Consider the following 49,911-nt stretch of genomic DNA (forward strand, 5'->3'; position numbering starts at 1 on the left):
CGTGTACGTACGGTTCGGAGGCAGGCTGTCGGAAACCTACCACCGTAAGGTGGCATGGCGCCGACAGCCGAGCCTACAAATCACCAACCAGAAAGTAAGCCGGGATTTGGCTGTATTGTCCGAAACGACCAAAGGCAAGTTCTCCTTGCCTGATGACGAGATGCCCTCACGTGTATTCAAATGTGGCAATTACAGCGGCTGGAAAAAGGAATGTAAACGAAATTCTGACAAATGAAAAATAATACAAACATGGAACGAGGAATCATTACAATTAGTGAAATAGGAATGGTCACGATACCGACCGATCCTGTTTGGATGACGATGCAGGAAATGGCAGAGCTGTTTATGGTATTCTGCTGTGACATCCACAAGGCTATCCGTGATATTTATAAGAATCATGAACTGTTGGAAGAAACAACAATGTGCTACATCAGACAGGAAGACGGGACACGTTACGAGGTGTACAGCCTTGAAATGGTCATAGCTCTTGCGTTCAGGCTACGTAGCAGGGAATGTATGGCTTTCAGAATGTTCATTATGGAAAGGCTGTATGCCTCCAATCGGGAAAAGCCCATTCATTTGTTCTTTTCACTGTCCGAAGCCAATCCACGATACAAATGTTAATGTTGTCTGTATCTATAATGATAATAATGCAAGAAGCCGATGGCCGGGTAATTTACCTGTCGCCATCGGCTTCTGTTCCTTTCATACTTTACAAAATTACGTTTCCGTTCGGTAGGCGTTCCGATACCCGCCCATCACCAGCTTTTCGATGTCAGATTCCTTGTAGAGAATCTTACCACCCAACTGGTAATAGGACACCATCCCGTTGTTACGATAATCCTGCAAGGTGCGTCGGCTCACTTTGAGCCATGCCGACACCTCCTTGTCCGTCAGGAAGCGTTCATTACCGAATGAAGCCTTGCTTTTTTCGTTCATGCTTTCAATGCCGTTCAGCATAGAGTCCAGTTCCTTCATGAAGCCGACAGCCCATTCATCATTTGTTTTAATCGTTCCGTTCATTTGTTACAGTGGATTTAGTGGTACAATAGATTTGATTATATTCAGATAGTCTTTCCCCGACAGGTTGCATCCTTTCGTCTGTCCTCCACGAGCTGGACAATACGCAATACGTCTTCCGGCTTGTAGAAAATCTTATGCCCTATCTGGGAGTAAGCCAGCGTCCCGTTGTCGCGAAGCGTCTGCAAGGTTCTCGGACTGATACGAAGCTGCTGGCAGACATCCTGATTGTCCATCCAGCGGCTGAGCCGTCCTTCCTCTCTTTTACCGAGGATTTCATTCACTCGGTCGGAGAAGTGGTTAAATTTTCCGACCATTTCTTCAAACACGTCTTTCGAGATAATCACAAATTCATTCATTGCATATACTGTTTTTATTGTTGGTAATCCTGTTTGTCTGCAAAGTAAAGCCAATACCAGTATCGGACAATGGCTTTACTACTGACTGGCAGCTTGTGGCGGCAAGTGGTAGGGATTGGCTTAATTCCATATTCCGCAACAGCCCTTCCGGTTGCCGACTGTACAAAGAAAAGCCAACTTCGGCAGATTACAACCAACCCGCAGCATCGTGGCAGCATTTGGCGCTGGTACGGTAGCCTGTGGCATATTTCGGATACCGTGTACTGCAAGATGATTTTCCAATCAAGTTCCTGAGAACATTCTTATTCTCGTCTTATCCGGTCGGATTAGGCCCTTAAATATGAAACAGCTATTTTTTACCTCTGTGGCAAATCGGTGAATTATCCACCACTAATCATTCATGAAAAATGCAAAATGCCACATTGTTGCCACTGCCAATCCAAGTATTTGATTTCCTGTATTATATCCATTTCCTTTGCTGCCGATAATCGGTCAAATGTGCGCACTACGACCACTATTGTTAAACATTTAATTCAAACAAGTATGAGAAAGAATGCAAGCAGCCGGACAATGGATGAAGAGTTGAAAATCTTTTTGGGAACCAAGCCGGAAGTGGAAGAACAGAAGCCTGCACCTGTGCCTGCCGGTATGCCGGCACAGGAGCACGAGGATGTACAGGCAGGTACGGATGAGAACATGGATGAACAAATAGGTGAAACCGTGCAGGAAAATACGGATGGAAGCCCGCAGGTGGTACACCGTGTCAGCGGCAAGCAACGCAGGGCATCGCTGGAGGAATACAAGGCAATGTTCCTCCCGGTACCGTCCATCGAAGACCGGAAACCCGTGTTCCTCAGCCGCGACACACGCGATGCCCTCGACCGCATCGTCAGCCTGTTCGGCAGTCGCAGGATGAGCGTGTCGGGACTGATGGAGAACATTGCCCGCCACCACCTTGCCACCTACGGGGAGAACATCGAGGCATGGCGTAAACTCTGAGAATTAAAGAACAGGTTTACGGGGTGTTATTGAGAGTTACTCTGAACCAATCCAACGGAGTTTTGAGGGGAGCAAGTTTGTGTTTCGGGCATACCGAAACCGCCTGCTTCCACTCTTTAAATTCGTGGGAAACGCATCCCGTTGGTCTATCAAGTAATTACATTTTAATCATTATAAATCAATGGAACAGAAACGAAAATTCGACAGAAGGAACAAGGGCGGTCGCCCCAAGAAGGAGGCGGCAGACAAGCTGAAATACCGTCTCACGGTGAAGATGGCGACATCGGACTACTACACCCTGAAAGGCAAGGCTCGGAGCGCAGGCATATCCGCCGGGGAATTCCTGCGCGAGTGTATGAGAAGCTGCCATGTAAAGGAACGGCTCACGCCGGAACATACGGATTATGTCCGCAAGCTGTGCGGTATGGCGAACAACCTGAACCAGCTTGCGCACAAGGCGAATGCCGCAGGCTTCGTCACGGTGAGGATGGAATGCCGTGTGCTCGTGGCACGTATCGAGGAACTGCTGAACCTTATCCTCCTATGATAGCCAAAATTGTCAAGGGAAGCAGCTTCAGGGGTGTGGTTAACTACATTCTTGACAAGGAAAAGGATGCCAAAATCCTTGTTTGCGACGGCTTGTTTTCCGAAGATAAGGACACAATAGTCATGAGTTTTGAGGCGCAGGCTGGGATGAATCCGAGGGTTATGAAGCCTGTCGGACATATCGCACTGGCATTCTCCAAGGAGGACGAGCACCGTCTTACCGACCGGGCAATGGCAGGAATTGCATTGGAATACTTGGAGAGAATGGGTATAAAGGACACACAGGTTCTTGTCGTGCGCCACTTTGATAAGGAGCATCCGCACGTGCATATCGCATTCAACCGCATCGCTAATGACGGCAGGACAATCAGCGACCAGAACGAGCGGATACGTAGCACACGTATCTGCAAGGAACTGACACGGAAGTACGGTCTGTACGTATCCGAAGGCAAGGAAAAGGTGAAACTGCATCGGCTGAAAGAACCGGACAAGACTAAATACGAACTTTATTTTCTCCTTAAATCGGAAGTTTCAAGATACGGTAACTGGCGGCAGTTAGCCGTTAATCTGGAAAAACAAGGAGTGGAAATGCAGTTCAAGTACAAAGGCAAGTCGAACGAGGTACAGGGTGTCATATTCTCCAAGAACGGCTATTCGTTCAGCGGCTCCAAGATTGACAGGCGGTTCAGCTATTCCAAGATAGACGAGGCTATGAACGCCAACAGGCAGGAGGAACAGCAAAGGATAATGACGGGCAATCAGGTTTCCGAACAGCCGACACTGCAATCTGAAGTGATGGGCAACGATGATTTGTACAGTGGTTCCATAGGCTTGCTCATGCCGAATGCTACAAACGGTCAGGCAGATGAGAACTATTTTGAGAAACAGTTAAAACGTAAGAAAAAGAAACAACGTAAAATCAGTTTATAAACATGGATAATAACGAAGTGTATGCGCTCTTTGAGGATATCAAAAGTGCCTTAAAGAGTATAAACAGCAAGTTGGAGAATACTCCGAAAGTAAGCAACAACCAGTCAGACGGACAGCCTCCGGCAATGGATTTGGCTCCCATAAAGGAATTGCTGAATACTTCTGCCAGAGAAAACCGGGAACAGACTAAAGCCATACTGAACAAATTCGGAGAGGCGGAAGTCTACACGTCAAACCGGATTCTGAATCTGTTGCGTGATTTGAAAGAATCGTTTACTCGAAGTGCTAACGGACAGGTGAACGAACCGCAGGAACATATCCACCGCCACAGCTTCGACATCAAGTCAAGCAAGGTGTTTTCCTTTTTGGTCGTCATGGGTGTCGTTTGCGGTCTATCCATCTGGGGCAACATCGAACTTTGGCAGTCCAGATGTCAGTATGCGGACGATGCGCTGAAGTTCCGGATTATTCGTTCATGGGGAGGTTGCGATGCAAAGACTATCCTTTGGCTGAACGATGTGTTTGACATCCGGCGTGACGAGGAAACCATAGAGTGGTTGCGCCAAGAGGCTGACGATTATGACAGGGATTTGAAGGCTGTTTCCGACAGCCTAATGCAGGAGAAGTTGAAAGTGGAACAAATTACCAATAACAAAAAGTAACGTGGATGGCATCAGTAAAAGCAAAATTCCGTCCTTCTTCCATAGACGGCAAGGAGGGCAGCATTTATTATCAAGTGATACACAACCGCGTGGTCCGACACATCAGGACGGACTACCGGATATTTGAAAGCGAATGGAACGGGAAGTTGTCAATGATTGACATACCCACCATGCTTCCGGCAGAAAGGAAGCATCACCTTCGGTTGATTGTCCAGCAAGTGAACCGGGATGTGGGGAGGTTGGAATCCGTTATCAAAGAGTTGTCTTGTAAAGATAGTTGCTCCACAGATGCCATCATAAGCCGTTTCCGTGAAATATCTGAATTGCAGTCCTTCTACAGCTTCATGGAATCGGTCATCGCTCAGTTAAGGCGGTTAAACAGGGAACGGACATCAGAAACCTATTCGGCGGCATTATCCAGTTTCATGCGTTTCAGACGCAACAAGGATGTGCAGTTGGATGATATGGATGCGGACCTGATGATGGAATACGAGGCTTGGTTGAAGATGAAAAGCGTGTCTTTGAATACTATATCATTTTATATGCGCATCCTCCGTGCCGCCTACAACCGTGCCGTGGAAAAAGGGCTGACCGTGCAAAAGCATCCATTCAAGCATGTCTATACCGGAATGGACAAGACCCCAAAACGTGCCATCCATTTCAAGGACATCAAGCACATTAAGGAACTTAACCTGAGCGGGAAACCGCATTGGGAACTGGCGAGGGACATGTTCCTCTTTTCGTTTTACACCCGTGGCATGTCGTTCATTGACATGGCGTACCTCAAGAAGTCCGACCTGAAGAACGGGATATTGAGTTACCGCAGGCATAAGACGGGGCAGCAATTGCACATCAAATGGGAAAGCTGCATGGAAGCGATTGTCGCCCAATATGCGGCAGGCTGTTCCGAGGATTATCTGCTTCCCATCCTCAAGCTTCCATCTAACAATTTGCGCAGCCAATACAAGAGCACGATGTTCCGTATCAACAAGTATCTGAAGGAAATCGCCCGGCTGTGCGGAATAACGACACCGCTTACCATGTATGTGAGCCGGCATTCATGGGCAAGTATTGCCAAAAGCAAGAACATACCGATTTCAGTCATCAGCGAAGGTATGGGACATGATTCGGAAGAAACCACACGCATCTATCTCGCCTCCTTGGACGGTTCGGTGATAGACAAGGCGAACTCTATCATCCTAAAAGACTTATAGGCAGGGATTGTTTGAAAACAATGGCGGTGCTTCTGACAGGAGATACACTATCGGGTGCAAATTTACACATTTTTGCGAAAAATGAGCAGTTTGCACCCGGCTAAAATACACTTGACAAGCATAAAAGCAGCCTAAAAATAGCCTTTGTTTTACAAGCCAACAGGAAACAATCTGATTATCAGCCTTTATTCTCTCCTGTCAGGAGATACGCTTTGCCCCTAGCGTATCAAACATGCCAGACATAGCGGACATATTGGAGAACGACATCCTCCGGGCTTCTCCGGAACTGTTGGCGACCCTGCTCAAAGACCATACGACGAGCAGGGGCGATGCCGTGTGCAATATCTTCTGGGCAACTTCCGATTATGAACACCTCGGTGAAGGGTATGGCTACCATGACCCGATATTGCCGGAGCTTATTACGGGCGAAAACGGACAGGTCATCATGCCACGCATCCTGAAGCACAGGGACACCCAGTCGGCGCGTGTACGGGAAATGGCGGAGGTGTTCACCCCTTCATGGGTGTGCAACGCGCAGAACAACCTCATTGATGAAGCGTGGTTCGGCAGGAAAGACGTGTTCAACACGGAATACACGTCAGAGGATGGCACGTACGGATGGACAACGAATTCTGACAAGATAACTTTTCCCGAAGGAAAAACATGGAAGGACTATGTGCGTGACACCCGTCTTGAAATCACCTGTGGCGAAGCTCCCTATATAGTCAGCCGCTATGATACCACCACTGGGGCTGTCATTCCCATCGTCGAGCGTATAGGCCTGCTTGACCGGAAACTGCGGGTCGTCAGCGAGAATACAGACACTTCCGGCCAGTGGCTGGAAGCTGCACAGGAAGCCTACAAGAGTACATACGCTTACGAATGGCAGGGTGACAGCCTGCTCATCGCCCGTGAGTCCATGCTCTATTCTTTCATCGAGTATTACCGTGCCAAATTTGGCAAGAACCCTTTGCAAAAATCCATCAATTACATCGCCTATATCATCTCGTGGAACGTGTGGCAGATGGACGGGCTGAAAGGCGTTGTCCCCGGAAGTTGTAAGGACAAGGTACACACGGAAGTGTCCCTTTTCGGTGAAAGCAAGGAAATTGTCACTCCTTGCGAGGGATGCAGAACGGATAACATATTCAAGCACAACGGGACGTATTGCCTTATCAAGGACTGGCGGGCCAAAGATCCTCAGACCGGACGCAAAGGCAAGCGAATCAAATATATCGACCTCCTAAAATGAATGCCTATGAAATACTTCTCTTCCCTGAAACTGAAGCTGATATATGTGTTCCGCATCAACGATGCCGAACACGAGGGCTGTCTGAAAATAGGCGAGGCCACCTGTGACGACGGGAACGTCATCGGGCTGGCACCGAACAGCAAGCCCTTGAACGAGGCGGCAAGGAAACGCATCAACCAATACACGCAGACGGCAGGCATCCGCTATGAGTTGCTTTACACCGAGTTGGCTCTCTACAACCGGGGAGGCTTGCGTTCATTCAACGACAAGGAAGTCCATGTCGTATTGGAGCGTTCCGGCGTAAAGAAGAAAGTGTTTGACAAGGTGAACGGAGCCAACGAATGGTTCATCACCAACTTGGATGTTGTGAAACGTGCCATCGCAGCCGTCAAGGAGGGCAAGGAATCCCTTTTGCCGGGAGAGGTGGCATACGGGCGAAGCCCAATCATCTTCCGTCCCGAGCAGCGGGAAGCCATCGACAAGACCAAGCGGCAGTTCAAGAAAAGCAATCAGATGCTGTGGAACGCCAAGATGCGTTTCGGTAAGACCCTGTCCGCCTTGCAGGTGGTCAAGGACATGGATTTCCGGCGGACACTCATTCTGACCCACCGTCCCGTGGTAGACAGCGGATGGTTCGAGGACTTCGGCAAGATATTTTATGACCGGAGTGATTTTGCCTACGGCTCGAAGAACAACGGGGACAGTCACGAGAGCCTTGAACGGCGGACAAAGGCTAACGGTCTGCATTACGTTTATTTCGCTTCCATGCAGGACTTACGCGGCTCGGAACTGGTGGGCGGCAACTTCGATAAGAACAATGAAGTGTTCGCCACGCCTTGGGACTTGATTATCGTGGACGAGGCGCACGAGGGCACACAGACGGAACTGGGCAAGGCGGTGATGGTGGAACTGGTCAAGGACGATACAAAAGTCCTGCGCTTGTCAGGAACACCGTTCAACCTACTGGACGATTTCAAGGAGGACGAGATATACACCTGGGACTACGTGATGGAGCAACGCGCCAAACAGGAATGGGACAGGGTACATCAGGGTGACCCGAATCCCTACGCAGCACTGCCCGTCATGAACATCTATACCTACGACCTCGGACGCTTGCTCAAAGAGTTCGCCGATGAGGACGTAGCGTTCAATTTCCGCGAGTTCTTCCGCGTGAACGAGGATGGCGGCTTTGTCCACAAACGGGATGTTCCCGCTTTCCTCAACCTGCTGACCAAGGAGGACAAGGATAGCTGCTATCCTTTTGCCAACGAGGAATACCGGGGTATCTTCCGGCATACGCTGTGGATGCTTCCGGGGGTAAAGGAGGCCAAGGCACTCAGTGCGTTGTTACAGCGGCATCCAGTATTCCAGTATTTTAATATCGTCAACGTGGCTGGTGACGGCGATGAGGACGAGGAAAGCCGCGATGCCTTGGAAGCGGTGAACAACGCCATCGGCAAAGACCCGGATGCGACACGCACCATCACCCTGTCCTGCGGGCGTTTGACAACGGGTGTAAGTGTTCCTGCATGGACGGCTGTGTTCATGCTGTCCGGCTCATACAATACGGCGGCATCCAGTTATATGCAGACCATTTTCCGGGTGCAGACCCCTGCCACCATCAACGGGCGTGTGAAGGAGCAGTGTTACGTGTTCGACTTTGCCCCCGACCGCACCTTGCGTGTGCTTGCCGAGACCGCCAAGATTTCCGCTAAGGCGGGAAAGACCTCACAGAACGACCGCAAGATTATGGGCGACTTCCTCAACTTCTGTCCGGTCATTTCCATTGAAGGCTCCCGGATGGACAAGTTTGATGTGCCTCGTATGCTGGAGCAGCTCAAGAAAGTCTATGTGGAGCGCGTGGTACGCAACGGCTTCGAGGACAACAGCCTTTACAATGACGAACTGTTGAAACTGGGCGATTTGGAGTTGCAGGAGTTTGACGACCTGAAAAAGATAATCGGCCAGACCAAGGCGATGCCCAAGACCAATCAGGTGGACATCAACAACCAAGGGCTGACGGGCGAGGAATACGAGGAGAAGGAGAAACTGGAGAAGAAATCCAAGAAGGAACTTACCGAGGAAGAGAAGCGCAGACTGGAAGAACTGAAAAAGAAGACGAAAATCGTGAGGCGGCCATTTCTATTCTCCGGGGCATTTCCATCCGTATGCCTTTGCTCATCTATGGTGCGGAGTTGGAGAACGAGGACGAGGAAATCACCATTGACAACTTCGCCGAGAAGATAGACCCGCGTTCGTGGCAAGAGTTTATGCCCAAGGGGGTGAGCAAGCAGAAGTTCAACACCTTCAAGAAATACTACGACCCAGACATCTTCCGTGCGGCAGGCAAGCGCATCCGTGCGATGGCCAAGGCTGCGGACAAGCTAAGTGTGGAAAAACGCATCGGACGCATCACGGACATTTTCAGCACCTTCCGCAATCCGGATAAGGAAACCGTGCTTACGCCGTGGCGCGTGGTGAACATGCACCTCGGCGACTGTCTGGGTGGCTACAACTTCTTTGACAAGGAATACGAGTACACGCTTTACGAGCCACGTTTCATTGACCACGGCAAGGTGACGGCTGAGGTATTCACTTCCGATGCACGGATATTGGAAATCAACTCCAAGTCCGGCCTGTATCCGCTTTACATGGCTTACGGCATCTATCGGGCGCGGCTGAAAGACAGCACCATTTCCGCCGACACGTTGGAGGAACAACAGGCGGTATGGGACAAGGTGGTGGCGGAGAACATCTTCGTGGTGTGCAAGACACCGATGGCAAAGAGTATCACCAAGCGGACGCTGGTAGGCTTCCGAAAAACCAAAGTAAACACACGTTATTTCGAGGATTTAATCAACCAAATCAAGAACAAACCCCAGAACTTCATCGAGAAGATGGCAAAGGGACGCTCGTTCTGGAAAGCTAATGATGACGACAATATGAAATTCAATGCGATAGTAGGAAATCCACCGTATCAGGTTATGGACGGAGGCACTGATAGAGGAGCCGTTCCTGTGTATCAATACTTTATGAATATTGCAAAACGAGTACATCCTGATTATATAAGTTTGATAATGCCTGCACGTTGGTATGCGGGTGGAAGAGGTTTGGATGAATTTCGTTCTGATATGATTTCTGATACTCATCTTTCTCAACTACATGACTACGAGCTAAGCAAAGACCTTTTTCCTACGGTTGATATTGCAGGCGGGCTTTGTACGTTCTTATGGGATGCGAATTATAATGGAACTTGTAAGGTAACAAATTATAATGCCTTAAAAGATATTACGGCAAACCGATACTTAAATCAATTTGATACACTTATTCGTTCAAATGCGGCTGTTTCTATCCTTGAAAAAATAACATCAAAATCCATATCATATCTGAATAGTCTTGTTCTTTCAATCAATCCATTTGGATTTAGAACATATTTTCGAGGAAGTGATAAAGGTGATGTGAAGATACTTACAAGCAAAGGATGGGCGAAAGTTTATCGCACAGACATATCTAAGGGTATTGAGTATATAGACCAATTTAAGATAATTGTTGGTCGTTTTGTTCCCAGCAATGGTGAAATGAGTGTTAAACCGGGTGAAGGATATCGGGTATTAACCGAGCCTCAAATACTATCCCCTGCTGAAATTAATACTGAAACTTACATTGATACAGCTGTCTTCTGTACATTGGAAGAAGCTACGAATTATAAAAAGTATCTTCTAACGAAATTTGCTCGTTTTTTTCTTCGGCAAGGGATAACTTCTGTAAATGTGACAAAGGAATGTTTTGCATTTGTTCCGATTCAAGATTTTACCATAAATGGTGATATTAATTGGAGTGGAACAATACCCGAAATAGACCAACAACTTTATATCAAATATCATCTAACCGATGAAGAAATTGCATTCATCGAAAAGATGATAAAACCAATGCAGTAAAAGTATAAATTAAAGCGAAGGTGGGGATAACTCGCCCACCTTCGCTATAAGCAATAATCATTTTTCTTTCCTTACGCCTTTGAATGGCGTACCATCTTTCTTAACATCCATAAAACGACCTGTTTCGGAATCTCGTTTTACCCATTGTTCTGTCTTGGGATTGAAAGTCTGTGAACGTCCTTTCACTGCCCCATTACGATGTCCGTCACCAGACGGTGGATTCGTTGCCATATGCTTAATCTCCTATGTTTTTATTCTTGAATTATATAGCCAAGAACACGCTATTCCTAAATACTCTTATTAAAAATCGGTTGAAGCCTTATAATTTTAGGTTGTGGTGCAAACCATTCTGCAAAATCATTCTTATTTATATGCATTATGCTCATCAAATCTTGGTCAGAATATCCAAGCTCATCTTTGTATAATCGTAATGTTTCTTTCAGAATTGTAGGTTGCTCAATTGGCAATTGTATTGGTTCTGATTTAGTGTATCCTTTCTTTGAAAAATAAATTTGCATATTGCGATATTGTTGATTACTAATAACTTCCAAATCTTTAGCTCTTCTCACTATTGCATGCATGGATACTCTCCATCTTCTTTTGAGTGTGGCTAAGGTTGAAATTGTTAAATCTTCCAACATCGGACGTATTTCAAGTTCGGGCATTAAAAACTCTGTTGCAAATTCATCCGCTTCTCTTTCAGCCTCTTCACTTGATTTTGGTGGATTTGCAATGTGCATAATAATATGTCCTAATTCATGAGCCATAGAAAACCGAATTCTATCATCAGGCATTTGGCTATTAATGAACATAACCTTCCTATTTTCATTTGTTATAGCTGAAACACCGTCAATTTTTTCGGTTCCGAAATCAAACCGAACTATCACAATTCCATTATTTTCCAATAAAGTACTTAAATTAGGAACAGGTCCATGAAATACTTTCAAAGAAAAGCGAATTTTATGCGCTATTTCTTTGGGAGATAAATCTTCGCTTGGTCTATAGTTGTCTAGGGTATAATCTGGAAGTTCAACTGATTGCATAAGAGAATCTATGATAGCCTTGAAAATTTGTACTTTCGCTATGAAAGAATCTATTATTTTGTTTGTTATAGTCAATTTCCGTCTATAATATAGATAACCTACAGGTGGAACCTCATACATTTCGGAAAAAAACTCAATAGGCATGTCGTAGTATTGGCTCAATTTCTGCATCATATCATCAGACAACTCCAATAACCCATGTTCAGCTTTAGATAAAGTTGATTGTGATATTCCAACATCTTTAACAACGTCTTTTTGGGTCTTTTGTCTGAGTAATCGAGCTATCTCTAACTTCTCATAATTAAATGGGTTCATATTTTACTTCGCTTTTTTCTTTGAAACCTTTAGTATTGGCTTCTTCACTTCTATTTTTATATCTTCCGATTGAGCTTCTTCTTGGATTTCAAAAGGTTGATACAATGGAACAGACATAATGTAAGTTGACGATTTACCCTTTTTATATTGGAAATATGCAGATTGTATTGATTCCCGCATGTCATCTAAGGTGTATTCCAAAGTGATAATATGCTTATCCGCTTCTTGATATTCAATACATCGTGACGGCTTGGTGTCATTAGTTTTTGCCCCAGTAATCTTAAGAATAAAGATATAGTCCCCAAATGTAAAGAACAACCTTTCAGAACCAATTTTATTGGTAGAAAAATTTACATTCCAAGTTGGCATATAGGTATCAATCTGAGTCCTTATACTATTAAAAATAGCCTCATGTAAAAAGTTGGATTCATTCCGCATTGACATATCACCTGCTGCAAAAGTTTCTCGCATTCTACGAAAGCCATTGTTTAATCCATTTTTTACGCATTCTAAAAATGGGGTACCATGGATTGCATTTTTGAACTCATCGGGTTTAAACTCTCCCTTCCTTGAAGGGAATAAAGATGTCTGAAATATCTCCATAATTTAATTTTTTAATCTGGTAACAAATATACGGAAAATATTCCTAATACAAGCAACAATATGTATAAAAATATTCCATTTGCTCGTATTTTAACATTTCGCAATAATTTGTTTATATACATCTATCGTTTAAAAAGTGTTTTTATGGAACATTCTCAAATTTATTTCGTACCTTTGTCCCAGTTGATTGACTTATTGAAGATGAGCAGAATGGTGAAGTTCGGTGGTTTCCAAACCATTACCTATTCTCTTTTTGATTGAGGATAACTTTCTGATTTACAAGAATATTTCACTTAGCGCAACATTTGTGAACGCTGCAAAGATGAAGACATCGCGCACGATTCGGATACGTTCTAATGGAAAGTCTTTGTGGTAGATGGTGAGTAGCTCGTCCATCGTCAGGAACTCACGTACAACCTCTTTCTCATGGAACTTGATGCCGACAAACGGATCTTTGGCAATCCATTCATTAGCTAATGCCAGATTGGTGATTTTCTTCAGGCATTTCATGTAGCGGATAACGGTGTTCTGTTGGCAAGACTTTTCCGTTTTGAGATAAAACTCAAAAGCACGAACCAACTCACCGTTGACTTCTGTCAGCGGTAAATCCTCCTTCCCGTATTTCTGCTTGATAAGTTCTGAGAGGTAGCGTTTGCAGCTTTCATAACGGCGGACGGTAATCAGTGCATAGTCCTTTCCGACAAGCGCACGGCATTGGTCATTGTGTTCCTGCATCGTACCGATGAGGGTGCGGACTTCTTCCGCCTCTTTGTCCTGCCCGAAGAATTTTTCCTGCAACAGACGTGCGGTAATGGGTTGTCGCTGCTCCTCCAGTTCATTGAAGATTTGGTGGAGCCTGATTTTGGCATCCTCAATGTAGGCATTTAGGTCGCACGACTTGCGGCTTTTTCCACGGGCACATTCCTTTGCCTGATTCCACGAAGCAGGATCGATGCTCTTACGGATGTTGGTTTCCACTCGCGCACCGTTTACCGTGATGCGCATACATACGGAGGCTTCTCCGTTTTTCAGCAGTTTGGCTTTTTTGATGAAGAAAAGCACATTGAACGAGTTCCTTTTCATTTTTCCTACAGTTTTTTAGTGGGACAAAAGTAGGAAACCATCCGCGTTTTCTTGATACGCAAAACATTGCAAATCAGTGAGAAAGAATCTTATTCGGTGGAGATTTCAGTTCCACCTTTTCCGCTCCACCTTTTGGAACACCGGAAGCGGTCATATTCCGCACTTTTTTGCGTCCTGCGGGAAAACAAAAACTCCCGACTTCGCTTGGAAATCAGTAGTTTACTGCTATTTGCTTTTCTTCAAAGTGGTGCCACCAGGAATCGAACCGGGGACACAAGGATTTTCAGTCCTTTGCTCTACCAACTGAGCTATGGCACCAATAATTTCTTGTTTGCGGGTGCAAAGGTATGATTTTTTTTCGGTTTAGGCAAATTTTTATCGAAAAAATTGCTCGTATTTCGAAAAAATGCTGTACCTTTGCACTCGCTTTTAGGACATCGGGATGTAGCGCAGTTGGTAGCGCACTACGTTCGGGACGTAGGGGTCGGGCGTTCGAGTCGCCTCATCCCGACAAACGGCGGAATACGGAAGTAATCGTGTTTCGCCTTTTTCTTTTTATTCGTTGTTGTTTTCCATCGTGCGTTTTTGTGGCAGTTGGTTTTTCGTGTGGCGATTCCCATAGATTTGCAATGCGGAATAGTAATACCTTTTTGTTTTATAATGTTCTTGTAATCAATCATAGGTTTGTTTTCGTGCCATATCATGGGTGCATTGTTACAAATATGGTATAACCACAAATCTTACGTTATACCGACCAATGTAGTATTATACATTTAAATAATGCGCTTCCGTCTGCTTGTCGGTCGCTTTGTATTGTCGTAGCCAGATAAGCCAATGCCATAGGCGCGGGCCAATCTGCATTGCGGAAGGAATGAATCATTTTTCGGTTGCAGATGGCGGATGCGTGCAAAGCATTATGTTTCAATGAAAGTGCCGGCAGCCACATAGATTTCATTACGGCAAAATGAGTGGCTGATACCAATGCGTGTGGGGGCTTTTGCCTTCTCCTGCGGCGCGCAAACCGTAGGGTGTTCGTGTTGACGGCGGCTTGGGTTGTGTAAACAGTTGCATGTGTTGTGCATCCATTTGGATAAAACCATGACGCATTCCCGGTGGGTTTGCAAATTATGGGGCATAAATGAAAGAACAGGCACCGCATGGTGCCTGTTCTTTAAAACGTTGACATCACTGCCAATGCAGTGAGTGTCAGAATCGGTCAGCGTCAGTTCACTTATGTGCGCATGCCCGACAAGATGGGTTGGCGAATATGCTCAGTGTCCTGAATTCCATAGCCAGGGCGTCAAACGACAGTAGCCTGCCTGTGAGCAGAGAACCGGCGCCGGTAAAATATTTTATGGCTTCGGTGGCCTGTATGGTGCCGAGAATGCCCACCACCGACCCGAGTACGCCCGCATCCTCGTTGCGTGGAACGGTGCCTTCGGGCGGTTCGTCTACATAGAGGCACCTCAGGCATGGCGTCGATGGCAGGTGCGTTAGGGTTTGTCCTCCGAAGCGCAGCACCCCACCGTAAGAGAACGGTTTGCCTAAAGCCACGCATACATCGTTGATAAGGAACTTTGTCTTGAAATTGTCGGTTGCGTCGATGATGAAATCATAGCCGGAGATAATCTCCAGAGCACTTTTGTCGTCTATCATTGTGCAATATGTGTCGACGGAAACTCCGGGGTTGATGGCTTTCATCTTCTCCCGTGCGCTCTCCACCTTCGGCCTTCCTTCGTCTGCCGTGGTGTGAATTACCTGTCGTTGCAGGTTGCTCACGCTCACCGTGTCGGCATCAGCTATGCCAATCCGGCCAACCCCTGCAGCAGCGAGATACAGGGCCACGGGTGATCCCAGCCCGCCAGCCCCGATTACCAGGGCTTTGGCGGCCAGCAGTTTTTCCTGGCCTTCCGAGCCTATGCCCGGCAGCACAATGTGGCGTGCATATCGTTTCAGTTGTTCTTCGTTCATATCCTTGTTTACTTTTACAGCAGTTCGGGCAGCTCGTAGAGCCGCTGGCTGTGGCTGCCCTTTATTAATATGTATTGCCCTTCGGGACGATTGCGCCTGATTTCAGCTTTCACATCGTTTACAGTTGCAAATTTGCGGTATGGGCATTCGGTGCGTCCGAACTCATCGCCCACCAGCCATACGGTGCCAATGCCGCATCTATCGAGCGCGTCGGCCACTTTCTGGTGCTCTTCGGCCGATGCATCCCCCAGTTCACTCATAGAGCCGAGTATTGCCATCTTGGGGCTTACGTTCATCTCGCGGAAGTTTCGCAGGGCGGCCGCCATGCTTGTTGGGTTGGCGTTGTAGGTGTCAACAATCAGTTTGTTGTGGGGTGTCACCTCAAGTTGCGAGCGGTTGTTGCTTGGCTTGTATGCAGCGAGCGCATGGCTTATGCAGTCTTCGTCCACGCCGAAGGATACGCCAATGCAGGCTGCAGCGAGCATGTTGAGCACGTTGTAGCTGCCAATGAGCTGTGTCTGCACCGTGTGCCACTTGCCTCCACCGGCCCGCCATTCAAAGTGCAGCATCGGCGAGCAGTCGGTCACACGCCCTTCAACGGCCAGCCCCTCGGTGCCTGTCAGTCCGTAGCGCACGAGGTCGAGTCCTGTGGAAATGCCCGCCAGATGCTCGTCGCCGGCGTTTATGAACACCTTGCTGCCTTCACGTTGGCGCAGGTAGTCGTATAGTTCGCCTTTTGTCCTTATCACCCCTTCGAACGAGCCGAAGCCCATCAGGTGGGCCTTGCCTACATTGGTTATGATGCCGCAGGTGGGTTCTGCCGTTTCCACAAGTCGCTTGATGTCGCCTGGGTGGCTCGCCCCCATCTCTACCACGGCAATCTGGTGTTCGGGTTTCAGGCCGAAAAGAGTCTTTGGCACCCCGATGTCATTGTTGAAGTTGCCCTGTGTGCAGTGCACCCGGTATTTTTCAGAGAGCACTGCGGCTACCAGTTCCTTGGTTGTGGTCTTGCCGTTGGTGCCCGTGATGCCTATCACCGGTATGTCAAATTGGCGTCGGTGCTCGCGTGCCAACGCCTGGAATGTGGCCAGGCAGTCGTCCACCAGTATGTATCTCTTGTCTGCCGCCACCTCCGGATTGTCTACCACGGCGTATGCGCAACCCTTTTCGAGCGCGGCCGCGGCAAACCGGTTGCCGTCAAACGACTCCCCTTTGAGGGCGAAGAATATAGACCCTGCCGGACAGTTGCGGCTGTCGGTGGTTATCGTCGGGTGTTCGGTGTAAATTCCGTATAGTTCGTTTATGCCCATTTGTGTTATGTTTTTGTGCAGAAAGCTGCTTGTTGTCGGCGCAAAGGTAATGCTTTTCTGTCAATTCCGATAAAGAAACCCATACGATTTCTGCCCGAGGCATAGACCGGTTACGCATAAAGTCGGGCAGAACCCTACGTGGCGGCAGGGGCACTGCGGCCTGCAATAAGGCAGGCCGCAGTGTTTTCTTAACCTCAAATCGGCAATAATGCTTCCATGGTTGGTGTTTTTGTTGCTTCCCCCTGCCAACCATGAGCCTTCGCCATTTTTGCCGTGAGCGCTTGCCGGCTGCAGCAGTATGTGGCAGTGGTTTCCCGGCTTTGCAGCCCTTGTGCCAGATTCTTTCTTTTGTCTGAATATTGTGATACTTTTCTCCTTGTGTAGTTGTATATCGAACATGTTCGGTTTAATACAGAAAACATTTGGTTAATTCTATTGTTAAATAGTGTATCAATGTGTACATCGGTCGTGAATTTGCCTAATTTTGTGGCCCAAATCATGCGGGCGGTGTAAAGGGACCGGCGCCGCGTGCCTTGAAATATTGCTATATCCGGGCCCCAATTAGACATAGTTAGATAAATATGAGGAAATTGTTACTTTTATGTTTGGCACTGGTTTGTATGTCTGCAGGTGCCCAGAAGACTTTTACAACGCAAGATGGACTAACCTACCTTGTAACAGGTGATGGCAGGGTAGAGGTTTCGGGTGCAGAGTCGGGCAAGTCGTCTTACGACATCCCTCAGACAGTTGTCAACGACGGAGTGACCTATACCGTCACAGCCATTGGCGAGAATGCTTTCTGGTACAGCAGCGCGGTGTTTGTCACACTGCCCGAGACAATCGACTCCATAAAGTATGGTGCGTTCAAGTCGAGCTACCTTGGCAGTATAAACCTGCCCAAGTCGCTCAAGTATATAGGCGATTATGCCTTCAGTTCCACCGGGCTGTCGGAGATAACGCTGCCCGAGTCGGTCGAGACCTTGGGTGCAAGCGCATTCTTCACCTGTGGCAGCCTTGCCAAGATAACCCTTAACAACGGTCTGAAGAGCATTGGCAATTCGGCATTCTACAAGTGCCCCATCACCTCAATAACCATCCCCGAGGGCGTCGACAGCATCAGCGGTGCAGTGTTCATGCATTGCACGAGCCTCGAAACGGTCAACCTGCCCTCCGGTCTGGTTTACATTGGCAACGCCGCCTTCAGGGGCTGCACAGCCATGAAGTCTATCAATCTGCCCGCCTCACTGAAGCAGTTGGGCGACGAGGTGTTCCTTGAGTGCGAGGGACTGGAATCGCTCAGCATCCCGGCATCGGTAGAGTCGATAGGCTCCGGCCTGGTGGCCAAGAGCGGAGTGTCGCGCATAGCCGTTGATGAGGCCAACAAGAATTTCCATGTCGTGGGCGGCATATTGTATTCGGCCGACGACAGACTGCTTTATGCCGTGCCGATGAAGGGGCTGGCCGAGGTCGACGTCAACAGCGGTTGCGTTGGCATCATGGGTGGTGCCTTCTGGGGCAGCGAGGTAAAGAAGGTCACACTCCACGAGGGTCTGGCTGCCATCGACAGCTACGCCTTCTGCCAGTCGGCCCTTGAGAGCATCAACTTCCCCAGCAGCCTGATATACATAGGCGAGCAAGGGTTTGCCGCAACCAGGCTGACTGAAGTCACACTGCCCGAGAACATGCCATACGTTTACGACGGAGCCTTTGCCGGATGCGAGCAAATGACGTCGCTCACCATACCTTCGGGCGTGAAGATGATATACAACCACGCTTTCCATAACGCCACCAAGCTCGCAAGCGTTACCTGCCTCGGCTCCGTGCCCCCGGTGATAGACGAGGTGTACGACGACTACGACAGCCCGTTCTACTCAGTGGGCACGTCGGAGATGAAGGTGCCCAAGGGCACAGCGGCTGCATACAGGGAAGCCGGATGGGGCAGTTATTTCAGCACTATAACCGAAGGAGAGAAGGGTGTGCTGGCCTACAAGTCGACAACACCGGCCGACGGGAGCGTGTTTACAGACAAATATGCCGAACTCAAGTTCGACGTAGAGTTTGCCGAGCCCGTAACCATCGTCGAGCCTACGCCCAAGGCTTACATGCGCGTGGGCAGCCTTATCGGCGGACAGACCGTGCGCCCGGACGACGCATGGAACGCCTCTTTGGAAAACGGTGGCAACACTCTCCGCGTGTGGGGCTCCGACTACGACGGCTTCACCATGACTTTCGCTCCCAAGGCTGGCGAGACTTACTACATGATAATACCCGCCGGAGTGGTGAAGAATGCCGCCGGTGAGACCAACGAGCAGATTGTCATATCCGTGAAGGGCGGCGAGGAAGCCTCGATAGGCAGCATCGAAAGCGGTGCCGAAGGTGCAAAGGCCGTGGCCCGTTACAACATCAACGGCCAGAAAGTTGACGCCTCCCACAAGGGCCTGACCATAGTCAAGATGTCTGACGGAACAACACGGAAGGTCGTTATAAGGTAATTTATTTGATAAGTAGCTGTTGATAATTGAACTCATTTAAACTTTTTCCGAAGAGTTTAAGTGAGTTCATTTTTATCATCAGATTGTGCGCGGTTGCTGGAAGCGTAGCGGGCTACGCTATGGATTAGACTTTGGTATGCGGCCCGAGAGCACACAAGATGGTGGCAAAGATATAGAGTACACCTGCAAGCTCTATTGTATCGGTTGATTTTGAACAGCTACTTATCGGTTGGTTTCCAACAGCTACTTGGCATGAAGGGTGATGTCCACCGGGCGGGGCGGTTGCCGCCAGGCCTGGTGGGCATTTCTTTTTTTGCTCCGGTTGCACCACATGCCTCGCCCGGCCATGCTTGCGGCCACTGTCGCTTTGCCGGTGGCGCCCCGGTGGGGGTGCCGGTTTAAAAACAAGGCCGTTTTTTTTGTATTCTCTCCGATTTATTTTATCTTTGCAAATAGATAAGCCACACACGGCAATCGTAGGGCAAGCCCATGCAACCCACGTTTGCATGGGCCGCGCATAAGCCGGGCGGCACCAGGCAACCATTGTGCGGTGCCGCATCGCTGCCGCTTGCTCCATGTATGCACGGGCGCGCGGCCCCTGTCGCATCGCGCAGAACACGGCTTGCCGGTGCAGGGCTTGCGACGCGCCGGCGGCAGCAGGCCTGGGCGCAGCCAAACGTAGCCATAGGGCGGCATAAACTCGAATGATTATGACACAAGAAGAGAAAACAGCAGTAGAAGAGCGGATTGTAGACGTGTTGCGAACGGTCTACGACCCCGAGATACCGGTCAACATATATGATTTAGGCCTCATTTACAAGGTCGATGTCAAGGAAACGGGCGATGTCGACATTGACATGACGTTTACGGCACCATCGTGTCCGGCCGCCGACTTCATACTTGAAGACGTCAGGCAGAAGGTCGACGCCGTCGACGGTGTGCGCAACGCAACGGTGAACCTCGTGTTCGAGCCCGTATGGGACCAGAGCATGATGACCGAAGAGGCCCGGGTGGAACTGGGCTTCGACTGATTGCGGGCCTCTGCGCCCCGCCACGCGACTTGCGCGACGGGGCACCGAGTGGCCCCATGCTATGCTTGTTACACTAAGAACCCTAAAAACTGACGGTATGAAAAACGTGTATTTCCTTTCCGACGCACATCTTGGCTCGCTCGCCATCGACCACGGCCGCATGCACGAACGGCGCCTGGTGCGCTTCCTCGACAGCATAAAGACCAAGGCCGCCGCCATATACCTGCTTGGCGACATGTTTGATTTCTGGTATGAATACCGCTGTGTGGTGCCCCGGGGCTATACGCGCTTCCTCGGCAAACTGTCCGAGCTGACCGACATGGGCGTAGAGATTCATTACTTCACAGGCAACCACGACATCTGGGCATACAACTACCTGGAGTCGGAGTGTGGCGTGATACTCCACAAACAGCCGCTCACCACCGAGATTTACGGCAAGGTGTTCATGCTGGCCCACGGCGACGGGCTGGGCGACCCCGACCGCAAGTTCAAGCTGCTCAGGGCCGTGTTCCACAACCGCTGCTGCCAGGTGCTCTTCTCGGCCCTGCATCCGCGCTGGGGCATGGCCTTCGGAATGCTGTGGGCAAAGCACAGCAGGCTGAAGCGCATGAATGGTGGCGAACCGCCCTACATGGGCGAAAACCGTGAGCACCTGGTGCTCTTCACAAAGCGATACATACAGACCCACAGCAATGTCGACTACTTTCTCTACGGCCACCGCCACATAGAGCTCGACCTGCAGCTCACCAAGAAGGCCCGGATGATGATACTCGGCGACTGGATAACGCAGTTCACCTATGCCGTGTTCGACGGCGAGCACCTCTTCCTTGAGGAATACGTTGAGGGCGAGTCGCAGCCTTGAGGGGCCTGCCTTTCGGATGTAGCATCACCATCGATTTGAGCATGACATGACGAAAAGCCTGTTGGCCATAATAATAATTGCCGCCGTGGCCCTTGCCGGTTGCACGGGCGAGCGCCACAACAGGGCTTTCGGCGGCCTTGACAGCATTGCCGAAACCTCCCCCGGGGTGGCCGTGGCCCGGCTCGACTCGCTGTGTGGCGTGCTGCTCGGGCTGAACCGCGCCGACAGTGCTTACTGCGCCATGGTGCGGCTCAAGGCGGGCTTGGCCGCAGGCCTTGTGCCACAGTCGGACAGCGCGGCCCTTTCGCTCGTAGATTTCTACGAAAACGAGCTCGACTTCGAGCTCCTTGACGATGCCTATTACACTGCCGCCGCCGTCTACCATGCCATGGGCAACGACGCGGTGGCAATGAATTACCTTTACAGTGCCATGGTCAATGCCCATGGCTCCGACACATTGTTCATGCTGCGGTCGCAACTGATGGCAGGCCGCATCTACCCGCGCAACCGCATGGTCGGCTCAGCCGACTCTGTGTTCCGGGCCGTGTCGGCCAGCTCCGTGGGCCGCGCAAACCGCCTGGTGGCCGCATCTGCTATTGGCGGCATGGGCGATGTGACCTACAGCCGTGGCCGGGCCGACATCGCGTGCCACCATTACCGCGAGGCGTTGCGGCTTGCCCCGGGCAATGATGGGGGCGGCATTGCGGCTTCGCTAAGGTGCCGACTGGCCGAGGCCTTTGTGGCTTCGGGCGACACCGCCGCCGCGCGCCGGCTGCTCTTGCAGGCAAGGGCGGCTGCCACACCGACGCTGAAACCGAGGCTTGCGCTTGCCGAGGGCCGGGCCGACACGGCCCTTCTGCGCTACGGCGAGGCCGCCGCAGGGGGCGAGGCCGCCACATGCAGCGCGGCCTACGGGCGCATGGCCGCTGTCTATGGCGGCCGTGGCGACGGGCACAAGGCCGCCGATTGCGCGGCAAGGTGCGTGGCACTGGCCGACTCGCTGGCCGCCTCTTTCTCGGCTGTCGGCGTGGGTGGCTTGGCAAACCGGCGTTGGGCTGAGCGGCGCGAGCTCGAAAGTTTTTTAAAGAACTCTGTTTCGACTACTTCACCGAGATATGGCTGTATGTAGTGTCGGCCATAGCGCTTGTTGCCTTCGTTGGGTTCAGGGCTTTTTGTCACACCGGCGGCAACAGATGCACCAAAAGGAAGTACGCCACAAGTATGAGCCTGCGGGAGGGATGGCCGCCGACACGGCCGAGGCACAACGGCGCAGGGCCGGCATGGAGGCCCGGCCTATCTACGCGCTTATCCGCCAGAGGCTCAACTCGCCAAACGGGCGCAAGCGGCTGTCTGAAGATGAGTGGCGGCAGCTGGCCGAGGCGGTAAACGCCGTTTACCCGGGATTCGACTCAAAGCTGGCCGACCTCTGCAAGATGAGCACTGACGACTATCGTCTTTGCCTTTTGGTAAAGATTGAGATGAGCCCCTCGGCCATGGCGCAGATACTCGTGAAGACCAGTTCGGGCATCACTTCGGCGCGCGCAAAGCTATTTAAGCGCGCTTTCGGAACCAGCGGCGGGGCTGCCGACTGGGACGGCGTAATACGCTTTCTGTAAGCGCATTACGCCGTTTTGCGTACACTTTTGAGCAATGCCGTGCGCCTTTGCGTACGCTTTTGCGCAACCGATTCCTTGTTGTTTCCCACCGTCAATGATACTTTTGCAGCAGCAACAATAAAGCAAAAGTGTCATGAGACAAAAGCATTTCCAATATGTAGCCCCGGCGGCATTTGCGCCAACCTACCGCCCTATGGCCGCCACCGCGACACCGACCTGTGCCGGTGGCAGGGCGGGGCACGGGCTGCATGACACGGAAACGGAATCTTTGAGTGCACAAAAAGATATGTAAACAGAGTTATTGACATTCCTAAAACCAAAGAAACGATGAAAAAGCTATTTCTATCAATGGCCGTGGTGCTTGCCACTGTGTTTGCCGCATCGTGCTCAAATGACGATGCAGAGAATTCAAGCGTAACGAAAACCGAAAACCGCAAGGCGGAGCAGAAAAAGGAGAAAGAGCTGTTGGAGCTCAAGGAAAGGATAGCCCACATGAACCAGGAGTGGGTTCAGAGAGCGCCGGCAATGGATACCCGCAGCACCTCGCGCTGGAAAATTGTTGGCAAAGCCGACATTGCCGGAGCAAAGATTGGCAGGCGCTTGGGTTCATGGGGGGCTGTGATAGTGGGCGCAGCGGCTTCCGCTTACGCCATATACAAGACCCAACCGAAGCATGTGGCCCTGCCCCCGATAGCCGAGCCCAATGAAAAGGCAGCCATAGTGAGGGTTAGCCATACGGGCGCCACCGGCCCCACAGACAGCGTGGGCTATTACCACAACAAGCTGCAGGCCTCGATAGGCATCGACAAAATAGTGGCAGCCAACTATGCCGACATAGAGAGGCTCGTGGTAGACGCCGCAAACAAGTTGGGCATTGCCGGCAAGCAGCAAGTGCAGGCGGGCCTTCTGTATGGAAATGCCGACTTGCAATTCCTGAAAAACAACATGGGGCGGCTCAACAATGCGGCAAGTTCGGCAGAATATTGCACAATGCTCAGGGGCAACCTGAAAACCGTCGACGATGCAGAAATCGGGGTGTTGGAGGAATACATGACCGGTTTAGACGCCATCGAGGCAGCCCGACGCCTTGAATACACCCGGGCACCGTGGGACTGATAAGCAAGAGCAACCTGCCCGACGACGTGAAAAACAGCCTTGCCGGCAGCGTCATCGTGGGCAATGCGGGCGCAAACCTGTGGCAGGCCGTATATGGAGGACATTGACCGAAGGCTGCCCGCAGCCTTTGCTCCGGGCATCTCTGCATGGCCGAAGCCTGGGGGCGGCCCCGGTGCCGCAGCCTGTGGCCATGGTTGAAGCAATGAAAACATAATGTCAAAATTAAAACATTTGGAATATGAATAAAGTGATTTTAGACAGCGTCCTGTTTGTTGTGGCCCTTGGCGTGGCCATGGCAGGGCTGTGGATGGTGGGCCGCGGCGAGGCCGCAGGTTGGATGTGTGTGGGCGTCGGGGCTGTGGCCTCGGTGGCAGTGCCGGCATTGGTGAAGCCCGAGCGGCGCATGCTGGTCAGTGTGATGGAGGCGTTGCTCGCGCTGTTTGTGGGTGGCGGTTTCCTGTACTATGCCGACAGGCTGGGCGCTACCATAGGGCTCAACGACTACTCTGTGTTCCCGCTGCTGGCGGTATTGTGGGCTCTCCACGAGCTCTCGCTGTGGTGGAGCGGCGGCCGGTGGCGCATGGCGGCCCCGGGCGAAGGCCGCAGGCACACGTGGCTTGTGGTGCAACTCGTGGTGGCGGCGGTGCTTATGGCCGGGGCGGCCGTATATGTGGCCGCCACGCGCACCGACCCGGTGGCCCTGGCCTATGCTGCCTTGTGCGCAGCCATGTTTGTGGGGCTGTTCCGGCTGGCTTTGGTTGCCGGCCGTCTCGGTGCCGAGGCAAGGCGCGAACTGCGCGTGGGCCTGTTCGACGTGGTGTTGGTGGTCTTTTTCTTCTACGGTTTTGCCTGGCTCGACGGCGAGTCGTGGATGCCGCTCACGCCCATAGTGTTCCATGCGCTGTTTCTCTCGGTGATGCTGGCCGACGTGTTGCGCTGGTGCATGGAGAAAGACTCGCGCCTCGACAGGCCGTGGCACAGGTTGCAGCCCCAGGGCGGCGGCGGGGCCGGGACACAGTGAAACGCCAACGCCCGCAGGGCGCTTTGTAACCGACTGATGTTTAGTGCGTTAGCAAAAAGGGCCGTTTCAGGGTTTGAAACGGCCCTTTTCACCATCTGGTTCGGCCCGTTCAGCATTGCCAAACGGGCCGTATGGCAAGCGGTAGCGGGCCCGACTGATGTGCCCGCCATGGTCGCGGCATTGGCCGGTATGGCCGTGCGTCACGAAAAAACATGCAGGTTTGCTTTGCCGGTACCCCTTTTTGTGCTATCTTTGCGTGGCCAAAGTTACACTCGGCTGTGGGCGGGCGTGTTTGCCGGGCCCCCGCCGTTTGTGGCTGCATGTTAGAAACAATAATTTTGCAATATGGGAGTTTGGATATCGTTGTTGCTTTGGCTGGTCATATCGGGCCTGCTTCTTTTCGGTTGGTTTTACAATATGGGGCAGTACAGGGAGACAACCAAGGACATGTTTGTCACCTGTGGCACATGCGTTGCGGCGCTTTGGGCGTTGCGCACATACCATCCCGGGCTCACGCTTACCGTGACCCTGGCCGCCGTGGTGGTGGCTTTTATGCTGTTTTCTTTCTTGTCCAAGAATGCGCTGAAGATACCGAAGTATGTCGATTCTGCCGCAGCCATATTGTTTATGGCACTGCTCATGTATGTCTGCGACAAGTTTCTGGGCATGTCGTTCATGGCCTCCTGCATAATTGGTGCCGTATGTTTCTGTGTGTTCTACGGGCTCATGATTTACCTCTATGCCCGTTTGCCGAAGGAAGAAGACAACGAGGAGTAGGCCGCAGGCCCGGCCTCAGGCAAACGTCAGGCCCGCATGGCAGCTGCCATGCGGGCCTGACGTTTTGTTTTGGCGCATCCGGCGGGGTGTTCGCAGGCCTTGGGGCGCAAGCGGGTGGCTGGTGGTGGCTGCCACGCTATGGTTGCACGGCCCGGGCGTCATTGGCTCCGCCCTATGGCGGGGCCGCCATCGGGCCCGTTGGCCGTTGGCGTGTGGCGTCATAGTCTGGCGGCGGCAACCTCCGCCGTGCGGCATGGTGCATGGCCACCGGTGGCGTGGCCGCAAAGCGGGCCGCCGTGCCTGATGGTGATGGGCGCATGGATTGCTGCCTGCGTATGTGCGCCGGGCGAGCCCGTAAGGCCTGTCCGCAGGCCTGTCCCCCGGCTGCAGGCACAGCGGCCCGGCGGAGAATGCTCCGCCGGGCCGCGTCTGCTTTATGCCGGTGGCCGCCTTACAGCAGGTTCATGGTGTCGGTGGCAATCATCAGTTCCTCGTCGGTGGGTATGACAACGACCTTGACGCGCGAGTCGGGGGCAGATATTACAGCCTCTTCGCCGCGCACCTTCTCGTTTTTCTCCTTGTCGAGCTTCACGCCCATCCACTCCAGGCCCTCGCAGGCTCCGGCGCGCATGCCGGTCTGGTTTTCGCCCACGCCTGCGGTGAACACAATGATGTCAACGCCGCCCATGGCAGCCGCATACGCTCCGATGTACTTCTTTATGCGGTAGTTGTACATGTTCTGTGCCAGTATGGCCTTGGGGTTGCCGGCTTTCTCGGCAGCCTCAATCTCGCGCATGTCCGACGATATGCCGGTGATGCCGTAGACGCCGCTCTTCTTGTTGAGCAGGTTGGAGATGCCGTCGGCGTCGAGTCCGAGCTTCTTCTCGATGAACGAGACAGCCCCTCCGTCGATGTCGCCGCTGCGAGTGCCCATCATCACGCCCTCGAGCGGTGTCAGGCCCATCGACGTGTCCATGCACTTGCCGAACTTCACTGCTGCCACGCTGCCGCCGTTGCCTATGTGGCAGGTGATGATGCGCTGCTCCTCGGGCTTCACGCCGAGGAAGTCGCAAACGCGGTGCGACACGTAGCGGTGGCTCGTGCCGTGGAAGCCGTAGCGGCGTATGCCGTACTTCTCATACAGTTCGTAAGGTATGGCGTACATGTAGGCATAGTCGGGCATGGTCTGGTGGAAGGCAGTGTCGAACACTCCCACCTGCGGCAGGCCCGGCATGAGCTCCTGCACGGCGCGCACGCCCTTGAGGTTGGCCGGGTTGTGGAGCGGAGCGAGGTCGCTGCACTCCTCAAACGTCTTGAGCACCTCTTCCGTGAGGAGCACGCTCTTGTTGAACTTCTCGCCTCCGTGAACCATGCGGTGGCCCACTGCATCAATTTCCTTGAGGTCTTTTATCACCCCTATCTCAGGGTCGGTGAGCAGGCTGAATATGAACTTCACGCCCTCTGTGTGCTCGGGTATGTCGTGCATTATCTGTTTCTTCTCTCCGCCGGGCAGCTTTACCTTTACGAAAGCACCTTCGAGCCCTACGCGCTCAGCTCCGCCTGATGTCATCACCGACTTGTCGTCCATGTTGTAAAGGGCATACTTTATGGATGATGAGCCACAGTTTAAAACCAATATTTTCATAATCTTGTGTATTGTTTTTTGCTTGTTTAAAGGAGTTATATGGAGTTAGAGGAAGTTAGGAGAAGTTAGAAGACAAATGCTTTTACTGCCTATGCAGTGGCTGCAGGGCTCTTAGTCCTCATGTCGTTAATGCCGTATTGGCATTGTGTTGCCACACATTGTCTGCTAATCTTCGTCTTTGTTGTACGCGTTGCTCCTTATGCCTTTGCAGTACCAGTTGAGCATCTTGCTCGCCTCTTCGAGGCAGGTATACAGCTCGCAGAAAGCAGAATCATCTATGTAGCCCACGTCTTTGGATAGATAGATGTGACATCGGCACTCTTCCATACTTCCCTGGGCTATGTTGAAAAAGTGCAACTTGTCTGCCTTGCCAATGCGTTTATATCCCTCAGCGATATTGGCTGGTATGGAAACTGCCGCTCTTTGAAATTGCGACTTGAGCCCAAACCGTTCGTCTGAAGGGAATGACTCAGTTGCCTTGTATACAAGTAGCGTAAAGCGGTAAGCACGTTGCCATGCCATGACATCTTCGAACCTCTCAGTCATCTTGTTGTTTCATTATGCAAAGCAATTGACGTATTGATGTTCCAATATGCAAAAAGCATGTGCTGTCTTATTGCTTTAAGTAAGCAAAGCATTTGTCTTCTAACTCCTTCTAACTCCCTCCAACTCCTTGTAACTCCATGTCTACTTTATCCCTTCTTCGCATCCATTGCCTGGCAAGCGGTGATGGCCACCATCTTGTAGATGTCGTCCACGGAGCAACCGCGGCTGAGGTCGTTCACCGGGCGTGCAATGCCCTGCAGGATGGGGCCCAGGGCTTCGGCGTCGCCGAGGCGCTGCACCAGCTTGTAGCCGATGTTGCCAACCTCGAGGCACGGGAACACCAGCACGTTGGCGTGGCCGGCGATGGGGCTTCCGGGAGCCTTGTGCTCGCCTACCGAGGGCACCAGGGCAGCGTCGGCCTGCAGCTCGCCGTCAATCTTCAGCTCGGGCTGGCGCTCATGGGCCAGGCGGGTGGCCTCGACAACCTTGTCAACCACCTCGTGCGAGGCGCTGCCTTTGGTCGAGAAGCTCAGCATGGCCACGCGTGGGTCGGTGAATCCGGCCACGCTGCGGGCTGTCTCTGCTGTGCAGATGGCAATCTGGGCCAGCTGGTCGGCGTCGGGCATGGGCGTCACGGCCACGTCGCCCACCACGAGCACGCCGTTCTCACCGTACTGCGGCTGCTTGGTTACCAGCAGCATGGCGCCGCTGACGCAGGTTATGCCGGGCTTGCACTTGATGATTTGCAGGGCCGGGCGCAGCGTGTCGGCGGTGGTGCTCAGCGCCCCGCTGATCTGCCCGTCGGCGCCTTCGGTCTTGATGATCATGCATCCCAGGTAGAGAGGGTTCTTCACCAGCTCGCGTGCCTGCTCGATAGTCATGCCTTTCTTCTTGCGCAGTTCGGCCAGCAGGGCTGCATACTCCTCGCTTCTGGGGTTGTTGTCGGGGTCGATGATGGTGGCCTTGCCTATGTGGCTGAGGCCCCATTTCCCGGCCAGAGAGTTAATCTCGTCGGGGTTGCCGATGAGGATGAGGTCTGCCACTTCGTCGGCCAGCACCATGTCGGCTGCCTTCAGTGTGCGCTCCTCGGTTGCTTCGGGGAGCACGATGCGCTGCTTGTTGCTCTTAGCGCGCTCGATGATTTGTTTTACTAAGTCCATTTTGACGAATAATTTATCATTGTGTTTTTGTAACTTCTGCTTTGCAAAAGTAAGCAAAATATTCGTAACCTGTCTTCGTCGGGCGTTATTTTTTCCCCCGCGGAAGGTTAACTGTGGTTAAAAGATTGCGGTGCCTGCACAAACACGGCAGCCTGTGTGCAAGCGCGCTTGCGCCGGGGATGGTCTTGTCGTCGCGCGGCTGTTGTGCCGCCGTGGCCCCGGCCTATGCCGCCACCGTGCCGGCGCGGTGCACAACGGCTTTTTTTATACGACGTAACGGCCATCTTTCCGTGTTGTAGGGCCTGTTTCCCGCGTGGCGGCGCCGTAAGGCTCAACGTGGCGTAGCGATGACCTTGCGAGGCCTTGTTATATATTAAAAATGTATTGAGGCCCGTATGGCTTGGCCGCAGACCGGGAAGAAATATTATTTAAACACGTTTGAACACGCTTTTAATGTCTATGAAATGCCGTTGCAACATAGTTAGAGTACTTTTGCAGCGGAAAAAGAAAGGAAACGGAAATTAACATTAAAAACATTAAAAGCTATGCGTAAAACAGTTGTTGTATTAGTTATGATGATTGGGCTCTGCTCGGGCATGAGCCTCAGTGCTGCAGAGAAGTCGGCCGAAGCCGCCAACTCAACGTGGACATTCTATTCAGTGACTGACAAGCCTACGGCCGAAGAACTGGCATCCGTGTCGGATGGCGAGTTTGGCAAGGAAGCCACCTGCCTCTACAACCAGCTTGAGAAATTGTGTGTGAAGCGCGTGCCGGTGGTGCCGGGCGACCCCACAACACGCATCGTTTTCAAGAAGGGCGACATATACAACGCCGTGCGCAAGATTGGCAAGGGCCTTGAGGACGACGTCAAGGACAACGCAATGAGCTCAGACGAGGCATCGCGCAAGATGATGCACGTGCTCAACGTGGCCATATCGGCATATTATTCGGAAGACAGCAAGTCGTTCGAGAAGGCTCTTCGCGCCAGCAAGAAGGATTACAACAAACTGCTCGCCGTGTTCGACCGCGTGTCGCTCGAGCAGTAAGCCTTTAACCGGTGCATAGAGCCCGGGCGGCCCCGGGCGTGGTAGCCATGAGGGGGTTGCCCGGGCTCTGTGTGTCTATGCCGCAAGAAACACAATGATGACTAAGGATAGGGATAGCTAACAATTTTCAATACACTTGTTTACTTATGAAGAAAATTTGTACTTTCGCCGGCTTGCTGTGCGTGAGCGTGTCAATGTACGCCCAGTCCATCAAGATTAGCGGAGTGGTTACCGACGAGATGGGGCCTGTCATGGGCGCATCGGTCATGGTGAAGGGCACCAAGACGGGCACCGTCACCGACGTGAACGGACGTTACACGCTGAGCGCCGACAGGAACGACGTGCTCGTATTCTCCTATGTGGGCACCAACCCAGTAGAGAAGACAGTCACAGGGGCGGTGCTCGATGTAAACCTCACGTCAAACGTGCAGAGCATCAACGAGGTGGTGGTAACCGCCATCGGTATCAAGCAGGAGAAGAAAAAGCTCGGTTACACCACACAGCAGGTGGAGGGAGCCGACATCGCGGCCGCCGGAAACCTCAACGCCGGAGCCTCGCTGCAGGGCGAGGTGGCCGGACTCACTGTGTCTATACCCTCGGGCATGTTCCAGTCGCCGGAGTTCTCACTGCGCGGCAAGACACCGCTCATCGTGCTCGACGGTGTGCCCATCGAGTCTGACCTGTTCGACCTCTCCAGCGAGAACATAGCAAGCATAAACGTGCTGAAGGGCACCGCCGCCTCGGCCCTATACGGAGCGCGCGGCCGAAACGGCGCAATCATGATAACAACCAAGCGGGCCGAGAAGGAGGGAATAGAGATAAACTTCTCCACTAAAGACATGGTGCAGGCTGGATATACCGCTTTCCCCGAGACGCAGCATGAGTTCGGAAGCGGCTCGAAGGGCCAGTACGCATTCTGGGACGGCGAGGGCGGAGGCATCTCCGACGACGACATGCAGTGGGGACCGCGCCTCGACGTTGGCAACATGGCCCCGCAGTGGAACAGCCCCATACGAGACAAGGTGACGGGCGAGACCATACCATGGTGGGGAAGCGTGAAGGGCACGCAGTATGACGACCAGGGGCGCTACGAGCGCGTGCCGATGCCGCTCGTGTCGCACGACAACATTGGCGACTTCCTCGAGACGGGAATTATCACCAACAACACTCTGTCGCTGTCTTACAAGGGCGACAAGGCCCGCGTCTATGTGCTCGGGCAGTATGCATACCAAAAGGGACAGGCGCCTACAACGTCGCTCCAGAACGGCGGACTGAACATCAACACGTCGTTCGACATAAGCGACAAGCTCACGCTCGACGCCATGCTGAACTACAACATGGTGTATTCGCCCAACTATCCCGACTACGGCTACCACCCGTCGAACTATATGTACAACATAATTGAGTGGATGGGAGACGACGTTGACGGCAAAGACCTCGAGGCACACCACTGGGTGCCGGGCATGGAGGGCTACAAGCAGGCCAGCTACAACTACGCCTGGTACAACAACCCCTACTTCGCCATCACCGAGAGCCGCCGCAAGCAGCGCCGCAACGTGCTCACCGGGCAGCTCCGACTGAACTACCAGATACTGCCGGAACTGAGCGTCATGGGCCGCGTGTCGATGCGCTCGAACCGTAACCTCACGGAGCACGAGACCCCGAAGTCGTATATGAACTACAGCGACTCGCGCGAAGGTGGCTACAAAGTGTGGAACGAGAGCCAGGACAACGTTGATGCCGACGTGCTCGTGACTTACACAAAGAGCTTCATGAGCGACATCAACCTCACCGTCAACGCCGGTTCGTCAGTGTTCTACCGCCGCTACCGCAACGACTACGCGTCGACCGACGGGCTCAATGTACCGGGCGTTTATTCGCTGAACAACTCCACCGGGTCCATTATAACCTTCGACTCGTCAAACCCTCTGTGGGGCTCGCGCAGCGAGAAGGAGATACGAAGCGTGTACGGTTCGGTGAACATCGACCTGTCTAAGTATGCGTATCTCTCGGCAACGGCGCGCAACGACTGGTCGTCGACCATAGCCACGGGCAACAACTCTTACTTCTATCCCTCGGTGGCCATAAGCTCGGTGATATCCGACTACGTCAAGCTACCAGGGTTCATCGACTACCTCAAGGTGATGGCTTCGTGGGCAACAGTCTCCAGCGACCTCGATCCGTACCAGATACAACAGGTATACAACAAGGAGAACTACTGGGGAAGCAACCCTGTGATGAGCTATCCCGACGCGCTGGTCAACTACGACATAAAGCCCGAAAAGACCACGTCGTGGGAGGTGGGCCTGTCTACGTCGTTCCTCGGACGCGTGTCGCTCGACCTCAGCTACTACCGCAACATTGACACAAACCAGATTCTCGACATGCTCATATCGCAGGCGTCGGGATTCAGCAGCCGCAAAATCAACGGCAACAAGTACACCACCAACGGCATCGAGGCCATGGTTGGGGTGAAGGCTATCGACAACAAGGACTTCAAGTGGAACTTCGACCTCAACGTCAGCCACAGCGTTAGAAAGCTCACCGAGATTTACGGCGGCGAGGAATACTTCGGCAACCTGCGAGAGGGCGACCGCGCCGACGCTTTCTACGCCACTGTCTGGCAGCGCGACCCCAACGGCACGGTGATTGTAGACGCCAACGGGCAGCCGCTGGAAGATCCCTACCAGCGCAACGTTGGACACTACGAGCCTGACGTGCGCCTGGGCATGCAGAACAAGTTCCGGTACAAGGACTTCACACTTACCATCAACCTCAACGCTGCCATAGGCGGCAAGATATTCTCGAACCTCAGCCCGAAGCTCTGGTGGGGCGGCAAGCACCCCAACTCAACCATGTACCGCGACCAGGAGTATGCCAACCGCGACGAAAAGGGCAACCCCATACCGGTGTACGTGCCTAACGCTGTTACGGTGGTGAGCGGCGAGGTTGTATACGACACGCATGGCAACGTGTTGAGCGACACCCGCGTGTTCAAGAAGTTCGACAAGGCCGTAGACTGGCAGTCGTGGTGCCAGAACTACCCTTACCAGGCAACGGTGACCGACGACATGGATGAGTTCTTTGCCAACACCTTCAGCCGCACTTACCTGAAGATAAGCCAGATAGCCCTGAGCTATGACTTTAAGCGCCTGCTGCCAGAGACGTCGCCCATCAAGGGCCTCACCGGCACCATCTTCTGCAACAACGCTGCCCTGTGGGCAAAGGCCCCGTGGATTGACCCCGACATCAGCGGCGACACCGGCGAGAACGACGGCTCCAACGACCCAACGGCCCGCTACATCGGCATCGGCGTGAACATGACTTTCTAATGAGAACGGAACAACAATTCAACAGGTTACAATCATGAAATCAAAGATATTGATATCGTTTTTCGTTGCTGGGGCGGCATTGTGCTCATGCGAGCCGTTCAGCGAGATGAACACAAACCCCAACAACCCCATTGAAGTGCCGGCCAACCTGCTGCTGCCCAAAGTGTGCCAGGATGCCTTCACGCGCAGCACCGACGGAATGTATGCCGACAAGATGGTGATACAGACCGACGGCCACAGCGAAGACCAGTTCTTCGAGTGGAACCGCGGCAGCTTCGACACTTACAACAACGAGCTGTTGCAGCTCGAGAAGCTGCGCGAGGAGGCCGTGCGAACCAACGACACCGTCTACCTGCCGCTATACAAGTTCATGCGCTCGTTCCACTATTACGAGCTTACGCTGCGCTTCGGCGACATACCTTACTCTGACGCAATGAAGGGTCAGTCGGAAGGCAACTACAACGCGAAGTACGACACTCAGGAAGAGGTGTTTGCCGGAATACTCAACGACCTGACCGCGGCCGACGAGGAGCTGGCTGCATCGCCAGATGCAGACGTGATAGAGGGCGACATCATATACGGCGGCGACAAGCTGAAGTGGCGCAAGCTCATCAACTCGTTCCACCTGAAGGTGCTCCTCACTCTCTCGCACAAGGCTACCGTGGGCGGCATCAACGTACAGCAAGAGTTTGCCCGCGTGGCACAGCTGCCACTCATGGAGAGCAACGCCGACAACGGACAGCTCGTTTACCTCGACCAGGAGGGCAACCGCTACCCGCAGTTCAACGCGCAGTGGTCGGGCTATTACATGGACAAGACCTACGTAGACCGCATGGCCGAGCGCCAAGACCCGCGCCTGTTTCTCTTCAGCCTGCCCACCACAACGGCGGCTGAGGCCGGCAAGGCCGTAGATGATTTCACGGCATACGCCGGCGGAGACCCCACCGTGCCTTACGGCGACAACATCACGCTCGTGGGCGACGGACTGATATCGCAAATCAACTCGCGCTTCCGCACCGACCCCACCGAGGAGCCGACAATGCTGATGGGATACGCCGAACTGCAGCAGGTGCTGGCCGAGGCCGTGGTTCGCGGATGGATACAGGGCGACGCCAAGCAGTACTATGAGAACGGCGTGAGGGCTTCGTTTGAGTTCTACGAGACATACGCCACCGAATACTCGCAGTATGTCACGCAGGAAGACGCCGCCACATACCTCGCCGGACAGCTCGTGAGGTTTGACGACACGCTCACCGACGAGCAGAAGATTGAGCGCATTATCTTCCAGAAATACTGCGTAAGCTTCTACCAGGGAGGCTGGGACCCTTACTTCGAGAACCTGCGAACCGGCTATCCGGGCTTTGCACACCTTGCAGAAAACCCCATACCTTACCGCTGGATGTACCCCGACACGGAGTACCGTTACAACACGGCCAACGTGGAGGAGGCCATAACCCGCCAGTTTGGCGCCAACAACGACCGTACCACCGCTCAGCCATGGTGGCTGAAAGAATGATGTTAATCTGTTTCTGTAATGTGAAAGAGCCGGCCGGATGCCCCTGTGGCCCGGCCGGTTATCGCTTTGCGCCATGACCTGATGCAGTGACGGATTGTGCCGGGCGTGGATGCGTCAAGGCGTTTGCTGCACGGAAACGAATGGACATTGGAATATTAACAATAAAACAATAGACAACAGACATGACAAAAAGACTTTTCTGCGCTGCCGCACTCTGCATGGCAGGGATGCTGGCCGTGAGCGCACAGAGCGTGAGATTCAATAACGAAGGCAAACTGAAGATTGTGCAGTTCACCGACATCCACTGGCGTGCGGGCGACCCAGCCACGGCCGACGCCGCCGCAAACATGAACCGGGTGCTCGACGAGGAGAAGCCCGACCTGGTGGTATACACCGGCGACGTGACCACGGCAAAGCCTGCCACCGAGGGCCTTGACAAGGCGCTGGAGCCAGTGATAAGCCGCGGGTTGCCCTATGCCATCACCTTCGGCAACCATGACGACGAGCAGGACCTGACGCGCCCGCAGCTCTACGACTATGTGAAGAAGAAGCAGGGGTGTCTCGACGCCAAGGCCGAGGGTACCGACTTCGCCATCAGCGTGACCTCGTCCGACGGCAAGCAGGCCAAGGCCGTGATCTACGTGATGGACAGCAACGCTTACTCTACGATAGACAGCCTGAAGGGCTACGGATGGTTCCGCCGCGACCAGATAGACTGGTACGCACGCAAGAGCGCTGAGCTTACGGCCGCCAACGGTGGCAAGCCGCTGCCGGCGCTGGCCTTCTTCCACATACCCTTCCCCGAGTACAACGAGGCATCGACGGCCATTGGCAACCCGCTCGTGGGCCAGAGGGGTGAGCAGGCTTGCTCGCCGGCCATCAATTCGGGCATGTTTGCGGCCATGCTTGAGGCCGGCGACGTGATGGGCACGTTTGTTGGCCACGACCATGTGAACAACTACGTCACTCCGTGGCACGGCATCCTGCTCTGCTACGGCCAGTTTACGGGCGGCAAGACCACCTATACCGACGGAAAGCGCGGCGCCCGCGTCATTGAGCTGACCGAGGGACGCAGGGGCTTCAGGACGTGGATTCGCATGAGCGACGGCACCGTGAAGAACGAGGTGCTTTGGCCGGAAGACTTTAAGAATTAAAAATTAAGAGCCAAGAATTAAAAGTTAAGAGTTGGGAATCAAAGAATGGCTGCGCGGTGTCGGCAGAATGCGAAGGCAAAGGCAAATGTCTGTACTCCTGTACTCCTGCACTCCTGCATTCTGAAACGCAAGTCTCTGCCCATCCCGTGCTCCCGCCCTGCCCGGTTCTGCAAGTCTTTGCGCCTACCCCCCAGCCATCTTGGTATTCCCCAAAAACCAAAGACTAAGTAGGTGTTCAAAATTAATTGCCATCAAATTGTGCGCTATTTCGGAGATGCATGCCAAAGTCCGAAGAGAGAGCGTAGCGGGCTACGCGACCGATGAGACTTTGGCATGCGGCCCGAAAGAGCACACAAGATGGTGACAAAGATATAGAGGACACCTGCAGGATTTATTGTATCGATTAATTTTGAACAGCTACTTATGAGAAAGATTGCAAAATTGCTGCTGGCAGCCATGCTGGTGGTGCCGGCAATGGTGTCGGCAAAAAACAAGGTCGTGGTGGTAATGGTCGACGGCTACCGCTGGCAGGAACTGTTTCGCGGTGCCGACTCGACGCTTGTCAACACCAAGGAGTTTGGCAACCCCGACATGATGAAGGCCAACTTCTGGCGGGCCACTGCCGACGAGCGCCGCAGAGCGCTCATGCCGTTTACGTGGAGCCACATAGCAAAGAACGGTGTGATGATTGGCAACCGCGACAAGGGCTGCCGCATGAGCGTTACCAACAACATGTGGTTTTCTTACCCGGGATACAACGAGACGCTGTGCGGATATCCCGACGACAAGAACATCAACTCCAACGCGCCGGTTGACAACCCTAACATGACCGTTTTCGAGGTGGCCAACAACACGCCCGAATACCGTGGCAAGGTGCTCGTGTTCGGAAGCTGGGGCCGATTCATCCAGATATTCAACGAGAAGCGCAGCGGGCTCGAGGTGAACGCCAACTACCGCCACTCGCTGGCCAAGCAACCCACAGAGCGCGAACTGTATGTTGACAAGATGCAAGACGGCGCGCCGCGCTACTGGGAGGAGGAGCGTTTCGACGTGTTTACGCATGAGTATGCCGTAGAGGCCATGAAGTCGCGCCACCCGGAGCTGCTGTTCGTGGGCTACGGCGACACCGACGAGTGGGCCCACGCCGGCAACTACCGCCTGTACCTTGAGGCTGCCAACGACGTAGACCGCTTCATCCGGGAGCTGTGGGAGACGGCCCAGGCCGACCCGTTCTACAAAGACCAGACCACCTTTATAATAACCTGCGACCACGGCCGCGGGGTGAGCGCCGACAAGGGATGGTTCCACCACAGCCGCGAGGTCGACCGCTCAAACGAGACATGGCTCATGGCTTTCGGGGCCGGTGTGCCGGCCAAGGGCGTGCTCACCTCGGGCGAGTATCACAACAATCAGATGGCCGCAACGGTGGCCTCGCTGCTCGGCATCAGCTTTGCGCCGCAGCACGAGGGCGCCGGCAAGGCCATAACCTTCTGATCCGTCTTTATTGGCTTGTGCCGCAGCCGGAGGGCTTGCGGCTGAGACTGCGGCCATACCATGGCCGGGAGCATTTCGCTTTCGTCTCCCCGCCAGTCGCAATCTCTGATTTTCATGCCATGTCCCGGCTTTGTGAAGAGCGGGACATGGCTTTTCTGTATCGTGGCGCCACCATGTGGCCTGCTTCTGCCGCCATGCCGAGGCGGCTGCGTTGCCGCGCCCGCAGCAACGGGCTGCGGCCGCTTTTTTAGCCGGCGGGCCAACGGGCTTGCCCTGCCTATGCCGGCGGGCCGGGTTGTGGGCAACCTTGTCATGGCTGTGGCATAGGCAACGCTGCCGGCATCACGCTATGTACGCTGCATGAGGCTCGCCAGGTCTGTCGGGCCAAACCGCCGGCCTTTTATAACCCCCTGGTGTGCAGCGGGTTGCAGAATGGGCTGTTTCGGGTGGTGGAACGTGCCGTATTGGCTCCCGAAACATGCCGTATTGCGGCGCAGAAAGGGCTGTTGGGTGGAGCTGCATGGCTCATGGTAGAAATCGATGATACCAATGCGTTTTTGGGGTGTTGCGCATTTGCACATACGCGCATATTGCAGATGCGCTTAAAAAAGCCAATCCTTGTTTAGTCCATTTGTATAATGGTGGGGCGGGCCTAGCCTTGAAGTCACTAAACAGCGGATTTATGCAGTGTGAATTAGGCCGGGATGTGCCTGCCAGCCCCCTGCCTTCATGAATCGATGAATGTGGTGCCGCGCAGTGCCGGCGGCATGGTGTGGCCTGTGGGCAGTGCAGCCGCGCCTGGCCCGATGCCTGCGGGCAAGCGGCGGTCAGCCCCTGGCTGAGGGCTGTTCTTCGAGGGCGTCGGTGAGTATGCTCTCGAGTTTCTCGGCAGAGAGGCGCAGCTGGAACGCTCCGTTCATGGCCACGGAAATGCCCCCGGTCTCCTCGGACACAATGACGGCTATGCAGTCGCACTGCTGTGATATGCCGAGGGCTGCGCGGTGGCGCAGGCCCAGCTCCTTGGGTATGTCGAGGTTGTGAGACACGGGCAGTATGCATCCGGCGGCCTTGATGCGCTTCTTGGATATTATCATGGCCCCGTCGTGCAGCGGCGAGTTCTTGAAAAATATGTTCTCTATGAGCCGCTGGTTGATGTTGGCGTCGATGATGTCGCCCGTGGCGGCCACGTCGTCGAGCGGGGCCGTGCGCTCTATCACTATAAGCGCTCCCACCTTTCGCTTTGACATGCCCATGCATGCAAGCACTATGGGCACAATGGTCTCTTTGTGGCCCGCTTTCTGGCCGCCGCGGTCAGAGGCGAAGAAGCTGATGAGCATCCTCATGCGCTGGTGGGCCCCAAGGTTGTATAGAAACTTGCGTATGTCTTCCTGGAACAGGATGATTAGACCTATCACTCCGACGCTTACCAACTTGTCCATGATGGAGCCGAGAAGCCGCATCTCAAGTATCTGCGACACGAATATCCAGACCACCACGAACACCATGATGCCTATGAACACGTTGAGCGAGCGCGACTCTTTCATCAGCCTGTACAGGTAGTAGAGCATCAGCGCCACGAGTAAGATGTCGATCACATCCTTTATTCCGAAACTGAAAAACATAAGTCTTGATAGTTGTTAGTGTATGTCGTTTGCGGCAGGGGCAGCCTGGCCGGCATGGGCCTTGAGCGCCTGCACTATCTTAACACACTCGGCAGCCTGGCCTACGTCGTGAACGCGCAGTATGTGGGCCCCCTTCATCAGGGCCGCAGTGTTGAGCGCGGTGGTGCCGTTGAGGGCCTCGTCGGTGGTGCATCCGAGCAGCCGCGTTATCATCGACTTGCGCGATATGCCCACCAGAAGGGGCAGGCCCAGTGAGTGCAGCTTGTCGAGCCCGGCCATGATGGCATAGTTGTCGGCGGTGGTCTTGCCAAAGCCGAAGCCCGGGTCGAGTATCACGTCGTTTACTCCCAGCGAGTGGAGCAGCTGCGACTTGGCTGCGCCCTCCATCAGTATTGAGGCTGTGTCGGGGCGCGACGACATGAGTATGTAGGGCACGCCGAGGCGGGCCGCCATGCGGAAAATGGGCGGGGCGTCATCCTCGGTCCATGTCCGGTATCCGTCGTCGTTTGTCTCCGCCCCTCCGAACGCCCCGTCGGGGTTGCCGCCCGAGACGTCGTTGATGATGGCCACGCCATATTCCTCGACGGCCATGCGGGCCACGTCGGCGCTGAACGTGTCGACGCTGATTATGGCTCCGGGCTGCTCGCGCCGCACCACGGCCAGTCCGTGGCGCAGCCTGTCGGCCTCTTCGGCTTCGCTCACGCGGGCTGCGCCCGGCCGTGTGGAGAATGCGCCGATGTCGATGATGGTGCCTCCCTGTTCCACAATCTCGTTGGCGCGGGCGGCTATGTCGGCCTCGGCCTGCTTGCGGCTGCCGGCATAAAACGAGTCGGGCGTCACGTTGAGTATGCCCATCACCTGCGGGACGTCGAGGCTGAGAAGCCGCCCCCCGGCGTTGAGGCTCATGTGGCTGTGCGCATTCATTTGCCTGCCTCCGCCGCATTGCCGCCGGTGGCGGCCGTTAGTGTTGGTTTCAGGGCCTCGAGGGCAGCCTTTATCTTGTCGGTGGCAACCGAACCGGCGGCTATGCGGCCCTCGGGGTCGACGAGGTAGAACGTCGGTATCCAGTTGACGCGGTAGGGGCTGTCGAGCGTTGTGCCCGCCTTCCATTTCTTCAGCTCGCTGTATTGCAGCCACTCCATGCCGTTAGCCTCGACGTAGCGGCGCCATGCGGCGCTGTCGGTGTCGAACGATACGCCAACGAACTCGACGCCGAGCGGGGCATACTCCTTGTATAGGGCCACGACGTCGGGCGTGGTCTTGCGGCAGTCGGGGCACCACGATGCCCAGAACTCGAGCACCACATAGTGCCCGCGCAGCGAACTGAGCTTAATGGGCTCAGGCCTCGCCGGGTCGGCAATGGTGAAGTCGGTGGCCATGGCGCCGGGCTGTAGCAGCTGGCTGTCGTACTTGTCGGTGTCGGTGGCCGGCTCGGCGCCCACCACGCAAGAGTTGAGGCAAAGCATGGCTACGGCCATTACGGATATTCTTCTGAATATTGTCATTGTTGCATTCGTTTTTGTTGTTGCGTGCTACAAAGGTAAGAAAACATTGCCGAACGGCGGCAGGATTGGTGGCCAAAGTTTGCGGCTACCCGCTTTTTGGATGTTTTTACAGGCTTTAGGGGAGTATGGCGTGGTGGCGCGGCAGAGCGGGGGCGGACAGAAAAAGGCTTTTTTAACGTGACAGGCTTGCCCGCTCGGGAAATTATGCCTAACTTTGCAGCACAAAGCAAAAACAAGGCGTAGAGAGTGTGAGGATTCCGGCATCGGTTAATGCCGGGATTCTTCATTTTTTTAATGTCCTTTTAACCGAAATATTACGTTAACATCTATAACAAAAAGTTTTTGATTATGGCTTACATGTCGCAAGAGGGCTACGATAAGATGGTAGCCGAGTTGAAACGCTTGGAAAGCGTGGAGCGCCCCAAGGCATCAGCCGCAATAGCTGAGGCACGTGACAAGGGCGACCTGAGTGAAAATTCCGAATATGAGGCCGCCAAGGAGGCACAGGCCCATCTCGAGGATAAGATCAACCAGATGAAGCTGGCGCTGCAAGAGGCTAAGATTGTGGACACATCGCGTCTGAGCTCCGACTCGGTGCAAATCCTTACGCGCGTAGAGATGACCAACCTGGCCAACAAGGCGAAGATGAGCTACACCATCGTCAGCGAGAGCGAGGCCAACCTGCGTGAGGGCAAGATATCCATCATGACACCGATTGCACAGGGATTGCTTGGCAAGAAAGTGGGCGACGAGGTTGAGATAAAGATACCGCGCGGCACTATAAAGTTGCGCATCGACAATATATCAATAGCATAGGGAGGACTGTATATGGCCGGGATATTCGCAAAGATTGCAGCAGGTGAGATACCGAGCTACAAGTGTGCCGAGAGCGACAAGTTCTATGCATTTTTGGATATAAACCCTCTTGTCAAGGGTCATACGCTGGTGATTCCGCGCCGCGAGGTAGACTATATATTCGACCTCGACGACGACGAGCTGGCCGAGATGGTTGTCTTTGCCAAGCATGTGGCCGCAGCCATAAAGAAAGCCTTCCCGTGCCGGAAGGTGGGCATGGCTGTGCTGGGCCTTGAGGTGCCCCACGCACACATACATCTGATACCGATGCAGACGGAGAAGGACATGAACTTTGCCAACCCCAAGCTTAAGCTGGCTGACGACGAGATGGCTGCTGTGGCAGCACGGATACGCGAGAATTTCGAGGCTGAAGGCAAGTAAGTGGCCTGTGTGACATAAGGCGGGGCGGGCAGGGCCGGTGCAGTGTGCACTCGGCCCTTGCCCGCCCCGCTGTTTGTGCGCATGTGACCGGGCGTTGGTCACAGGTAGTCGTTGCCATGTTCCATCTGCACCTTGTTGACATACTTGCGCACCAAGGCCGACGAATCGCCTTTCTTGCATATAAGCAGCACGTCGCCACCGTCGGCCACTATGTATCCATCGAGGCCGTTGATGACGGCCAGCTTGCCTTTGGGCATCTTGACCACATTGCCACGGCAGTCTTCCATCATGACGTCGGAGTCGATTACAACGTTGTCGTCGGCGTCTTTGCGCATGCATTCGTAGATGGAATGCCATGTGCCAAGGTCGGCCCAGCCGAAGTCGCATTTCATGACGCAGATGTCGGTGCTGCGCTCCAGCACGGCACAGTCGATGGACAGGTTAGGGTACGATTGGTAGTGCTCGGTCACAAAGGCCAGCGTCTCTTCGGCGGGGCGCAGGCCGTCGGCCGGTTCGCCGCGATGTACATCGCTGAACAACCGTGTGAACTCGCGGTAGAAATTGCGCGCGCTGGAGAGAAACAGGCCCGTGTTCCAATAAAACTCTCCACTCTCCATGAACACCTTGGCAAACTCACGCTCGGGCTTCTCGGTGAAAGAGCGCACAGTGAACACACCTTCTGTCTCACACTGCTCGCCCAGCTGTATGTATCCGTAGCCGGGCTCCGGCCTTGATGGCCTCACGCCCATCGAGAGCATCGTGTCGTGCGACGCCACGAAGTTGAGGCCACGCTCAACGTCGGCGGCAAAGGCCCCCTCGTTGAGCACGAGCTGGTCGGAGGGGGTGACAATGATGGATGCCTCGGGTGAGCGCCTGCACACCTCGGCAACGGCCCAGCCCACGCACGGGGCGGTGTTGCGGTTGATAGGCTCAACAATCACGTTGGATGCAGGCAAGTCGGGCAGCTGTTCGCGCACCATAGGTTCGTAGTCGCGGTTGGTGCATACCAGTATGTTGGCTCCCGGCACAATCTTTGCGAAACGGTCGTAAGTGGCCTGCAGCTGAGTGCGTCCCAAGCCAAAGAAGTCAAGAAACTGCTTGGGCTTGTTGTCCCTGCTGCACGGCCACAGCCTGCGGCCCTTGCCTCCAGCCAATATCACACAGTAATTGTCCTTATGCTTTTCCATATCCAAAATATATAAACTCTTTTGTTAGGTAATCAGTCTCTAAATATCACAACATTTGTGCTGTCTTTATCAAGCACGTGAATGGCGAATGTAATTCGCCCGCCCGTCATCAGGGAGCAGCCGGCTGTGGCATGGAGCCCTGCCACTACCCTTGGTTAGCTGAGGCTTGTTTTTATGCCTGTCGTTTTAGGCCTACTAAATTACAAATTCCCACCGAGATGCGCAAGTAATTTAAGTTTTTTGAATGAAAAATTTGCTAATTCGGATTTTATTGTTATCTTTGCACCCGCTAACAAGCCCAGATGGCGGAATCGGTAGACGCGCTGGTCTCAAACACCAGTGGAGCAATCCATCCCGGTTCGATCCCGGGTCTGGGTACACAAAACGACTGTTAATCACTTGATTTTCAGTCGTTTTTATTTTGCCGGGTATAAACAGGGTATAAACAAACGACAACACCCCCAATTTTTAGGGCTTATGTAGGGGCTTGTTGAGGCTTCCAGATACAAAAAACGGGCAAAGCCTTTGCCGCTCCACCCGTTTTGCTCGTTCAACCGTTTCTCAACCTACTGTTATTGATTTTATCTTTTCTTCAAGTCGCTTGCTTGCCGCCAAATCAAACTTCATAAACTTTTCCTTTACGTTATCTACTTGTGGGCATTTGTTACTTTCATCATACAGGCTTGTTATTAAAGCCTCCTTACAATCATACAGGTAGCATGATAACGCCTTTTCCTTTTCAAGCATCGTTCTTACCTCTTTCAAATCACGTTTTAGCGTTTCTTCATTGTCGGCATATGCAACAATATTTTTGCCAAACGCATACGCTTCCACCTTGTTAAGTTTCTCTTTCTTTGATAGGTAATTTTTATAAAGGACATTCCCAAACTCCTTGTATTCTTTCAACTTGCCCTCTATTCCCTCTTTGGTGAGGCTCTTTGCTTCTATTAGGGCTAAATGTAGAAACTCCACACAATCACAATAGTAACCGACATGATGTATTTCCATTTCCAGCCGCCTTGCCGCTTTCCTGTGTTCTGTAGCCTCATCCACATAAAGCCGCCTTAATCTGGCTCTGTCCTGCTCACACTTCCACAACAAACGCTGTGCCTTTGCCACCGTGCCTAAGTTCTGGCACACTCTTACTTTTTTCTTCTTCATTACTTGATATATTGATAGACATTTAGGCACAAAGAAACGGTGTGCCTTTCCCGCTGTCTATCACCTTATCAAGTAGGCTGTATTCCCATTACAGGATATACACGGGGGTACACACCGCTAATCTATAGAGTGCAAAGCCTCAATCAGTAGATACAAAAAATCCACCAATCGGCAAAGACGGTGGAAACGTGCCACCTACTTGACATTAAAATGATAGACAATGCAAAAGTATATCTTTCTTTTGGCACGGCAAAACTTTCAAGTCAAAATCTGCCGTTTTAAGGCAAAATAAAAGGTTGGACGATACATTTACCGCCCAACCCGCTTTAATTGAATGTAGTGCCGTTTCCTGCCGTCTGTCAGCCGCTTACGTCCTCATCTGCATCAAGCTGTTTCAGCAAATCCAAAAATTCATTGTTACCCTTAATCTCTTGTTTTCCTGCCAATAAAAACGCTCGTTTTAGCTCGTTTTTGGCTCGTTTCCCTTGCGGTAACCTTGCGGTAATCTTGTGGTCTTTGCCGTCATTCTTTTGTCTTGCCATATACTATAACAAACTACTTTAGTTTTGCTTATCTGTTACCAAATTTTGGTAACAAACTACACCTTATTATAAGAACATGGCTACACATAAGCCCCCACGTTCCTAATCTCATCGTCCAACTCTTTCATCAGTTCATCGGACACGGTTACACCTGCTTTTGCCGCCACTTCCTGTATCTTCTTCTTTAGCCGTGTATAACTTTTCCTGTCCTCAAATGTCTTAGCCTCTTTCAGCTCTTCCAGAAATGCCGCTATCTGTGTCTGGTCGCTCTGGTTGATAAGACGGGCTACCAACACATCAAAGGCATCTGATACTGTCTTAATCTCGCTCATTACGTCTGTCTTTACTTGGTTTAACTTGGATATTGCAAAATAGCTGTCTTGGTATCGCTTCACCATCAGCCGATAAAAGCCGCTTTCTGATAGGGTTGAGGCTGTAACCTCTGGCACTCCCATTTGTTGGGGCAAACGCCCGTTCAATCTCATTTCATATTTCAGCAAATTGGCATCCTCAAAGCCAACGGGCAAAGCCATGCCTTTTGCCGCTGCATCGGCTTTCTTGTCATAGAAAGCATATACTTTGGGTTGCTGCCTGCCTCTGGGCTTGTAGTATAGCGTACCCACGTCAAAATGATACCTTAACAACTTGGGCATATCGCCCAACTTTGAAAGATAGTTTTCTATTGGGTACTTCATCACAAAAGCCTGTCCAAACTCCAGCCCTGTAACCTTTGCATCGGCTATCGGCAAATGTAGACTGTCTGATAGCTTTTCCACCGCTTGGGCTGTGCCGTGCCTATCCAACGGGTAAACATTGTTCTGGTAAAGGAACTTTGGCAAGCTGCCAATAACGGATATGCCGCCCGTGTAGATAGTCACTTTCAAACCCTCCAGACTGCCAAAGGTGCAAACCTCGCCCGTTTCATGGTCTATCTGGTCTTTTGCCTTATCCAGAAACTTGCTTACATCTGGCGTTGCCCGTGTCCTCATCGCCCATAACTTCACCTTATCGTACATAACCCTGCTTTGTTACCAAATTTTGCCCACAAACTACATATTATTATAAGGCATCTACCCGTTTGGCTTGCTTCCTCAAAGCTACCAAAGCCTCATCAAAACCGCCCATCTGTAGCATCTTGCAGTATGAAGAAATAAGGACTTTTGCACCCTCCAATACTATTAACTCAATGCAAGACGGCTTTATTTTCTCTGGCTCGGTCGTTGCCGTCTGGTCTTGGTGTACGATAAACAGAAAGCCATCATCTTTGTAAGCAAAGAACGGGTTGGGCTTCTGCTTGCCGCTGTAGGTCTTTACCGCCAACGGATAGCCGTATGCAAAGCCGCTCAACCGCCCGTTTACAAAGTAGTCTTTCAGCCCTGTAAAGTTGAGGCTGTTTTTTGCCTGTAACTTCATAGCTGGGGCATTGTCCTTCTTGCTACCACTGTCTTTACTCACCTGTAGATACATGGATATTTTACCGTCCCTGCCTATAATCTCATCCATTGGCGGGTAATATCCAGCCTGTGCCGTTATCACATACTTTGGTGTCTTTCCGTTGCCTGTGCAATCCTCCAGACGGGCATAGTAGCGTATATTAGGGGTAGTCATCTTGCACCTCCTTTCTTCATGCAGTAAGCCTGTGCCTGTTGGCTTATCTCGGTGGAAGTAGATACACGGTTATTTTGCAACCATTGTTCAAGCTCCAAACGGTTAAAGTAGCACATCTTCCCCATCGGCTTGTAGTGTGGTATCTGCTGCCTCATGGTCAGCTTGTAGAGGTAGCTCTTTGATACCCCCATATACTTAGCCGCCTCATCACTTGTAAGCACTTCCTTAGTGCAAAAGATTGTGTTTGCCGTTATAAGGTCGGCAACCTGTTTCAGTTCCTCTGCCATATCTCTATTTTTTAGAGGTCTGGGCTTTCTGGGTTGAGGTGCAAGGCTCACCCGTCTTTGCCCGTGTAATCGCCTGGAATAGTCTTGCACTCGCTATCCATCTGAATACACGGGCAAAGATAGAGGCTAAAAGAAGGTTGAGGAAATAAAGAAAATAGTACTTAATTGTTTGCTATTTGCCCACAATTAAATACTATTAAATACAACTGAAAGAGGTGCTTTTAAGATTAATCAAGGCTATTTATTGCCCCCTCTATCTCGTCTTTGGTAAACCATTTTTCATACAGATACTTGGTAAAGCCTTGCTGTGTGCCAATATCGCCAAATTCTTCTGCTACCTGTGTGAAAGTAGGCTTTGGCATCCATCCTTTCTTTATGCAAGCTAATACTATCAAAGCGGCGTCTTTGCCTTTTTTGCCATTCATTACAGTATGCACCTTTTGTAACTTGCTTCCATCAGCATCATTAATCATCTTATCTTTCAATGTTTCTTTAGGTCTGCCCTTGCCCCTTACTGGTTGGCTTTTTTGTTGCTGTTTGGGGCGTTTTTGTTGAGGCTCTGGCTTTGCTTGCCATTCACTCGATAACCTGTTTTTTATAACATCCGCTTTTCCCGATTTTTGACCAAGTCCAATATATTCTGTAATATACTCTATTTCATCATGATACACCTTGCAAATATAATACATTGCTTCTACTGCTTTGCATTCTTCACTTCTACAAAACCATTCCCGTTCTGTGAGCGAGTTATAATCTTCCTTTATAACTTGTTCATAGTCTTTCAACTCATTATAAGCATTAAATATCAATTCATAATACTTTTGCTTATTATTAATGTCTTGCGTCTGGCAATATTCACCACCTCCCATATAAACATCCGTTCCATAGTCAAGTGCCCTTGCATACTCCCACAATTGAGAATATTTCTTTACTCCCAATCCGTAATAGTGCTGTAACAAATCATATATTTTGTTGTCCATGGCTTCTACAATTTAAGTTCTGGTAAACTGTTTATTGCCTCCTGCTTCAAACTATCTATTGCACGGGTGTACTTCTCTGTATGTTTCAGCCCGCTATGTCCTAACAGGCTTGCCACGGTCTTTATATTGGCGCCATTGTTAAGGATATTCACGGCAAATGAATGCCGGGCACAATGCCAACTAATATGCTTGTTTATTCCAGCCCGTTTCACCCATCTTCTAAGGGCTTTCAGACACATTTCATAGCTGGGCAAGGGAAATATAACCTCATCCCTCTTATCGGGGTCGCTTGGCTCTCCTATCAGCTTCAATATACCATCATTCAGCGGTATAACAACACCGCTGCTGGCACTATGCCCTTTTGTCTTGTTCTGCTCAAACTTCAATAGCTTGTTGGAAAAATCCACATTGGCAAATGTAAGGTCTTTCACATCACAATATCTTAGCCCACAATAGAGGCAAAAGATAAACGCCCGCCTTATATTGGAGTTCTCGTGCTCATAGTGTGTTGCTATCAGTTGCTGTATCTCTTCTGGTGAAAGCACCTCTTTCTTTAGTTGCTGGTCATCCACCTTTATAGTTATGCCCGTGCAAGGGTTCTTTAACATGGCATCGTGTTCTATGGCATACTTTATCACTTTCTTAAACCGTGCATATATGCTTTTAGCACCCTCACCCACGCTTCTTCCCTGTAGGTACTCTGTGAAAGCCTCAACCATATCTTTAGTTATCTGTTCTGGCTTTATCTTCTTGGCATACTTCTTATACTCTGGTGTGTCGTTCAAAAAGTCAATGAAGCGTTTAAGGGCTATTTCCACCATCCTAATATCTTTCTTGGTGTATTTGTCAATATAGGCTTGGAAGTAGTCCAGAAAGTTTATATCACGTTCTTTTTTGAGCCTGTAGCCCTCCATGCTTTCTAACAGTTCCTGCCCACGTTCAAACCTAATCTTCTTTGCAAGCTCCAGCGTTTCTTTGTTCTGCTGGCGTTCAAACGGTGTTCTGGGGGCTTGCCAAAGGTAGAGTTTCAGAAACTCTCTCTTATTATTCACCTTTTTGTATTCCTTACCGCTCTTGCTGCTTATTGCCATTTCAAAGCCCAAATAGAAATCCAGGAACAGGCTTTCCCGTCCATCACTCAAAACCTTTGCCCCCAACTTTGGGTTGTCGGTGCTGTCGGTACTGATAATATATGTGTTATCTGCCCTAAAGTCTTTCTTTGCTGCCATATATTTATTTTCTGTTAGTTTCCTTTGGTTGCAAAGATAGGTATTTTCTTCTTTCTGGGTATAAACAGGGTATAAACTTTGGGCAAAATATAGTCTTTTTTATGAAAATAAGGGTTAATGTACCAAAGTTTCTACCTCTGATTATCTTTCACTTAGTTTCATCTGGGTACACTTTGTTTGCTGGGTACTTTATCGGGTCTGGGTACGAGTAAATCGGCTAAGTAATTGAATATCAATGCTTAGCCGATTTTATTTTGCGCCTATTGTTCCCGTTTTGTTCCCACACGGACTTATTCGCCAGTTCTTTAAATGGGATTGAATACGCTTAAACATTATTCTCCTTGTAATATGGAAAAGCCACGCGACTTTGACCCTTTTTGCCAAGCAGGACTGTCCCCTTTGGCTACAATATGATTGACCCTTCTGGCCAAAATAGTATTGACCACTTAGTTCACCTATTGTTATAGATTTTTTTTGTGTAGATTTGAGTGCCCGAGTCCT

General features: G+C 52.1%; 43 protein-coding genes, 3 tRNA genes and 3 pseudogenes. 26 read left to right on the forward strand and 23 right to left on the reverse strand.

Features of this window, described 5'->3' with window-relative positions:
* Nucleotides 1–235: pseudogene (locus H6B30_RS13115) on the forward strand (hypothetical protein); the annotation flags it as partial.
* A gap of 14 nt (nucleotides 236–249) precedes the next feature.
* Nucleotides 250–624, forward strand: coding sequence for a virulence RhuM family protein (locus tag H6B30_RS13120; protein WP_205111327.1), 375 nt, complete (start codon nucleotides 250–252; stop codon nucleotides 622–624).
* A 96-nt stretch (nucleotides 625–720) separates the two neighbouring features.
* Here H6B30_RS13120 and H6B30_RS13125 read toward each other — a convergent pair whose 3' ends face one another.
* Both H6B30_RS13125 and H6B30_RS13130 read right to left on the reverse strand, forming a co-directional pair.
* On the reverse strand, nucleotides 721–1,023 hold the full coding sequence (locus tag H6B30_RS13125) for a helix-turn-helix domain-containing protein (protein WP_205111329.1): 303 nt from the start codon (nucleotides 1,021–1,023) through the stop codon (nucleotides 721–723).
* Nucleotides 1,024–1,064: 41 nt separating this feature from the next.
* Entirely contained in the window at nucleotides 1,065–1,379 is a 315-nt protein-coding gene (locus H6B30_RS13130; protein ID WP_148330102.1) for a helix-turn-helix domain-containing protein, read from the reverse strand.
* A gap of 543 nt (nucleotides 1,380–1,922) precedes the next feature.
* Between H6B30_RS13130 and H6B30_RS13135 the strand changes: the two genes are divergently transcribed.
* The 7 genes and pseudogenes from H6B30_RS13135 to H6B30_RS13165 all read left to right on the forward strand — a co-directional run bounded on the left by H6B30_RS13135 (nucleotide 1,923) and on the right by H6B30_RS13165 (nucleotide 10,920).
* Nucleotides 1,923–2,378, forward strand: a complete 456-nt coding sequence (locus H6B30_RS13135) for a DUF3408 domain-containing protein (RefSeq protein WP_148330100.1) — start codon at nucleotides 1,923–1,925, stop codon at nucleotides 2,376–2,378.
* A 181-nt stretch (nucleotides 2,379–2,559) separates the two neighbouring features.
* The gene (locus H6B30_RS13140) at nucleotides 2,560–2,925 is read left to right on the forward strand and encodes a plasmid mobilization protein (RefSeq protein WP_148330099.1); all 366 of its coding nucleotides are present in this window, start codon (nucleotides 2,560–2,562) and stop codon (nucleotides 2,923–2,925) included.
* Complete coding sequence (locus H6B30_RS13145; RefSeq protein WP_205111331.1) at nucleotides 2,922–3,854, forward strand: relaxase/mobilization nuclease domain-containing protein; 933 nt, start codon at nucleotides 2,922–2,924, stop codon at nucleotides 3,852–3,854. Before H6B30_RS13140 ends, H6B30_RS13145 begins: the two co-directional genes overlap by 4 nt.
* A 2-nt stretch (nucleotides 3,855–3,856) precedes the next feature.
* Complete coding sequence (locus tag H6B30_RS13150; RefSeq protein ID WP_148330097.1) at nucleotides 3,857–4,516, forward strand: hypothetical protein; 660 nt, start codon at nucleotides 3,857–3,859, stop codon at nucleotides 4,514–4,516.
* Nucleotides 4,517–4,521: 5 nt separating this feature from the next.
* A complete protein-coding gene (locus H6B30_RS13155) occupies nucleotides 4,522–5,730 on the forward strand; it encodes a tyrosine-type recombinase/integrase (RefSeq protein WP_148330096.1) in 1,209 nt (402 codons plus the stop codon).
* Between the two features lie 232 nt (nucleotides 5,731–5,962).
* Nucleotides 5,963–6,982, forward strand: coding sequence for a restriction endonuclease subunit M (locus tag H6B30_RS13160; protein WP_148330095.1), 1,020 nt, complete (start codon nucleotides 5,963–5,965; stop codon nucleotides 6,980–6,982).
* A gap of 6 nt (nucleotides 6,983–6,988) precedes the next feature.
* A pseudogene (locus H6B30_RS13165) lies at nucleotides 6,989–10,920 on the forward strand (Eco57I restriction-modification methylase domain-containing protein).
* A 57-nt stretch (nucleotides 10,921–10,977) separates the two neighbouring features.
* Here H6B30_RS13165 and H6B30_RS13170 read toward each other — a convergent pair.
* From H6B30_RS13170 to H6B30_RS13190, 5 genes and pseudogenes are all read right to left on the reverse strand, one after another.
* Complete coding sequence (locus tag H6B30_RS13170; protein ID WP_164071647.1) at nucleotides 10,978–11,151, reverse strand: hypothetical protein; 174 nt, start codon at nucleotides 11,149–11,151, stop codon at nucleotides 10,978–10,980.
* 56 nt (nucleotides 11,152–11,207) lie between these two features.
* Nucleotides 11,208–12,278: an XRE family transcriptional regulator gene (locus tag H6B30_RS13175; RefSeq protein WP_068856637.1), complete on the reverse strand. Its 1,071-nt coding sequence runs from the start codon at nucleotides 12,276–12,278 to the stop codon at nucleotides 11,208–11,210.
* 3 nt (nucleotides 12,279–12,281) lie between these two features.
* Nucleotides 12,282–12,881 (reverse strand): hypothetical protein, encoded by a 600-nt coding sequence (locus H6B30_RS13180; RefSeq protein ID WP_068856636.1) that lies wholly within the window; start codon nucleotides 12,879–12,881, stop codon nucleotides 12,282–12,284.
* A gap of 285 nt (nucleotides 12,882–13,166) precedes the next feature.
* Nucleotides 13,167–13,964, reverse strand: a pseudogene (locus H6B30_RS13185) (phage integrase SAM-like domain and Arm DNA-binding domain-containing protein); the annotation flags it as partial.
* A 245-nt stretch (nucleotides 13,965–14,209) separates the two neighbouring features.
* A tRNA-Phe gene (locus tag H6B30_RS13190) sits at nucleotides 14,210–14,282 on the reverse strand.
* A gap of 120 nt (nucleotides 14,283–14,402) precedes the next feature.
* On the opposite strand from H6B30_RS13190, the gene H6B30_RS13195 reads away from it, so the two are divergent.
* Nucleotides 14,403–14,475 (forward strand) — tRNA-Pro (locus H6B30_RS13195).
* 716 nt (nucleotides 14,476–15,191) lie between these two features.
* Here the strand turns inward: H6B30_RS13195 and H6B30_RS13200 are convergent.
* Both H6B30_RS13200 and H6B30_RS13205 read right to left on the reverse strand, forming a co-directional pair.
* Complete coding sequence (locus H6B30_RS13200) at nucleotides 15,192–15,935, reverse strand: HesA/MoeB/ThiF family protein (protein ID WP_205111333.1); 744 nt, start codon at nucleotides 15,933–15,935, stop codon at nucleotides 15,192–15,194.
* Nucleotides 15,936–15,949: 14 nt separating this feature from the next.
* The gene (locus tag H6B30_RS13205) at nucleotides 15,950–17,245 is read right to left on the reverse strand and encodes a UDP-N-acetylmuramoyl-tripeptide--D-alanyl-D-alanine ligase (protein ID WP_205111335.1); all 1,296 of its coding nucleotides are present in this window, start codon (nucleotides 17,243–17,245) and stop codon (nucleotides 15,950–15,952) included.
* A 605-nt stretch (nucleotides 17,246–17,850) separates the two neighbouring features.
* On the opposite strand from H6B30_RS13205, the gene H6B30_RS13210 reads away from it, so the two are divergent.
* The 8 genes from H6B30_RS13210 (at nucleotide 17,851) to H6B30_RS13245 (ending at nucleotide 26,160) form a co-directional block, all read left to right on the forward strand.
* On the forward strand, nucleotides 17,851–19,737 hold the full coding sequence (locus tag H6B30_RS13210) for a leucine-rich repeat domain-containing protein (protein ID WP_205111337.1): 1,887 nt from the start codon (nucleotides 17,851–17,853) through the stop codon (nucleotides 19,735–19,737).
* Between the two features lie 710 nt (nucleotides 19,738–20,447).
* Nucleotides 20,448–20,768 carry a metal-sulfur cluster assembly factor gene (locus H6B30_RS13215; RefSeq protein WP_205111419.1) on the forward strand — a complete coding sequence of 107 codons (321 nt, stop codon included), beginning with the start codon at nucleotides 20,448–20,450 and terminating at the stop codon, nucleotides 20,766–20,768.
* A gap of 97 nt (nucleotides 20,769–20,865) precedes the next feature.
* Nucleotides 20,866–21,630 (forward strand): UDP-2,3-diacylglucosamine diphosphatase, encoded by a 765-nt coding sequence (locus H6B30_RS13220; protein WP_205111339.1) that lies wholly within the window; start codon nucleotides 20,866–20,868, stop codon nucleotides 21,628–21,630.
* Nucleotides 21,631–21,676: 46 nt separating this feature from the next.
* Nucleotides 21,677–22,759 (forward strand): hypothetical protein, encoded by a 1,083-nt coding sequence (locus H6B30_RS13225; RefSeq protein WP_205111340.1) that lies wholly within the window; start codon nucleotides 21,677–21,679, stop codon nucleotides 22,757–22,759.
* A 64-nt stretch (nucleotides 22,760–22,823) separates the two neighbouring features.
* A complete protein-coding gene (locus H6B30_RS13230) occupies nucleotides 22,824–23,246 on the forward strand; it encodes a hypothetical protein (protein WP_205111342.1) in 423 nt (140 codons plus the stop codon).
* Nucleotides 23,247–23,573: 327 nt separating this feature from the next.
* On the forward strand, nucleotides 23,574–24,362 hold the full coding sequence (locus H6B30_RS13235) for a hypothetical protein (RefSeq protein ID WP_205111344.1): 789 nt from the start codon (nucleotides 23,574–23,576) through the stop codon (nucleotides 24,360–24,362).
* Nucleotides 24,363–24,600: 238 nt separating this feature from the next.
* Nucleotides 24,601–25,383, forward strand: a complete 783-nt coding sequence (locus tag H6B30_RS13240; RefSeq protein ID WP_205111346.1) for a hypothetical protein — start codon at nucleotides 24,601–24,603, stop codon at nucleotides 25,381–25,383.
* Between the two features lie 345 nt (nucleotides 25,384–25,728).
* Nucleotides 25,729–26,160, forward strand: coding sequence for a hypothetical protein (locus H6B30_RS13245; protein WP_205111348.1), 432 nt, complete (start codon nucleotides 25,729–25,731; stop codon nucleotides 26,158–26,160).
* A 451-nt stretch (nucleotides 26,161–26,611) separates the two neighbouring features.
* On the opposite strand, the gene H6B30_RS13250 is transcribed toward H6B30_RS13245, so the two are convergent.
* From H6B30_RS13250 to pta, 3 genes are all read right to left on the reverse strand, one after another.
* Nucleotides 26,612–27,805: an acetate kinase gene (locus H6B30_RS13250; RefSeq protein ID WP_205111350.1), complete on the reverse strand. Its 1,194-nt coding sequence runs from the start codon at nucleotides 27,803–27,805 to the stop codon at nucleotides 26,612–26,614.
* 165 nt (nucleotides 27,806–27,970) lie between these two features.
* Nucleotides 27,971–28,351, reverse strand: a complete 381-nt coding sequence (locus H6B30_RS13255; protein WP_205111352.1) for a four helix bundle protein — start codon at nucleotides 28,349–28,351, stop codon at nucleotides 27,971–27,973.
* 146 nt (nucleotides 28,352–28,497) lie between these two features.
* Nucleotides 28,498–29,511: a phosphate acetyltransferase gene (gene pta, locus H6B30_RS13260; protein WP_205111354.1), complete on the reverse strand. Its 1,014-nt coding sequence runs from the start codon at nucleotides 29,509–29,511 to the stop codon at nucleotides 28,498–28,500.
* Nucleotides 29,512–30,056: 545 nt separating this feature from the next.
* On the opposite strand from pta, the gene H6B30_RS13265 reads away from it, so the two are divergent.
* The 5 genes from H6B30_RS13265 (at nucleotide 30,057) to H6B30_RS13285 (ending at nucleotide 38,053) form a co-directional block, all read left to right on the forward strand.
* Nucleotides 30,057–30,557, forward strand: coding sequence for a hypothetical protein (locus tag H6B30_RS13265; protein WP_205111356.1), 501 nt, complete (start codon nucleotides 30,057–30,059; stop codon nucleotides 30,555–30,557).
* A gap of 146 nt (nucleotides 30,558–30,703) precedes the next feature.
* A complete protein-coding gene (locus tag H6B30_RS13270; protein WP_205111362.1) occupies nucleotides 30,704–33,889 on the forward strand; it encodes a SusC/RagA family TonB-linked outer membrane protein in 3,186 nt (1,061 codons plus the stop codon).
* A 34-nt stretch (nucleotides 33,890–33,923) separates the two neighbouring features.
* Complete coding sequence (locus H6B30_RS13275) at nucleotides 33,924–35,405, forward strand: SusD/RagB family nutrient-binding outer membrane lipoprotein (protein WP_205111364.1); 1,482 nt, start codon at nucleotides 33,924–33,926, stop codon at nucleotides 35,403–35,405.
* Between the two features lie 182 nt (nucleotides 35,406–35,587).
* On the forward strand, nucleotides 35,588–36,559 hold the full coding sequence (locus H6B30_RS13280) for a metallophosphoesterase family protein (protein ID WP_205111366.1): 972 nt from the start codon (nucleotides 35,588–35,590) through the stop codon (nucleotides 36,557–36,559).
* Between the two features lie 423 nt (nucleotides 36,560–36,982).
* On the forward strand, nucleotides 36,983–38,053 hold the full coding sequence (locus tag H6B30_RS13285; protein ID WP_205111387.1) for an alkaline phosphatase family protein: 1,071 nt from the start codon (nucleotides 36,983–36,985) through the stop codon (nucleotides 38,051–38,053).
* Between the two features lie 827 nt (nucleotides 38,054–38,880).
* On the opposite strand, the gene cdaA is transcribed toward H6B30_RS13285, so the two are convergent.
* From cdaA to H6B30_RS13300, 3 genes are read right to left on the reverse strand one after another with little or no spacing between them, the layout of a single operon-like run.
* Nucleotides 38,881–39,675 carry a diadenylate cyclase CdaA gene (gene cdaA, locus H6B30_RS13290; RefSeq protein ID WP_205111389.1) on the reverse strand — a complete coding sequence of 265 codons (795 nt, stop codon included), beginning with the start codon at nucleotides 39,673–39,675 and terminating at the stop codon, nucleotides 38,881–38,883.
* Between the two features lie 15 nt (nucleotides 39,676–39,690).
* On the reverse strand, nucleotides 39,691–40,599 hold the full coding sequence (folP, locus tag H6B30_RS13295; protein WP_205111391.1) for a dihydropteroate synthase: 909 nt from the start codon (nucleotides 40,597–40,599) through the stop codon (nucleotides 39,691–39,693).
* Nucleotides 40,596–41,180 (reverse strand): TlpA family protein disulfide reductase, encoded by a 585-nt coding sequence (locus H6B30_RS13300; RefSeq protein WP_205111392.1) that lies wholly within the window; start codon nucleotides 41,178–41,180, stop codon nucleotides 40,596–40,598. Before H6B30_RS13300 ends, folP begins: the two co-directional genes overlap by 4 nt.
* A 348-nt stretch (nucleotides 41,181–41,528) precedes the next feature.
* On the opposite strand from H6B30_RS13300, the gene greA reads away from it, so the two are divergent.
* Together greA and H6B30_RS13310 are read left to right on the forward strand one after the other, a co-directional pair.
* Entirely contained in the window at nucleotides 41,529–41,996 is a 468-nt protein-coding gene (gene greA / locus H6B30_RS13305) for a transcription elongation factor GreA (protein ID WP_205111394.1), read from the forward strand.
* Between the two features lie 12 nt (nucleotides 41,997–42,008).
* Nucleotides 42,009–42,416, forward strand: a complete 408-nt coding sequence (locus tag H6B30_RS13310; protein WP_205111396.1) for an HIT family protein — start codon at nucleotides 42,009–42,011, stop codon at nucleotides 42,414–42,416.
* A 98-nt stretch (nucleotides 42,417–42,514) separates the two neighbouring features.
* Here H6B30_RS13310 and H6B30_RS13315 read toward each other — a convergent pair whose 3' ends face one another.
* Nucleotides 42,515–43,603 carry a mannose-1-phosphate guanylyltransferase gene (locus H6B30_RS13315; RefSeq protein WP_205111398.1) on the reverse strand — a complete coding sequence of 363 codons (1,089 nt, stop codon included), beginning with the start codon at nucleotides 43,601–43,603 and terminating at the stop codon, nucleotides 42,515–42,517.
* Between the two features lie 296 nt (nucleotides 43,604–43,899).
* Between H6B30_RS13315 and H6B30_RS13320 the strand changes: the two genes are divergently transcribed.
* Nucleotides 43,900–43,981 (forward strand) — tRNA-Leu (locus H6B30_RS13320).
* 183 nt (nucleotides 43,982–44,164) lie between these two features.
* Here H6B30_RS13320 and H6B30_RS13325 read toward each other — a convergent pair.
* The 7 genes from H6B30_RS13325 to H6B30_RS13355 form a co-directional block, all read right to left on the reverse strand.
* The gene (locus H6B30_RS13325; protein WP_205111400.1) at nucleotides 44,165–44,764 is read right to left on the reverse strand and encodes a hypothetical protein; all 600 of its coding nucleotides are present in this window, start codon (nucleotides 44,762–44,764) and stop codon (nucleotides 44,165–44,167) included.
* A gap of 359 nt (nucleotides 44,765–45,123) precedes the next feature.
* Nucleotides 45,124–45,306 (reverse strand): hypothetical protein, encoded by a 183-nt coding sequence (locus H6B30_RS13330; protein ID WP_205111402.1) that lies wholly within the window; start codon nucleotides 45,304–45,306, stop codon nucleotides 45,124–45,126.
* Nucleotides 45,307–45,386: 80 nt separating this feature from the next.
* On the reverse strand, nucleotides 45,387–46,322 hold the full coding sequence (locus H6B30_RS13335) for a hypothetical protein (protein WP_205111404.1): 936 nt from the start codon (nucleotides 46,320–46,322) through the stop codon (nucleotides 45,387–45,389).
* Between the two features lie 43 nt (nucleotides 46,323–46,365).
* Nucleotides 46,366–46,914: a hypothetical protein gene (locus H6B30_RS13340; RefSeq protein ID WP_205111406.1), complete on the reverse strand. Its 549-nt coding sequence runs from the start codon at nucleotides 46,912–46,914 to the stop codon at nucleotides 46,366–46,368.
* Complete coding sequence (locus tag H6B30_RS13345; protein ID WP_205111407.1) at nucleotides 46,911–47,201, reverse strand: helix-turn-helix domain-containing protein; 291 nt, start codon at nucleotides 47,199–47,201, stop codon at nucleotides 46,911–46,913. The genes H6B30_RS13340 and H6B30_RS13345 overlap by 4 nt, the downstream gene beginning before the upstream one ends.
* Before the next feature lie 227 nt (nucleotides 47,202–47,428).
* Entirely contained in the window at nucleotides 47,429–48,181 is a 753-nt protein-coding gene (locus H6B30_RS13350) for a hypothetical protein (RefSeq protein ID WP_205111409.1), read from the reverse strand.
* A gap of 5 nt (nucleotides 48,182–48,186) precedes the next feature.
* Nucleotides 48,187–49,410 carry a tyrosine-type recombinase/integrase gene (locus H6B30_RS13355; RefSeq protein WP_205111411.1) on the reverse strand — a complete coding sequence of 408 codons (1,224 nt, stop codon included), beginning with the start codon at nucleotides 49,408–49,410 and terminating at the stop codon, nucleotides 48,187–48,189.
* Nucleotides 49,411–49,911: the final 501 nt, after the last annotated feature.

The sequence above is a fragment of the Marseilla massiliensis genome, from assembly GCF_016899955.1.
In the GTDB taxonomy this organism is placed as follows: Bacteria; Bacteroidota; Bacteroidia; order Bacteroidales; family Bacteroidaceae; genus Prevotella; species Prevotella intestinigallinarum.

What these genes read in the sequence shown, in the direction of transcription:
- H6B30_RS13120 (WP_205111327.1), top strand. Translation starts at nt 250, where the DNA reads ATGGAACGAGGAATCATTACAATTAGTGAAATAGGAATGGTCACGATA.
- H6B30_RS13125 (WP_205111329.1), bottom strand. Translation starts at nt 1,023, where the DNA reads ATGAACGGAACGATTAAAACAAATGATGAATGGGCTGTCGGCTTCATG.
- H6B30_RS13130 (WP_148330102.1), bottom strand. Translation starts at nt 1,379, where the DNA reads ATGAATGAATTTGTGATTATCTCGAAAGACGTGTTTGAAGAAATGGTC.
- H6B30_RS13135 (WP_148330100.1), top strand. Translation starts at nt 1,923, where the DNA reads ATGAGAAAGAATGCAAGCAGCCGGACAATGGATGAAGAGTTGAAAATC.
- H6B30_RS13140 (WP_148330099.1), top strand. Translation starts at nt 2,560, where the DNA reads ATGGAACAGAAACGAAAATTCGACAGAAGGAACAAGGGCGGTCGCCCC.
- H6B30_RS13145 (WP_205111331.1), top strand. Translation starts at nt 2,922, where the DNA reads ATGATAGCCAAAATTGTCAAGGGAAGCAGCTTCAGGGGTGTGGTTAAC.
- H6B30_RS13150 (WP_148330097.1), top strand. Translation starts at nt 3,857, where the DNA reads ATGGATAATAACGAAGTGTATGCGCTCTTTGAGGATATCAAAAGTGCC.
- H6B30_RS13155 (WP_148330096.1), top strand. Translation starts at nt 4,522, where the DNA reads ATGGCATCAGTAAAAGCAAAATTCCGTCCTTCTTCCATAGACGGCAAG.
- H6B30_RS13160 (WP_148330095.1), top strand. Translation starts at nt 5,963, where the DNA reads ATGCCAGACATAGCGGACATATTGGAGAACGACATCCTCCGGGCTTCT.
- H6B30_RS13170 (WP_164071647.1), bottom strand. Translation starts at nt 11,151, where the DNA reads ATGGCAACGAATCCACCGTCTGGTGACGGACATCGTAATGGGGCAGTG.
- H6B30_RS13175 (WP_068856637.1), bottom strand. Translation starts at nt 12,278, where the DNA reads ATGAACCCATTTAATTATGAGAAGTTAGAGATAGCTCGATTACTCAGA.
- H6B30_RS13180 (WP_068856636.1), bottom strand. Translation starts at nt 12,881, where the DNA reads ATGGAGATATTTCAGACATCTTTATTCCCTTCAAGGAAGGGAGAGTTT.
- H6B30_RS13200 (WP_205111333.1), bottom strand. Translation starts at nt 15,935, where the DNA reads ATGAACGAAGAACAACTGAAACGATATGCACGCCACATTGTGCTGCCG.
- H6B30_RS13205 (WP_205111335.1), bottom strand. Translation starts at nt 17,245, where the DNA reads ATGGGCATAAACGAACTATACGGAATTTACACCGAACACCCGACGATA.
- H6B30_RS13215 (WP_205111419.1), top strand. Translation starts at nt 20,448, where the DNA reads ATGACACAAGAAGAGAAAACAGCAGTAGAAGAGCGGATTGTAGACGTG.
- H6B30_RS13220 (WP_205111339.1), top strand. Translation starts at nt 20,866, where the DNA reads ATGAAAAACGTGTATTTCCTTTCCGACGCACATCTTGGCTCGCTCGCC.
- H6B30_RS13225 (WP_205111340.1), top strand. Translation starts at nt 21,677, where the DNA reads ATGACGAAAAGCCTGTTGGCCATAATAATAATTGCCGCCGTGGCCCTT.
- H6B30_RS13230 (WP_205111342.1), top strand. Translation starts at nt 22,824, where the DNA reads ATGCACCAAAAGGAAGTACGCCACAAGTATGAGCCTGCGGGAGGGATG.
- H6B30_RS13235 (WP_205111344.1), top strand. Translation starts at nt 23,574, where the DNA reads ATGAAAAAGCTATTTCTATCAATGGCCGTGGTGCTTGCCACTGTGTTT.
- H6B30_RS13240 (WP_205111346.1), top strand. Translation starts at nt 24,601, where the DNA reads ATGAATAAAGTGATTTTAGACAGCGTCCTGTTTGTTGTGGCCCTTGGC.
- H6B30_RS13245 (WP_205111348.1), top strand. Translation starts at nt 25,729, where the DNA reads ATGGGAGTTTGGATATCGTTGTTGCTTTGGCTGGTCATATCGGGCCTG.
- H6B30_RS13250 (WP_205111350.1), bottom strand. Translation starts at nt 27,805, where the DNA reads ATGAAAATATTGGTTTTAAACTGTGGCTCATCATCCATAAAGTATGCC.
- H6B30_RS13255 (WP_205111352.1), bottom strand. Translation starts at nt 28,351, where the DNA reads ATGACTGAGAGGTTCGAAGATGTCATGGCATGGCAACGTGCTTACCGC.
- pta (WP_205111354.1), bottom strand. Translation starts at nt 29,511, where the DNA reads ATGGACTTAGTAAAACAAATCATCGAGCGCGCTAAGAGCAACAAGCAG.
- H6B30_RS13265 (WP_205111356.1), top strand. Translation starts at nt 30,057, where the DNA reads ATGCGTAAAACAGTTGTTGTATTAGTTATGATGATTGGGCTCTGCTCG.
- H6B30_RS13270 (WP_205111362.1), top strand. Translation starts at nt 30,704, where the DNA reads ATGAAGAAAATTTGTACTTTCGCCGGCTTGCTGTGCGTGAGCGTGTCA.
- H6B30_RS13275 (WP_205111364.1), top strand. Translation starts at nt 33,924, where the DNA reads ATGAAATCAAAGATATTGATATCGTTTTTCGTTGCTGGGGCGGCATTG.
- H6B30_RS13280 (WP_205111366.1), top strand. Translation starts at nt 35,588, where the DNA reads ATGACAAAAAGACTTTTCTGCGCTGCCGCACTCTGCATGGCAGGGATG.
- H6B30_RS13285 (WP_205111387.1), top strand. Translation starts at nt 36,983, where the DNA reads ATGAGAAAGATTGCAAAATTGCTGCTGGCAGCCATGCTGGTGGTGCCG.
- cdaA (WP_205111389.1), bottom strand. Translation starts at nt 39,675, where the DNA reads ATGTTTTTCAGTTTCGGAATAAAGGATGTGATCGACATCTTACTCGTG.
- folP (WP_205111391.1), bottom strand. Translation starts at nt 40,599, where the DNA reads ATGAATGCGCACAGCCACATGAGCCTCAACGCCGGGGGGCGGCTTCTC.
- H6B30_RS13300 (WP_205111392.1), bottom strand. Translation starts at nt 41,180, where the DNA reads ATGACAATATTCAGAAGAATATCCGTAATGGCCGTAGCCATGCTTTGC.
- greA (WP_205111394.1), top strand. Translation starts at nt 41,529, where the DNA reads ATGGCTTACATGTCGCAAGAGGGCTACGATAAGATGGTAGCCGAGTTG.
- H6B30_RS13310 (WP_205111396.1), top strand. Translation starts at nt 42,009, where the DNA reads ATGGCCGGGATATTCGCAAAGATTGCAGCAGGTGAGATACCGAGCTAC.
- H6B30_RS13315 (WP_205111398.1), bottom strand. Translation starts at nt 43,603, where the DNA reads ATGGAAAAGCATAAGGACAATTACTGTGTGATATTGGCTGGAGGCAAG.
- H6B30_RS13325 (WP_205111400.1), bottom strand. Translation starts at nt 44,764, where the DNA reads ATGAAGAAGAAAAAAGTAAGAGTGTGCCAGAACTTAGGCACGGTGGCA.
- H6B30_RS13330 (WP_205111402.1), bottom strand. Translation starts at nt 45,306, where the DNA reads ATGGCAAGACAAAAGAATGACGGCAAAGACCACAAGATTACCGCAAGG.
- H6B30_RS13335 (WP_205111404.1), bottom strand. Translation starts at nt 46,322, where the DNA reads ATGTACGATAAGGTGAAGTTATGGGCGATGAGGACACGGGCAACGCCA.
- H6B30_RS13340 (WP_205111406.1), bottom strand. Translation starts at nt 46,914, where the DNA reads ATGACTACCCCTAATATACGCTACTATGCCCGTCTGGAGGATTGCACA.
- H6B30_RS13345 (WP_205111407.1), bottom strand. Translation starts at nt 47,201, where the DNA reads ATGGCAGAGGAACTGAAACAGGTTGCCGACCTTATAACGGCAAACACA.
- H6B30_RS13350 (WP_205111409.1), bottom strand. Translation starts at nt 48,181, where the DNA reads ATGGACAACAAAATATATGATTTGTTACAGCACTATTACGGATTGGGA.
- H6B30_RS13355 (WP_205111411.1), bottom strand. Translation starts at nt 49,410, where the DNA reads ATGGCAGCAAAGAAAGACTTTAGGGCAGATAACACATATATTATCAGT.